Annotated in this window: 50 protein-coding genes and 1 pseudogene; 25 read left to right on the top strand and 26 right to left on the bottom strand. The window is 68.1% G+C overall.

Annotation, left to right across the window (positions count from 1 at the left end; genetic code table 11):
* Positions 1–242, bottom strand: a pseudogene (locus FFS10_RS16125) (outer membrane protein OmpA); the annotation flags it as partial.
* 228 nt (positions 243–470) lie between these two features.
* Here FFS10_RS16125 and gyrA point away from each other — a divergent pair.
* The 12 genes from gyrA (at position 471) to crcB (ending at position 14,217) form a co-directional block, all read left to right on the top strand.
* The gene (gene gyrA, locus FFS10_RS16120; RefSeq protein ID WP_137895498.1) at positions 471–3,101 is read left to right on the top strand and encodes a DNA gyrase subunit A; all 2,631 of its coding nucleotides are present in this window, start codon (positions 471–473) and stop codon (positions 3,099–3,101) included.
* Positions 3,102–3,172: 71 nt separating this feature from the next.
* Positions 3,173–4,264: a 3-phosphoserine/phosphohydroxythreonine transaminase gene (gene serC, locus FFS10_RS16115; RefSeq protein WP_137895497.1), complete on the top strand. Its 1,092-nt coding sequence runs from the start codon at positions 3,173–3,175 to the stop codon at positions 4,262–4,264.
* Between the two features lie 6 nt (positions 4,265–4,270).
* Positions 4,271–5,353 (top strand): prephenate dehydratase, encoded by a 1,083-nt coding sequence (pheA, locus tag FFS10_RS16110; RefSeq protein ID WP_137895496.1) that lies wholly within the window; start codon positions 4,271–4,273, stop codon positions 5,351–5,353.
* A gap of 87 nt (positions 5,354–5,440) precedes the next feature.
* The gene (locus FFS10_RS16105; protein ID WP_137895495.1) at positions 5,441–6,322 is read left to right on the top strand and encodes a prephenate dehydrogenase; all 882 of its coding nucleotides are present in this window, start codon (positions 5,441–5,443) and stop codon (positions 6,320–6,322) included.
* Positions 6,322–8,322, top strand: a complete 2,001-nt coding sequence (locus tag FFS10_RS16100; RefSeq protein ID WP_137895494.1) for a bifunctional 3-phosphoshikimate 1-carboxyvinyltransferase/cytidylate kinase — start codon at positions 6,322–6,324, stop codon at positions 8,320–8,322. The genes FFS10_RS16105 and FFS10_RS16100 overlap by 1 nt, the downstream gene beginning before the upstream one ends.
* Positions 8,323–8,529: 207 nt before the next feature.
* Positions 8,530–10,215, top strand: coding sequence for a 30S ribosomal protein S1 (rpsA, locus tag FFS10_RS16095; protein ID WP_137895493.1), 1,686 nt, complete (start codon positions 8,530–8,532; stop codon positions 10,213–10,215).
* Between the two features lie 46 nt (positions 10,216–10,261).
* A complete protein-coding gene (locus tag FFS10_RS16090; protein WP_171016173.1) occupies positions 10,262–10,627 on the top strand; it encodes an integration host factor subunit beta in 366 nt (121 codons plus the stop codon).
* A 35-nt stretch (positions 10,628–10,662) separates the two neighbouring features.
* A complete protein-coding gene (locus FFS10_RS16085; RefSeq protein WP_137895491.1) occupies positions 10,663–10,968 on the top strand; it encodes a LapA family protein in 306 nt (101 codons plus the stop codon).
* A complete protein-coding gene (gene lapB, locus FFS10_RS16080) occupies positions 10,964–12,121 on the top strand; it encodes a lipopolysaccharide assembly protein LapB (protein WP_137895501.1) in 1,158 nt (385 codons plus the stop codon). Before FFS10_RS16085 ends, lapB begins: the two co-directional genes overlap by 5 nt.
* Positions 12,122–12,227: 106 nt before the next feature.
* A complete protein-coding gene (locus tag FFS10_RS16075) occupies positions 12,228–12,680 on the top strand; it encodes a ComEA family DNA-binding protein (RefSeq protein WP_137895490.1) in 453 nt (150 codons plus the stop codon).
* 125 nt (positions 12,681–12,805) lie between these two features.
* Positions 12,806–13,810 (top strand): recombination-associated protein RdgC, encoded by a 1,005-nt coding sequence (locus FFS10_RS16070; protein WP_137895489.1) that lies wholly within the window; start codon positions 12,806–12,808, stop codon positions 13,808–13,810.
* 14 nt (positions 13,811–13,824) lie between these two features.
* Positions 13,825–14,217, top strand: a complete 393-nt coding sequence (gene crcB / locus FFS10_RS16065) for a fluoride efflux transporter CrcB (RefSeq protein WP_137895488.1) — start codon at positions 13,825–13,827, stop codon at positions 14,215–14,217.
* A gap of 17 nt (positions 14,218–14,234) precedes the next feature.
* Here crcB and FFS10_RS16060 read toward each other — a convergent pair whose 3' ends face one another.
* The 6 genes from FFS10_RS16060 to FFS10_RS16035 all read right to left on the bottom strand — a co-directional run bounded on the left by FFS10_RS16060 (position 14,235) and on the right by FFS10_RS16035 (position 18,842).
* Positions 14,235–14,519, bottom strand: a complete 285-nt coding sequence (locus tag FFS10_RS16060; protein WP_137895487.1) for a hypothetical protein — start codon at positions 14,517–14,519, stop codon at positions 14,235–14,237.
* A 116-nt stretch (positions 14,520–14,635) separates the two neighbouring features.
* Entirely contained in the window at positions 14,636–14,935 is a 300-nt protein-coding gene (locus FFS10_RS16055; RefSeq protein ID WP_137895486.1) for a hypothetical protein, read from the bottom strand.
* A gap of 13 nt (positions 14,936–14,948) precedes the next feature.
* Positions 14,949–15,203: a sulfur carrier protein ThiS gene (gene thiS / locus FFS10_RS16050; protein WP_137895485.1), complete on the bottom strand. Its 255-nt coding sequence runs from the start codon at positions 15,201–15,203 to the stop codon at positions 14,949–14,951.
* A complete protein-coding gene (locus tag FFS10_RS16045) occupies positions 15,200–16,483 on the bottom strand; it encodes an NAD(P)/FAD-dependent oxidoreductase (RefSeq protein ID WP_137895484.1) in 1,284 nt (427 codons plus the stop codon). The genes thiS and FFS10_RS16045 overlap by 4 nt, the downstream gene beginning before the upstream one ends.
* Before the next feature lie 21 nt (positions 16,484–16,504).
* Entirely contained in the window at positions 16,505–18,352 is a 1,848-nt protein-coding gene (locus FFS10_RS16040) for an aldehyde ferredoxin oxidoreductase family protein (RefSeq protein WP_137895483.1), read from the bottom strand.
* Between the two features lie 13 nt (positions 18,353–18,365).
* A complete protein-coding gene (locus tag FFS10_RS16035; RefSeq protein WP_137895482.1) occupies positions 18,366–18,842 on the bottom strand; it encodes a 4Fe-4S dicluster domain-containing protein in 477 nt (158 codons plus the stop codon).
* A gap of 164 nt (positions 18,843–19,006) precedes the next feature.
* On the opposite strand from FFS10_RS16035, the gene FFS10_RS16030 reads away from it, so the two are divergent.
* Positions 19,007–20,146, top strand: coding sequence for a helix-turn-helix domain-containing protein (locus tag FFS10_RS16030; RefSeq protein ID WP_137895481.1), 1,140 nt, complete (start codon positions 19,007–19,009; stop codon positions 20,144–20,146).
* A gap of 29 nt (positions 20,147–20,175) precedes the next feature.
* Here FFS10_RS16030 and FFS10_RS16025 read toward each other — a convergent pair whose 3' ends face one another.
* Positions 20,176–20,964, bottom strand: coding sequence for a TOBE domain-containing protein (locus FFS10_RS16025; protein ID WP_137895480.1), 789 nt, complete (start codon positions 20,962–20,964; stop codon positions 20,176–20,178).
* An 88-nt stretch (positions 20,965–21,052) separates the two neighbouring features.
* Here FFS10_RS16025 and modA point away from each other — a divergent pair, with 88 nt between their 5' ends.
* From modA to modC, 3 genes are read left to right on the top strand one after another with little or no spacing between them, the layout of a single operon-like run.
* Complete coding sequence (gene modA, locus FFS10_RS16020) at positions 21,053–21,808, top strand: molybdate ABC transporter substrate-binding protein (RefSeq protein ID WP_137895479.1); 756 nt, start codon at positions 21,053–21,055, stop codon at positions 21,806–21,808.
* 2 nt (positions 21,809–21,810) lie between these two features.
* Entirely contained in the window at positions 21,811–22,494 is a 684-nt protein-coding gene (gene modB / locus FFS10_RS16015; protein ID WP_137895478.1) for a molybdate ABC transporter permease subunit, read from the top strand.
* Positions 22,495–22,501: 7 nt separating this feature from the next.
* Positions 22,502–23,581 (top strand): molybdenum ABC transporter ATP-binding protein, encoded by a 1,080-nt coding sequence (modC, locus tag FFS10_RS16010; protein ID WP_137895477.1) that lies wholly within the window; start codon positions 22,502–22,504, stop codon positions 23,579–23,581.
* Here the strand turns inward: modC and FFS10_RS16005 are convergent.
* The 3 genes from FFS10_RS16005 to FFS10_RS15995 form a co-directional block, all read right to left on the bottom strand.
* Entirely contained in the window at positions 23,578–24,654 is a 1,077-nt protein-coding gene (locus tag FFS10_RS16005; protein WP_137895476.1) for an AI-2E family transporter, read from the bottom strand. The genes modC and FFS10_RS16005 overlap by 4 nt on opposite strands.
* A gap of 88 nt (positions 24,655–24,742) precedes the next feature.
* Positions 24,743–25,630 (bottom strand): hypothetical protein, encoded by an 888-nt coding sequence (locus FFS10_RS16000; protein WP_137895475.1) that lies wholly within the window; start codon positions 25,628–25,630, stop codon positions 24,743–24,745.
* A gap of 146 nt (positions 25,631–25,776) precedes the next feature.
* Positions 25,777–25,923: a lmo0937 family membrane protein gene (locus FFS10_RS15995; protein ID WP_137895474.1), complete on the bottom strand. Its 147-nt coding sequence runs from the start codon at positions 25,921–25,923 to the stop codon at positions 25,777–25,779.
* A gap of 513 nt (positions 25,924–26,436) precedes the next feature.
* Here FFS10_RS15995 and FFS10_RS15990 point away from each other — a divergent pair.
* The 4 genes from FFS10_RS15990 to FFS10_RS23030 all read left to right on the top strand — a co-directional run bounded on the left by FFS10_RS15990 (position 26,437) and on the right by FFS10_RS23030 (position 29,709).
* Complete coding sequence (locus tag FFS10_RS15990) at positions 26,437–26,751, top strand: BON domain-containing protein (protein WP_137895473.1); 315 nt, start codon at positions 26,437–26,439, stop codon at positions 26,749–26,751.
* 57 nt (positions 26,752–26,808) lie between these two features.
* Positions 26,809–27,030, top strand: a complete 222-nt coding sequence (locus FFS10_RS15985; protein ID WP_137895472.1) for a CsbD family protein — start codon at positions 26,809–26,811, stop codon at positions 27,028–27,030.
* A gap of 126 nt (positions 27,031–27,156) precedes the next feature.
* Positions 27,157–29,484, top strand: coding sequence for a DUF6600 domain-containing protein (locus FFS10_RS15980; RefSeq protein WP_137895471.1), 2,328 nt, complete (start codon positions 27,157–27,159; stop codon positions 29,482–29,484).
* 54 nt (positions 29,485–29,538) lie between these two features.
* On the top strand, positions 29,539–29,709 hold the full coding sequence (locus FFS10_RS23030; protein WP_171016172.1) for a hypothetical protein: 171 nt from the start codon (positions 29,539–29,541) through the stop codon (positions 29,707–29,709).
* Between the two features lie 47 nt (positions 29,710–29,756).
* Here FFS10_RS23030 and FFS10_RS15975 read toward each other — a convergent pair whose 3' ends face one another.
* The 6 genes from FFS10_RS15975 to FFS10_RS23025 form a co-directional block, all read right to left on the bottom strand.
* Positions 29,757–30,101, bottom strand: coding sequence for a hypothetical protein (locus tag FFS10_RS15975; RefSeq protein ID WP_137895470.1), 345 nt, complete (start codon positions 30,099–30,101; stop codon positions 29,757–29,759).
* A 57-nt stretch (positions 30,102–30,158) separates the two neighbouring features.
* Positions 30,159–30,389, bottom strand: coding sequence for a hypothetical protein (locus FFS10_RS15970; RefSeq protein WP_137895469.1), 231 nt, complete (start codon positions 30,387–30,389; stop codon positions 30,159–30,161).
* A gap of 52 nt (positions 30,390–30,441) precedes the next feature.
* The gene (locus tag FFS10_RS15965; protein ID WP_137895468.1) at positions 30,442–30,657 is read right to left on the bottom strand and encodes a YMGG-like glycine zipper-containing protein; all 216 of its coding nucleotides are present in this window, start codon (positions 30,655–30,657) and stop codon (positions 30,442–30,444) included.
* Positions 30,658–30,911: 254 nt separating this feature from the next.
* The gene (gene cls, locus FFS10_RS15960; protein ID WP_137895467.1) at positions 30,912–32,330 is read right to left on the bottom strand and encodes a cardiolipin synthase; all 1,419 of its coding nucleotides are present in this window, start codon (positions 32,328–32,330) and stop codon (positions 30,912–30,914) included.
* A gap of 115 nt (positions 32,331–32,445) precedes the next feature.
* Positions 32,446–32,604, bottom strand: a complete 159-nt coding sequence (locus tag FFS10_RS15955; protein WP_137895466.1) for a DUF3309 family protein — start codon at positions 32,602–32,604, stop codon at positions 32,446–32,448.
* On the bottom strand, positions 32,601–32,768 hold the full coding sequence (locus FFS10_RS23025) for a hypothetical protein (protein ID WP_171016171.1): 168 nt from the start codon (positions 32,766–32,768) through the stop codon (positions 32,601–32,603). The genes FFS10_RS15955 and FFS10_RS23025 overlap by 4 nt, the downstream gene beginning before the upstream one ends.
* A gap of 460 nt (positions 32,769–33,228) precedes the next feature.
* Between FFS10_RS23025 and FFS10_RS15950 the strand changes: the two genes are divergently transcribed.
* Complete coding sequence (locus FFS10_RS15950) at positions 33,229–34,299, top strand: flavodoxin family protein (protein WP_137895465.1); 1,071 nt, start codon at positions 33,229–33,231, stop codon at positions 34,297–34,299.
* 46 nt (positions 34,300–34,345) lie between these two features.
* Here the strand turns inward: FFS10_RS15950 and FFS10_RS15945 are convergent, their stop codons facing one another.
* The 4 genes from FFS10_RS15945 to FFS10_RS15930 form a co-directional block, all read right to left on the bottom strand.
* Positions 34,346–35,818 carry an RNB domain-containing ribonuclease gene (locus tag FFS10_RS15945; RefSeq protein ID WP_137895464.1) on the bottom strand — a complete coding sequence of 491 codons (1,473 nt, stop codon included), beginning with the start codon at positions 35,816–35,818 and terminating at the stop codon, positions 34,346–34,348.
* 119 nt (positions 35,819–35,937) lie between these two features.
* Positions 35,938–36,690, bottom strand: coding sequence for an ABC transporter substrate-binding protein (locus FFS10_RS15940; RefSeq protein ID WP_137895500.1), 753 nt, complete (start codon positions 36,688–36,690; stop codon positions 35,938–35,940).
* Positions 36,691–36,761: 71 nt separating this feature from the next.
* Entirely contained in the window at positions 36,762–37,481 is a 720-nt protein-coding gene (locus FFS10_RS15935) for an ATP-binding cassette domain-containing protein (RefSeq protein WP_137895463.1), read from the bottom strand.
* A 44-nt stretch (positions 37,482–37,525) separates the two neighbouring features.
* Entirely contained in the window at positions 37,526–38,263 is a 738-nt protein-coding gene (locus FFS10_RS15930; protein WP_137895462.1) for an ABC transporter permease, read from the bottom strand.
* Between the two features lie 122 nt (positions 38,264–38,385).
* Here FFS10_RS15930 and FFS10_RS15925 point away from each other — a divergent pair, with 122 nt between their 5' ends.
* The 4 genes from FFS10_RS15925 (at position 38,386) to FFS10_RS15910 (ending at position 42,254) form a co-directional block, all read left to right on the top strand.
* A complete protein-coding gene (locus tag FFS10_RS15925) occupies positions 38,386–39,507 on the top strand; it encodes a substrate-binding domain-containing protein (RefSeq protein WP_502702878.1) in 1,122 nt (373 codons plus the stop codon).
* Positions 39,508–39,639: 132 nt separating this feature from the next.
* Positions 39,640–40,179, top strand: a complete 540-nt coding sequence (locus tag FFS10_RS15920; protein WP_137895461.1) for a TRAP transporter small permease subunit — start codon at positions 39,640–39,642, stop codon at positions 40,177–40,179.
* Positions 40,180–40,227: 48 nt separating this feature from the next.
* Positions 40,228–41,751, top strand: coding sequence for a TRAP transporter large permease (locus tag FFS10_RS15915; protein ID WP_137895460.1), 1,524 nt, complete (start codon positions 40,228–40,230; stop codon positions 41,749–41,751).
* 11 nt (positions 41,752–41,762) lie between these two features.
* On the top strand, positions 41,763–42,254 hold the full coding sequence (locus FFS10_RS15910) for a hypothetical protein (RefSeq protein ID WP_137895459.1): 492 nt from the start codon (positions 41,763–41,765) through the stop codon (positions 42,252–42,254).
* Positions 42,255–42,362: 108 nt separating this feature from the next.
* On the opposite strand, the gene FFS10_RS15905 is transcribed toward FFS10_RS15910, so the two are convergent.
* From FFS10_RS15905 to xseB, 5 genes are all read right to left on the bottom strand, one after another.
* Entirely contained in the window at positions 42,363–43,442 is a 1,080-nt protein-coding gene (locus tag FFS10_RS15905; protein WP_137895458.1) for a TRAP transporter substrate-binding protein, read from the bottom strand.
* Positions 43,443–43,610: 168 nt separating this feature from the next.
* A complete protein-coding gene (locus tag FFS10_RS15900) occupies positions 43,611–44,690 on the bottom strand; it encodes a TRAP transporter substrate-binding protein (protein WP_137895457.1) in 1,080 nt (359 codons plus the stop codon).
* Between the two features lie 172 nt (positions 44,691–44,862).
* The gene (gene dxs, locus FFS10_RS15895) at positions 44,863–46,749 is read right to left on the bottom strand and encodes a 1-deoxy-D-xylulose-5-phosphate synthase (protein ID WP_137895456.1); all 1,887 of its coding nucleotides are present in this window, start codon (positions 46,747–46,749) and stop codon (positions 44,863–44,865) included.
* On the bottom strand, positions 46,750–47,661 hold the full coding sequence (locus FFS10_RS15890) for a polyprenyl synthetase family protein (protein ID WP_137895455.1): 912 nt from the start codon (positions 47,659–47,661) through the stop codon (positions 46,750–46,752).
* A partial coding sequence (gene xseB, locus FFS10_RS15885) for an exodeoxyribonuclease VII small subunit (RefSeq protein WP_137895454.1) occupies positions 47,658–47,853 on the bottom strand: 196 nt, incomplete at its 5' end. The genes xseB and FFS10_RS15890, both read right to left, overlap by 4 nt.

Below are 47,853 nucleotides of genomic sequence, written 5' to 3'. Positions count from 1 at the left end.
GGGGCCGGAGCAGCGACGGGAGCCGGCGCCGGAGCAGCTGCCTTGGGCGCGATCGCGCCGTCGCAGTTGGCGGCGGCGGTGGCGGGCGTCCAGTTGGCGTCACGCCAGCAGAGTTCGTTCGTGCCGTTCTTCCAAACGAGTTCGGAAGTGCCATTGCGCCAGTTGTCGACGGTCTGGGCGCCAGCGGCCGTAGCGAGGGCTGCGGAGGCAAACAACATCGCCACTTTGTTCAGTTTCTTCATGGTTCTCCTCATGGGAAAAAGCCGCAGACTCGCTGCGAGGAAATTGGACGTCTGGGTGACCATCACCCCGAACGTTGAATTTATTGTGCCATACGTAATTGGCCAATCTGGGCTCCGAAGGCCCGTCTGGCGGCCCGCGAGGCCGCATTTGTGCGGATATGTTGCGCGAGTGCTACAGCCCATTACGCCTAAAATTGACATATTCCAGCGTAACCGGCCGCCTCCTTCATGACTCAATTCGCAAAAGAAACCCTGCCCATCAGTCTTGAGGAGGAAATGCGGCGCAGCTACCTGGATTACGCGATGAGCGTGATCGTGGGCCGCGCCCTGCCCGATGCGCGGGATGGCCTCAAGCCGGTGCACCGGCGCGTGCTGTACGCGATGCACGAGCTCAACAACGACTGGAACCGGCCCTACAAGAAGTCCGCGCGTATCGTCGGTGACGTGATCGGTAAGTACCACCCGCACGGCGACAGCGCGGTGTACGACACCATCGTGCGCATGGCGCAGGACTTCTCGCTGCGCCACATGCTGGTGGACGGCCAGGGCAACTTCGGCTCGGTGGACGGCGACAATGCGGCCGCCATGCGCTATACGGAAATCCGCCTCGCAAAAATAGCGCACGAGATGCTGGCCGACATCGACAAGGAAACGGTCGACTTCGGCCCCAACTACGACGGCAGCGAGAAAGAGCCGCTGGTGCTGCCCAGCCGCCTGCCCAACCTGCTGGTCAACGGATCGGCCGGCATCGCCGTCGGCATGGCGACCAACATCCCGCCGCACAACCTCAACGAGGTGGTCGACGCCTGCCTGCACCTGCTGCGCCATCCCGAGGCCTCGATCGACGAGCTGATGGAGATCATCCCGGCGCCCGATTTCCCCACGGCCGGCATCATCTACGGCATCAACGGCGTCAAGGACGGCTACCGCACCGGCCGCGGCAAGGTGGTGATGCGCGCGCGCTGCCACTTCGAGGACATCGACAAGGGCCAGCGTCAGGCCATCATCGTCGACGAGCTGCCCTACCAGGTCAACAAGAAGACCCTGCAGGAGCGCATGGCCGAGCTGGTGCACGAGAAGAAGATCGAGGGCATCAGCCACATCCAGGACGAGAGCGACAAGTCCGGCATGCGCCTGGTGATCGAGCTCAAGCGCGGCGAAGTGCCCGAGGTGGTGCTGAACAACCTCTACAAGCAGACCCAGCTGCAGGACACCTTCGGCATCAACATGGTGGCCCTGGTCGACGGCCAGCCCAAGCTGTGCAACCTCAAGGACCTGGTCGAGGTCTTCCTGCAGCACCGGCGCGAGGTCGTGACGCGGCGCACCGTGTTCGAGCTGCGCAAGGCGCGCGAGCGCGGCCATGTGCTGGAAGGCCTGGCCGTGGCCCTGGCCAACATCGACGACTTCATCGCCATCATCCGCAACGCCCCCACCCCGCCGGTGGCCAAGGCCGAGCTCATGGCCCGCCGCTGGGACAGCAAGCTGGTGCGCGAGATGCTGACCCGCACGCGCGCCGACGGTGGCGTGGTCAATGCCGACGACTACCGCCCCGAGGGCCTGGAGAAGGAATTCGGCATGGGCGGCGACGGCCTGTACCGCCTCTCGGACACCCAGGCCCAGGAAATCCTGCAGATGCGCCTGCAGCGCCTCACGGGCCTGGAGCAGGACAAGATCGTCGCCGAATACAAGGAAGTCATGGCCGAGATCGAGGACCTGCTCGACATCCTGGCCCGGCCCGAGCGCGTCTCCATCATCATCGGCGAGGAGCTCAGCACGCTCAGGCAGGAGTTCGGCCAGGCCAAGCTCGGCGCGCGCCGCAGCCAGGTCGAGCACAGCTCGTTCGACCTGTCGACGGAAGACCTGATTACGCCCACCGACATGGTGGTCACGCTCTCGCACAGCGGCTACATCAAGAGCCAGCCGCTGTCCGAGTACCGCGCACAGAAGCGCGGCGGGCGCGGCAAGCAGGCCACGGCGACCAAGGAAGACGACTGGATAGACCAGCTCTTCATCGCCAACACGCACGACTACATCCTGTGCTTCTCCAACCGCGGCCGGCTCTACTGGCTCAAGGTCTGGGAAGTGCCGGCCGGCTCGCGCGGCTCGCGCGGCCGGCCCATCGTCAACATGTTCCCGCTGCAGGAAGGCGAGAAGATCAACGTGGTGCTGCCGCTCACCGGCGAGTTCCGCAGTTTCCCGGCCGACCATTTCGTCTTCATGGCGACCTCCATGGGCACGGTGAAGAAGACCGCGTTGGACGAATTCAGCAACCCGCGCAAGGGCGGCATCATCGCGGTGAACCTGGACGAGGGCGACTACCTGATCGGCGCCGCGCTGACCGATGGCCAGCACGATGTGATGCTGTTCTCCGACGGCGGCAAGGCCGTGCGCTTCGACGAGAACGACGTGCGGCCGCTGGGCCGCAACGCGCGCGGCGTGCGCGGCATGATGCTGGACGACGGCCAGGGCGTGATCGCCATGCTGGTGGCCGAGGACGAGCAGCAAAGCGTGCTGACCGCCACCGAGAACGGCTACGGCAAGCGCACCAGCATCACCGAGTACACCCGCCACGGCCGCGGCACCAAGGGCATGATCGCGATCCAGCAGAGCGAGCGCAACGGCAAGGTGGTCGCCGCCACCCTGGTCCATGCCGACGACGAGATCATGCTGATCACCGACAAGGGCGTGCTGGTGCGCACCCGTGTCAGCGAGATCCGCGAACTCGGACGCGCGACGCAGGGCGTGACGCTGATCGGGCTGGACGAGGGCTCCAAGCTCAGCGGCCTGCAGCGCATCGTCGAGAACGACGCCAATGCGGCCGAGGGCGCGGAGCCGGAAGACGGCGCCAGCGCCGCCTGAGAACCCTGCGCCTGTCGCAGTCCGCGCCGGCCCGGCCAGGGCGGGCGCCCTTTTGGATGGATGAAAACGCCATGAAGCGTCCCTACAATTTTTCGGCCGGGCCCGCCGTCATGCCCGCCGAGGTCCTGCAACAAGCCGCGGCCGAGATGCTGGACTGGCACGGCAGCGGCATGAGCGTGATGGAGATGAGCCATCGCGGCAAGGAGTTCATCTCGATCTACGAGCGCGCCGAGGCCGACCTGCGCGAGCTGCTGGCCGTGCCGGCCCACTTCAGGATCCTGTTCATGCAGGGCGGCGGCCTGGCCGAGAACGCCATCGTGCCGCTGAACCTCTCGGGCGGCGGCGTGGTGGACTTCGTCGTCACCGGCAGCTGGAGCCAGAAGTCGATCAAGGAGGCGCGCAGGTTCTGCGATGCCCGCCTCGCGGCCAGCAACGAGGCCGACCACCACACCAGCCTGCCCGATCCGGCCAGCTGGCGGCTCAGCGCCGATGCGCGCTACGTCCATCTCTGCACCAACGAGACCATCCACGGCATCGAGTTCCACGAGCTGCCCGACCTCAAGGCCCTGGGCTGCGAGGCGCCGCTGGTGATCGACTTCTCCTCGCACGTGGCCTCGCGCCCGGTGGACTGGTCCCGGGTCGGTCTGGCCTTCGGCGGCGCGCAGAAGAACCTGGGTCCGGCCGGCGTCACCCTGGTGGTGGTGCGCGAGGACCTGATCGGCCACGCGATGCCGCACTGCCCCAGCGCCTTCGACTATCGTGTCGTGGCCGACAACCACTCCATGTACAATACGCCGCCGACCTATGCGATCTACATGGCGGGGCTCACCTTCCAGTGGCTCAAGCAGCAAGGCGGCATCGCCGCAATGGAGCAGCGCAACATCGCCAAGGCCAGCCTGCTCTACGACTACATCGACGGCTCGCAGTTCTACCTCAACAAGGTGACGCCCGACTGCCGCTCGCGCATGAACGTCCCCTTCCTGCTGCGCGACGAGTCGCGCAACGAGGACTTCCTCGCCGGCGCCAAGTCGCAGGGCCTGCTGCAACTCAAGGGCCACAAGTCGGTCGGCGGCATGCGCGCCAGCATCTACAACGCCATGCCTCTCGAAGGCGTGCAGGCGCTGGTGGCCTACATGCGAGAATTCGAGCGGACCCAAAGCTAAACCCCCATGGCAAAGACACTCCCCGAACTGCGCGTGCAGATCGACGCGGTGGACCGCGAACTGATCACGCTGCTCAACCGCCGCGCGGCGCTGGCCAACGAAGTGGGCGAGATCAAGCGCGCCGAGGGCTCGCCGGTGTTTCGCCCCGAGCGCGAGGCCCAGGTCATCCACGGCCTGCAAAGCGTCAACCCGGGCCCGCTCAAGAAGGAGAGCGTGGCCATGATCTGGCGCGAGATCATGTCGGCCTGCCGCGCGCTCGAGGCGCCGCAGCGCGTGGCCTACCTGGGCCCGGCCGGCACCTTCAGCGAGCAGGCGGCGCTGCAGTTCTTCGGCTCCAGCATCGAGCATGTGCCCTGCGCGAGCTTCGACGAGGTGTTCCACGCGGCCACCTCGGGTGCGGCCGACTTCGGCGTGGTGCCGGTGGAGAACAACACCGAGGGCGTGGTCACGCGCTCGCTGGACCTGTTCCTCAACTCGCCCCTGCACATCGTTGGCGAGATCAGCCTGCTGGTGCGCCATCACCTGCTGCGCCAGACCGCTTCGCTCGAAGGCATCGAGGTCGTGCTGGCCCACCCGCAGGCCCTGGCCCAGTGCCAGGGCTGGCTGTCCCAGCACCTGCCCGGCGTGGAGCGGCGCGCCGTATCCAGCAACGCCGAGGGCGCCCGCCTGGCGGCAAGCAATCCGGCCTGGGCCGGCATCGCGGGCGAGCGCGCGGCCTCCGAGTTCGGCCTGCACATGGTCGCGCGCGCCATCCAGGACGACGCCTACAACCGCACGCGCTTTGCCGTGATCTGCCTGCCCCAGACCCTGCCGGCCCCCGAGGCCTCGGGCAAGGACTGCGTGAGCCTGATCGTCTCGGTGCCCAACCGGCCCGGCGCGGTGCACGACCTGCTGGTGCCGCTCAAGCAGCACGGCGTGTCGATGACGCGCTTCGAGTCGCGCCCCGCGCGCTCGGGCCAGTGGGAATACTATTTCTACATCGACGTGCAGGGCCACCCCTCGCAGCCCCATGTGGCGGCGGCGCTCGAGGACCTGCAGCAGCTGTGCGCCTTCTACAAGGTGCTGGGCACCTACCCGGTGAGCGACTAGAGATGGCCCCCACGTTCACGCACTTCGTGTCGTTCTCTGCCCCCCGAGGGGGCCGCGTTTCGCCTTGGGGCGGCCCGGCGGCGAAACATGTTTGAGCAGTTGGGACTGATCGGCTGCGGCCTGATGGGCGGCTCGTTCGCGCTGGCGCTCAAGCGCGCCGGCCTGGTCAAGCGCGTGGTCGGCTACAGCAAGTCGCCCTCGACCACCGAGCGCGCTCGCCAGCTGGGTGTGATCGACATGGAAGCCCCGTCGGCGCTGCTGGCGGTCTCGGGCGCCGACATCGTGCTGCTGGCCGTGCCGGTGGCGGCGACGGAAGACACGCTCAAGGCCATCAGGCACCTGGTCACGCCCGACATGCTGCTGATGGACGTGGGCTCGACCAAGCGCGACGTGGTCGACGCCGCGCGCCGCGTGCTGCGCGAGCAGCTCGGCTCCTTCGTTCCGGCCCACCCGATGACGGGCCGCGAGGTCGCCGGCGTCGAGCACGCCGACGCCGACCTCTACGCCGGCAAACAGGTCATCCTCACGCCGATCGAGCGCACCCGCACGGCCCAGCTGCAAAAGGCCGAGGCCGTCTGGACGGCCCTGGGCTGCCGGGTGGTCAAGATGTCGCCCGAATCGCACGACGCGGCCGTGGCCGCCGTGAGCCACCTGCCCCATCTGCTGGCCTTTGCGCTGATGAACAGCATCTGCGGCCAGCCGCAAGGCAGCGAGTACCTGTCGCTGGCCGGCCCCGGCTTTCGCGACTTCAGCCGCATTGCCGCCGGCGACCCGCATGTCTGGCGCGACATCCTGATCGCCAACCGCGAGGAGCTGCTGGCCCAGTCGCGGCATTTCCTGAGCAGCCTGCAGGACCTCGAGCAAACCATCGCCAGCGGCAACGCCGATGCGCTCGAGGGCCTGATAGCCCAGGCCAGCCAGGCGCGCGCCCAGTGGCGCATGACGTCGACCAAGCCTCACCACACCTGATGTTCACCACCGAATTCCTGGACCTCCCCCCCCTGGTGAGCGCGGAGGGCACCGTCACCCTGCCCGGCTCCAAAAGCATCTCCAACCGCGTGCTGCTGCTGTCGGCCCTGTGCAGCGGCATCACCACCGTGCACGACCTGCTCGACTCGGACGACACGCGCGTCATGCTCGAGGCCCTGCGCCAGCTCGGCTGCGGCGTCAGCCTGAGCGGCCGCACGGCCGTGATCGAGGGCCTGGGCGGCCAGCTCAAGACCCGCCAGGCCCAGCTGTTCATGGGCAACGCCGGCACGGCCATGCGGCCGCTCACGGCCGCGCTGGCCATGCTGGGCGGCGACTTCGAGCTCTCGGGCGTGGCGCGCATGCACGAGCGCCCGATCGGCGACCTGGTCGACGCGCTGCGCCAGCTCGGCTGCGACATTGCCTACCTGGGCAACGAGGGCTTTCCGCCGCTGCGCATTGCCCCGCCCAGGCTGAAGCTAGATCAGCCGGTGCGCGTGCGTGGCGACGTCTCCAGCCAGTTCCTCACCGCGCTGCTGATGGCGCTGCCGCTCGCAGCGGACACGAAAGACATCGTGATCGAGGTGGTCGGCGAGCTGATCTCCAAGCCCTACATCGAGATCACGCTGAACCTGCTGGCGCGCTACGGCATCGCGGTGCAGCGCGAGGGCTGGCAGCGTTTCACGATTCCCGCAGGCAGCCAGTACCGTTCGCCCGGCAGCATCCACGTGGAGGCCGACGCCTCCTCGGCCAGCTACTTCGTCGCGCTCGGCGCGATCGCCGCGCCCGCGGCGCCGATCCGCATCGAGGGCGTGGGCGCGGCCTCGATCCAGGGCGACATCCGCTTCGTCGAGGCGGCCCAGCTGATGGGCGCCCAGGTCACGAGCGGCCCGAACTGGCTGGAGGTGCGGCGCGGCGCCTGGCCGCTCAAGGGCGTAGACCTGGACTGCAACCACATCCCCGACGCCGCCATGACCCTGGCGGTGATGGCGCTGTACGCCGACGGCCAGACCACGCTGAGCAACATCGCGAGCTGGCGCGTCAAGGAGACCGATCGCATCGCCGCCATGGCCATCGAGCTGCGCAAGCTCGGCGTGCGCGTGGAGGAAGGTCCGGACTTCATACGGATCACGCCGCCCGCGGCCCACGAGGACTGGCGCGCCGCCAGCATCCACACCTACGACGACCACCGCGTGGCCATGTGCTTCTCGCTGGCGGCCTTCAACCCGGTCGGCCTGCCGGTGCGCATCGAAGACCCCAAGTGCGTGGCCAAGACCTTCCCCGACTACTTCGAGGCGCTGTTCGCCCTGGCCCGGCCCGCGCCGGGCGCCGTGCCGGTGATCTGCATCGACGGCCCCACGGCCTCGGGCAAGGGCACGCTGGCCAGCCAGGTGGCGGCGCGTCTGGGCTACCACTACCTCGACTCGGGCGCGCTCTACCGCATCGCGGCGCTGGCCGCGACGCGCGCCGGCCTGGCGCTGGACCATGTCCACGAGGCCGAGATCGCCCGCATGACCCACAGCCTGTCGCTGCGCTTTACCGACGACCGCGTGCTGCTGGACGGCGAGGACGTGAGCGATGTGATCCGCAGCGAAGAAGCCGGCATGAACGCCTCGCGCGTGTCGGCCCTGCCCGCCGTGCGCCGCGCCCTGGTCGACCTGCAGCACCGCTTCACCCGCCTGCCGGGCCTGGTGGCCGACGGCCGCGACATGGGCACCGTGATCTTCCCTGCCGCCCCGCTCAAGGTCTACCTCACGGCCAGCGCCGCCCAGCGCGCCGAACGCCGGCATAAGCAATTGATTTCAAAGGGATTTTCGATTACACTTGACAGTCTTCGCGCTGACTTGGAAGCGCGCGACGCGCGGGACATGTCCCGCAGCGTGGCGCCTCTGAAGCCGGCTGAGGACGCCCTGCGACTGGACAACTCGGACTTGTCGATCGAGCAATCGGTCGATCAGGTCCTGGCCTGGTGGCAGGAGCGGCAGCCGTTCGGGTCCGCCTGAGCCGCTGTCGGCGATCGAGAATGAGCAGACCGGCCCCTGGCCGGCCCGCCGCTATGGGCCCACCCGGTTCCCGCCGCGCCGCATGCGCACAGGCCAGGTGGTTGTTCAACCTAACCGCGGATCAAACCGCAACCAACCGCCACGACCAGCCTTAGAAACGAGCGCAATCCCGCGATCGTGCAACCTCGTCGTGGACTAGGAAACTCAATGTCTGAATCTTTTGCCGCCCTGTTTGAAGAATCGCTGCAACGCACGGAAATGCGTCCTGGCGAAGTGATCACCGCCGAAGTCGTGCGCATCGAGCACAACTTCGTGGTCGTGAACGCCGGACTCAAGTCCGAAGCCTATGTGCCGATCGACGAGTTCAAGAACGATCAGGGCGAAATCGAAGTCCAGGTTGGCGACTTCGTCTCGGTGGCCATCGGGTCCATCGAGAACGGCTACGGCGACACCATCCTGTCGCGTGACACCGCCAAGCGCCTGGCTTCCTGGCTGGCCCTGGAAAAGGCGCTGGAATCCGGCGACTTCGTGACCGGCACGACCAGCGGCAAGGTCAAGGGCGGCCTGACGGTGCTCGTCAACGGCATCCGCGCCTTCCTGCCCGGCTCGCTGGTGGACACCCGTCCGACCAAGGACCTCACGCCCTACGAGAACAAGACCCTGGAATTCAAGGTCATCAAGCTCGACCGCAAGCGCAACAACGTGGTGCTGAGCCGTCGCGCCGTGGTCGAAGCCTCGATGGGCGAAGAGCGCGCCAAGCTGATGGAAACCCTGAAGGAAGGCTCCATCGTGCGCGGCGTGGTCAAGAACATCACCGAGTACGGTGCGTTCGTGGACCTGGGCGGCATCGACGGCCTGCTGCACATCACCGACATGGCCTGGCGCCGTGTCCGCCACCCGAGCGAAGTGGTGCAGGCCGGCCAGGAAATCACCGCCAAGATCCTCAAGTTCGACACCGAGAAGAACCGCGTGTCGCTGGGTCTCAAGCAGATGGGCGACGACCCCTGGATGGGCGTGTCCCGCCGCTACCCGCAGAGCACCCGCATGTTCGGCAAGATCACCAACATCGCCGACTACGGCGCGTTCGTCGAGCTCGAGCCCGGCATCGAAGGCCTGGTGCACGTGTCCGAGATGGACTGGACCAACAAGAACGTGGCCCCGTCCAAGATCGTGTCGCTGGGTGAGGAAGTCGAAGTCATGGTCCTCGAGATCGACGAAGACAAGCGCCGCATCAGCCTGGGCATGAAGCAGTGCAAGGCCAACCCCTGGCAGGAATTCGCGCAGAACACCAAGCGCGGCGACCGCGTCAAGGGCCCGATCAAGTCGATCACCGACTTCGGCGTGTTCGTCGGCCTGGCCGCCGGCATCGACGGCCTGGTGCACCTGTCCGACCTGTCCTGGAACGAGCCCGGCGAAGCCGCGGTGCGCAACTACAAGAAGGGCCAGGAAGTCGAAGCCATCGTGCTGGCCGTGGACGTGGACCGCGAGCGCATCTCGCTGGGCATCAAGCAACTCGACCAGGATCCGTTCACGACCTTCGTGACCGTGAACGACAAGGGCTCCGCGGTGAGCGGCAAGGTCAAGACCGTCGATGCCCGCGGCGCCGAGATCGACCTGGGCAACGACATCGTCGGCTACCTGCGCGTCAGCGAAATCTCGCGTGACCGCGTGGAAGACGCCCGCAGCGTGCTCAAGGAAGGCGACGAAGTCGCCGCCGTGGTGGTCAACGTGGACCGCAAGACCCGCAACATCCAGCTGTCGATCAAGGCCAAGGACCTGGCCGACGAGCAGGGTGCCATGGCCAACCTGAGCCAGCAGTCCGCGCGCGAGAACGCCGGCACGACCAGCCTGGGCGCCCTGCTGCGCGCCAAGCTGGACGGCAGCAACCAATAAGCTGCCCACCGGGGGACAGAACTCACCGGCCCGCCATTGCCCAGCGATGGCAGGCCGGGGGCTCTGTCCCTTTTTCCTGTCTACACGCACCAGGCACAAGATGACCCGCTCCGACCTCGTAGAAGAACTGGCCTCGCGCTTCAGCCAGCTCACGCACCGTGATGCCGAGTTCGCCGTCAAGACCATCCTGGATGCCATGAGCAACGCGCTGGTGCGCGGCCACCGCATCGAGATCCGTGGCTTCGGCAGCTTCTCTATCAACCGGCGCCCGCCGCGCATGGGGCGCAACCCGCGCTCGGGCGAGAGCGTGCAGATCCCGGAAAAGCGCGTGCCTCACTTCAAGCCCGGCAAGGCCCTGCGCGAGGCCGTGGACCGGCGCACCGCCGAACTCGGCGTCCAGGAAAAGACCTGACGCTCGCTAGAATCGCTCCGTCACCGGGGAGATTCATGAAACAACTCCTGTGGCTGCTGAAGTGGGTACTGAAGGCAGCCATTTTTTTCACCCTGTTCGCCTTTGCGTTGAACAACCAGCAGGACGCCACCGTGCACTTCTTCTTCGGCACGCAGTGGCGCGCGCCGATGGTGCTGGTGGTGCTCACGGCCTTCACCCTGGGCGTGGCCATTGGCGTGCTGGGCATGGTGCCGCGCTGGTGGCTGCACCGGCGCGCCGCGCGCCAGGCCCGCTCGGCCGCACCCTCGCCCTCCCGGCCCAACGACGACTCGCGCCTGAACACCTCCGAACATGGACATTGACTTCAGCCTGAGCTGGATTCTGCTCGGCCTGCCCCTGGCCTTCGGCCTGGGCTGGGTGGCCTCGCGCCTGGACCTGCGCCAGCTGCGCATCGACAACCGGCAGGCACCCAAGGCCTACTTCAAGGGCCTGAACTTCCTGCTCAACGAGCAGCAGGACCAGGCCATAGACGCCTTCATCGAGGCCGTGCAAAACGACCCCGACACTTCGGAGCTGCACTTCGCCCTGGGCAACCTGTTCCGCCGCCGCGGCGAATACGAGCGCGCGGTGCGCGTGCACGAGCACCTGCTCTCGCGCGGCGACCTCAGCGAAGCCGACCGCCAGCGCGCCCAGCATGCGCTGGCGCTGGACTTCCTCAAGGCTGGCCTGCTCGACCGCGCGGAAGACGCGCTGCGCAAGCTCGAGGGCACGCCGTTCGCCAACCAGGCCCGGCTGGCCCGCCTGGCGATCTACGAACGCTCGCGCGAATGGCCCCAGGCCGCCGAGATGGCGCGCAAGCTGGAGGCGGCCGGCGAGGCCAGCTTCACCGGCCGCCTCGCGCACTACCTGTGCGAGCAGGCCGCCGGCCTGACCGCGAGCGGCGACACCGCGGCCGCGCGGCAATTGCTGGAGCAGGCGGTCGCCGATGCCCCGCAGTCGGCCCGCCCGCGCATCCAGCTCGCCGCGCTGCAGCGCACCCAGGGCCAGGACGCGCAGGCCCTGGAGACGCTGACCGCACTGGTGGAGGCCCTGCCCCCGGCCCTGCCGCTGGCCGCGGCGCAACTGGCCAAGGCCGCCGGCGCCTGTGGCCAGGCGGCCAAGGCCCTGGCCCTGCTCAAGGCGGGATACCATCAGACCCCCTCGCTCGACGTGCTGGAGGCCATGGTCGCGCTCGAAAGCAGCGACCCGGCCAGCGCCGCCACGGCGCGCGACTGGTACATCCGCCACCTCGAGCGCGAGCCCTCGCTGATCGCCGCTGCACGCTGGCTGGCCGGTGAACGGCTCGAGCGCGAGCCCTGCCACCCCCCGCTGCAGCGCGCGCTGGACCACGCGGCCAAGCCATTGAACCGCTACCGCTGCGCCGCCTGCGGCTTCGAGGCCAAGGAGCATTTCTGGCAATGCCCGGGCTGCCAAGCCTGGGACAGCTACCCGCCACGCCGGGTCGAGGAACTGTGAGTCCGACGCGCCGGCCCGGTCAACGCCGGCCGCTCGCAAGCCGTTAGACCCTAGCCACGCCGGCAGGCTTGTGCCGGACTGTTGTCACCACCAAGGAGTGAGATCCATGTTGAAGAAGATCCTGGCCCTGCTGGCCATGCTTTACGCGGCCGCGTCCTTCGCCGCCGTCGACGTGAACAAGGCCACCGCCGTCGAGCTCGACGGCATCAAGGGCATCGGCCCCGGCATCTCCGGCAAGATCCTCGATGAGCGCAAGAAAGGCAGCTTCAAGGACTGGAACGACTTCATCGAGCGGGTCAAGGGCATAGGCGAGGCCAATGCCATCAAGTTCTCGGCCGAGGGCATGACGGTCAACGGCGCCGGCTTCCAGCCCAGCGCCGCCGCGCCGGCCGCCAAGAAGGAAGAGAAGAAGGACGCCAAGGCCGAGGCCAAGATGAAGGCCGACGAAGCCAAGGCCAAGAAGGACGCGGACAAGAAACCGGCCGCCAAGGACGACAAGAAGGCAGCCAAGGCCGAGGCCGCCAAGCCCGCCGCCAGCGCGCCCGCGCCCAAGAAGTAAGGCCCCGGCCCCAAGCAAGCGCCCCGAGCCCTCTCGGGGCGTTTTCGTTTCAGCGCGAGGTCGGGGCCCGCCGTGCCCCCCGCCTGGACGGATAAGATTCGTCCTCAGACAACGCAAGGAAGCCCGTGTTCAAGAATGTGATCGCCTACCGCATAGCCCCCGACTGGTCCGCCTCGCTGGCGCAGGTGGAGGAAGCGCTGGACAAGGCGCGTTTCGTGGCCTGCGGGGCCACGCAGGAAAAGTCCGTGGGCTGGATCCCGCCGCGCGGCGAGGCCCATGGCCCGCTGGTCGAGTCGGTCGCCGGCCAGTGGATCCTCAAGCTCATGATAGAGAGCAAGGCCGTGCCCGGCTCGGTGGTGCGGCGCAAGGCGCAGGAGAAAATCGAGCAGATCGAGGCCACGACCGGCCGCAAGCCCGGCAAGAAGGAAACCAAGGAGATCCGCGAGGACGCGCTGCTCGAGCTGCTGCCCATGGCCTTTGCGCGGCAGTCCGTGGTGCAGGTCTGGATAGCCCCCGAGGCGCGCCTGCTGGTCACCGACGCGAGCAGCCAGTCCAAGTCCGACGAGGTCATCACCGGCTTGGTGCAGGCGCTCGATGGCTTGGCGCTGAGCCTGCTGCAAACCCAGGTCTCTCCCCAGGCCGCCATGGCCCAGTGGCTGACCGCGGCCAGCGCCGACGAGCTGCCGCCCAGCCTGGCCGTGGAGCGCGAGTGCGAGCTCAAGTCCAGCGACGAGGAGCAGTCGGTGGTCAAGTTCACGCGCCACAACCTGGCCACGGACGAGGTGCGCCAGCACATCGCCGAGGGCAAGCTGCCGACCCGCCTGGCGCTGAACTGGGACGGCCGCGTGAGCTTCGTGCTGACCGAGGCCCTGCAGCTCAAGAAGCTCCAGTTCCTGGACGGCGTATTCGAGACCAAGGACGGCCAGAAGGAAGACGCCTTCGACACCGACGTGGCCATCGCCACGGGCGAGCTGGGCCAGCTGATTCCCGACCTCATCGAGGCACTGGGCGGCGAGGGCTTGGCGCCTGCCGCCCTGCCGGCCGCGCACAACGCACCCGACACGGCACATCAGCAAGCCCAGCCCGAACTCAGTCCCGCGCTGACGGCGGACGAGGACCCACCTTTCTGAGCTGAGGACGCCCCGTGCCGACCACGGTCTTCGCGATCTGCCTCGGCGCCAGTCTGGGCGCGCTCGCGCGCTGGCGGCTGGGCGTCTGGCTCAACCACGCGGACACGGTCCTGCCCTGGGGCACACTGGCGGCCAACCTGATCGGCGGCTACCTCGTGGGCGTCTGCGTGGCCGTGTTCGAGCATCTGCCCGAGCTCGACCCGGTATGGCGCCTGGCCCTGGTCACTGGCTTCCTGGGCGCGCTGACCACCTTCTCCAGCTTCTCGGCCGAGGTCGTGGCCATGCTGCAGCAGCAGCGCTACGGCCTGGCCCTGGGCACGGCGGCCCTGCACCTGTTCGGCTCGCTGCTGCTGACGCTGGCCGGCATCCAGAGCGCGCTGATCGTCATGGGATCGCCGGGGCGCTGACGCCGGCCGGCACGCCGTCAGAAACGCGGCGCGGAAACACCCTTGCCATCAGCCCCGCCGCGCCGCGCCGTCTCGACCGGCGGCAGGGGTATGAAGCTCCCGGATGCCGGCGCGGCAGGTCCGGCGCCGGGCGCGGCCAGGACGATGCCCGGCGGCAGCACCTCCGGCCCCATGAGAACGAAGTCCGGCACGATCCATACCCCGAGCATGGACAGGCTGACACTGACCCCGACCGGCGCCAGCAACCAATGCGGGCCGCGCGGACGCCAGGAACGGCGGGGATGACCAAAAATGCGGTGCATGGCATTCCTCCTTGTTGCCACCGGTGGGGCAGCACGCCATGAAATCTTGTGGTGGCGACAAATATAGGCAAGGTTCCCGACGTTTCCAATCCCACAAATGCGTGAGCCGCGGGCTCTCAGCCGCCGCCGCGCTGCATGTAGAGGTCGAAGCGCCTCATGAAGGCCTGGCGCTCGGCCTCGTCCAGCCCGGTGAAGCGAAAGCGCACGTACAGGCGCGGCAGGCGCATGAGGGCGATCACGCGCGGCTCGCCGCGCCGCCAGGACAGCGCCAGTGCACCGCTACCGATCTGCACCGACACCGCCGCACCTTCGCGCTGCCAGGGATGCTCGCCGATGGCCGCGGGCAGCCAGCCCAGCCACTCGGCCTCGGTGCAGGCCATCTCGCGCTCGAAGGACTCGGGGTAGCGAGACTGCACGGCGAAGGCGGGCTCAGCCCCCGGCGATCGGCGGCCAGATCGCCAGCACGTCGCCTTCGTCCAGCACCTGCGCGAGGCGCTGCTCGGGGGCTATGTAGTGGCCGTTGACCAGCACCAGGTGCACCATCTTGGGTGGCAGGCCGAAGGGCGCGATCACCTGGGCGATGGTCGCGCCGGGCGCGACCTCGAGCGGCAACTCGTTGCCCGGCTTGGCCGAGGCCGGCAGATGGTCCGACAGCGAGGCGAACAGCTTGAGCGTGATCTTCATCGCCGGCGCGCATCGGCCGCGCCGCTCCAGGCATGCTGGGCCTGGGCGCTGGCCAGGTAGGCCTCCATGAGACGGGTCGGGTCCTGCTTGAGGAAGTCCTTCCAAGGCCCCAGCCGGACCTGGCCCTCGACCAGGCCGCGCATCACGCCCACATGCTCGGTCCAGCCCACCGCGTTACAGCCCACCAGCAGGTCGTCCTTGAACTGCAGGCTCAGGTGCCGGCCGGCGGCCTGGTCGGTGAGCTCGGCATGCTCGCCGCCGGGCACGCCCTGCCAGTCGCCGAAGCTGGCCGAGATCAGGCCCAGGGTGTCGAGCACGTTGATCTGTGTCACGCCGCGCAGTTCGGCCGGCAGCCCAGCCATGTTGAGGGCCGCCACGCGCGCCTGTTCGGCCGCGTTGGGCTGGATGGCGCTGACGATGGTCCTGCCACTGACCTTGTCGAAGGCCTCGGCGCAGTCGCCGGCGGCATAGATGCCCGGCACATTGGTCTGCAGGTGCTCGTCGGTCAGCACGCCCTGCAGGCAGGTGATGCCCGAGCCCTGAAGGAAGTCGATGGCCGGCTTGACGCCGGTGGCGCTGATCACGAGGTCGACTTCGAGCGTCCTGCCACCGGACAGGCGCACGCTGAGCGCCCCACCGGCCGCGGGCGCGATGCCCTCGACCCGCGTGCCGGTAAACACCTGCACGCCCTGGGCCTCGCACCAGTCGCGGATCATGCCGCCGGCCGTGGGGCCCATCATGCGCGGCACCATGCGGTCGCCCATCTCGACCACACTGAGCTGCACGCCGCGCTGCTTGAGCGCCTCCATGATGATGCAGCCTATGAAGCCCGCGCCCATCTGCAGCACGCGCGCCCCGGGCTGGGCCAGCGCCATGATGCGGCGCGCGTCCTCCAGCGTCCAGCAGGGGTGGACGCCGGGGCTGTCCATGCCCGGGATGGGCGGGCGCACCGGACGTGAGCCGGTGGCGATCAGCAAGGTATCGAAGTCCAGGCGCTGGCCGTTGTCCAGCGCCACGCTGCGGCCTGCCACGTCGACCGACAGGGCGCGCGCCTGGACCAGGTCCAGCCCCAAGTCGGCGTAATGCGTGGCGCCCTTGCGCAGCCAGGTGCCGCGCTCGTCGATGTCGCCGATCAGCAGGTAGGGAATCGCCATGCGCGAATAAGGCGCCTCCCTCTCCTCGCCGACCACGGTGATGGCGTCGCCCTGCGCGTGCTTGCGCAGGGTCTCGGCCGCGATGATGCCGGCCGGGCCGGCGCCGAGGATCAGGTGCTGCGCCATGCTAGGGCCGGTTCACAGGCCCTAGAGGCCGAGGCGGGCCTTGGTGTCGGGCGTGGGCCTGCCCTCGCTGTCCCAGCCGCGCACCGCGTAGTACTTGGGCAGCATCTCGGCCAGGTGGTTCACCTGGCCCTTGGACGGGCCGGTCTTGGCCGGCTCGCTCAACAGGCGCTTGGGCAGGCTGTCGTCCTTGGCCGTGAAGCCGGCGGCGTTGTTGAACTCGCGCTCCATGTTCCAGATGCGCTCGCCGACCTTCTCCAGCTCCTCGGTGGTGTAGGCCTGGTCGCAGGCGGCCTGCAGCTGCGGCGCCAGGTCGGCCAGGCCCCAGGCGAAGGTGGTGAAGATGCACAGGCCCGAGGAGTCGAAGGCCGCCGTCGCGTCCTGGAAGGCCTTGACCAGCTCGGGCTTGCCCTCGGTCGCGACCGGATCGGTCTTGACCGGAATGCCCAGCACTTCCGACGCGATGGTGTAGCCGCGCAGGTGGCAGCCGCCGCGGTTGCTGGTCGCGTAGGCCAGGCCTATGCCCTGGATGCTGCGCCCGTCGTAGGCCGGGAACTCCTGGCCCTTGGAGCTCATGGACAGGTCGGGGTGGCCGTACTTGGCGGTCAGGCGCTTGGAGCCCTGGCCGAGCTCCTTGCCGAAGCCGCGGCCGTTCACGGTCTCCTCGGCCAGGAAGGCCAGGGCCTGGGCCGAGCCGAACGGCGCCTCGATGCCGATCTGCTCCTTGGCCAAAACGCCCATCTCGTAGAGCTCCATCACCGCGCCCACGGTGGCGCCGAAGCTGATCGGGTCTATGCCCTCCTCGTTGCACAGCAGGTTGGCGTACTGCAGGGCCTCCAGGTCGTTCACGCCGTTGGCCGCGCCCAGGGCCCAGGCGGCCTCGTACTCCAGGCCGCCCGAGGCGCCCCAGTACTGCGGCTTGTTCTGCACCGTGAAATGGGTCTCGTCGATCTTGCTGATGCGGCCGCAGGCGATGGTGCAACCGAAGCAGGCCTGGTTGGTCACCAGCTGCTTCTTGCCGTCGCTCTGGCGCGGCGTGGCCATGGCCTCGGCCGAGATGTCCTTGGCGCCCTCGAACTGCACGTCGCGGTGGTTGCGCGTGGGCAGGGCGCCGACCTCGTTGATCACGTTCATCAGCACCTGGGTGCCATAGGTCGGCAGGCCCTGGCCGGTAACGGCGTTGTCGGCCAGGATCTTTTTCTTCTCGAAGGTGACCTTCATGAAGGCCTTGGGGTCGCGGATGTTGCCCACGCCCTTGGTGCCACGCACCGCGATGGCCTTGAGGTTCTTGCTGCCCATCACCGCGCCGACACCGGAGCGGCCGGCCGCGCGGTGCAGGTCGTTGACCACCGAGGCGAACAGCACCTGGTGCTCGCCGGCCTTGCCTATGCTGGAGACGCGCAGCAGCGGGTCCTGCAGGCCCTTCTTGAGCAGAGCCTCGGTCTGCCAGACGCTCTGCCCCCAGAGGTGGCTGGCGTCGCGCAGCTCGGCCAGGTCGTCGTTGACGTAGAGGTAGACCGGCTTGGGGCTCCGGCCCTCGAAGATCACCATGTCCCAACCCGCCATCTTGAGCTCGGCGCCCCAGTAGCCGCCCGAGTTGGAGCAGGCGATCGCGCCGGTCAGCGGGCTCTTGGTGATCACGGTGTAGCGCCCGCCCGTGGAGGCCATGGTGCCGGTCAGCGGCCCGGTGGACCAGATGATCTTGTTGTCCGGCGACAGCGGCTCGACCTTGGGGTCGATCTCCGAGATCAGGTACTTGGAGCCCAGGCCGCGCGAGCCCAGGTAGTCGCGCGCCCAGCCCATGTTGAGCGACTCCGGCGTGATGGTGCCGGTGCTGAGGTTGACGCGAAGGAGTTTTCCAGCCCAGGACATGTCGTTTCTCCTATCAGGTGGCGGAAGCCTGGTTGCCGAGCTTGTCGGCCCACTGCTTCATGCGTTCCAGGCCGGTCCAGTTGGCGTCGATGAAGGTGATGGCCCCGGTGGGGCAGGCCTCGGCGCAGGCCGGCTGGCCGCCGCACAGGTCGCATTTCTGCACCTTGCCGGTTTCCTGCACGTAGTTCACGGTACCGAAGGGGCAGGCGATGGTGCAGACCTTGCAGCCCACGCAGGTGGTCTCGTTCACCACCTTGGCGCCGGTCAGCTTGTCGACCGTGATCGCCTCGACCGGGCAGGCGTGCAGGCACCAGGCCTCGTCGCACTGGGTGCAGGTGTAGGGCACCTTCTTGCCGGTGTCGTGAAAGTCGAACACCTTGATGCGCGACCTGGCCGGCGCAAAGACGCCGTAGTTCTCGAAGGAACAGGCCATCTCGCATTGCAGACAGCCGGTGCACTTGTCCGGGTTGATGTGCAACACCTTTTGCATGCGTGCCTCCTTGGGTAGTGGCATCGGCGATGCCTTGCCTATGAACCGGTATGCATAGGCATTGTTGAACTGCGGGCGTACCCGCACCCCAGTGAAAACCCTAGGACAACGACCGTGGCGCTCAGAATTTCTCAGCTTGAGACAGTCGTTGCTACCATGCGCTCATGTCTCCCCTGCCCGTTTTGCGTCCCACCCCGGTAGACCGGCTGCCGCTGATCGAGCAGGCCCGCCGAGCCGTGCTGGGCCACGAGGGCGCCCTAGCGCCCCTGGCGATAGCGCCCTGGATCGAGCGCTCCTGGCGCCGCTGCCTGTCCAGCGGGCAGGCGCCGCAGCAGGCGGTGGGCTTCGAAGCCGTATCGGCCCAGGCCGCCAGGCGCGCCCAGGAGGCCAGCCGCCCGCTGGTGCTGGCGGCAAGGCCGGTGCTCGACCAGCTCATGCGCGCCATGGCCGGCACGCGCTACTTCGCCATCCTGACCGATGCCCAGGGCATCGTGGTCGACGTGAACGGCCCGATAGACCGCGGCGACCGCCGCGCCGACCTGATCGCCCGCGTCGGCGTCGACCTGTCGGAGCGCGCCGTCGGCACCACCGCGATCGGCGCCGCGCTGACCGAGCTGCAGCCGGTCTGGCTGCACCGTGGCGAGCATTTCTTCGCGGCCAACAGCGTCTACAGCTGCGCCGGCGCGCCCCTGTTCGGGCCTCATGGCGACTGCGTGGGCATGCTGGACCTGACCGGCGTGGAGGCCCCCGAACGGCCGGAGTTCAAGCACCTCGTCACGCGCTCGGCGCGCAGCATAGAAAACCAGCTGCTGCTGGGCCGGCCGCATGCGCTGCTGCTGCGCCTGAGCTGGCCGGGTGGCACGGCGGGCGGCGACAGCGACGGCCTGCTCACGCTGGACGCCGAGGGCCGCGTGCTCGGCAGCAACCTGGCAGCACGCCAGATGCTGTCGCTGTCGCCACGGACGGCAGAGGGCGCGCCGCCCCTGCATTGCGCGGACCTGTTCGCCCTGCCCTGGCAGATGCTGTTCGACGGCGCGCGGCAGGCGGCGGCCGCCCTCGAGGCGCCCCTGTGGTCCGGCCTGCGCCTGCAGGTGCTGCCGCTCACGCGGGAAGCGGCGCTGGCCCATGACAGGCACCGTGCCGTCGCGGCGCCCGTGGCGCCCATGCAGCTCAAGGACCTGGAGACCGCGCTGATCCGCAAGGCCGTGGACCAGACGCGCGGCAACGTGGCCGAAGCGGCCCGGGCCCTGGGCATCAGCCGCGCCACCGTGTACCGCAAGATCGGGCGTCCGGGCCGCCGCTAAGCGGGACGTCCACCCTGCCCCCTGAACTCTCAGCCCGGCAGGGCAATGACGACGGCCGATTCGTCCAAGGTCATGGCGATGCGGCTGCCCGAGCGCAGGCCGCTGGCGGGCGGCGCAAACCCCACCAGCTGCAGGCCGGCGTCCAGCGCCGCGGCCACCTCGTCGCCGCTTTGGCCGCGCGAGACGCGGCTGGCCCGCCCCGGCAGGAGGTTGGCCCCAAGCGAGGCCTGGGCGTCGGCCACGCGGCAGACCGTCACCGCCGTGGCCTTGCACAGGGCCAGCACGGGTTGCCCCTCGCGCAGGCCCAGCAGCTCGGCACTTTCACGCGTGATGCGCGACACCAGGACCGCGCCATCCGCCAGTTGCAGCCGCACCCGCATGATCTGCCCCTGGTCTTCGAGCGCCTGCACGGTGCAGGGCAGCTGGTTGCGCATGCTGGTGCGCACCGACAACTGGCTCAGCGCCGGCAGGCCCACGCGGGCCGCGCCCGGCTCCCGCCCCTGCAGACGCGCCAGCACCTCGCTGCGTGCCTGCTCCAGCTGGTCGGCCGCCGCCAGCAGCTGCAGACCGGCCGGCGTGATGCGCGCCCCGCCGCCGCCCGCCCCGCCCACCACCCTCTCGACCAGGGCCACACCCGCGAGGTTGGTCAGCGTGTCGATCGCCTGCCAGGCCGCCTTGTAGCTGACCCCCGCCTCGCGCCCGGCCTGGGAGATGGAGCCGCTGCGCCCCACCAGGCGCAGGATCTCGACGCGCTTGTCCGCGGAGGCGTGGCTGAGGGCCGCGGTGTAGCCGATGGCGGAGGGAGCTTTTGCGGACATGTCGCGATTCTGCACGCCCCCACCCCCGCCCTCGGCCTATGGCGTGCTAGACTTTCGCTATTCAACAAAGTAATAGCGAATCGCCGCCATGTCCGCGCGCCTGCCTCGCCTGCTCAGCGCCCTGCTGGGCCTGGCCCTGTCCGCCGCACTGCACGCCGAGGTCGTGCAGGTCGCCGTCGCCGCCAACTTCAGCGCGCCGATGAAGGCCCTCGCGGCCGACTTCGAGAGGGACACGGGCCACCAGGCCCAGCTGTCGTTCGGCGCCACCGGCAAGTTCTACGCGCAGATCAAGAGCGGCGCGCCGTTCGACCTGTTCCTGGCCGCGGACGACGAGACGCCGGCGCGGCTGGACAAGGAAGGCGACGCCCTGCCCGGCAGCCGCTTCACCTATGCCACCGGCAGGCTGGTGCTGTGGTCGGCCCGGCCCGGCTACGTGGATGCCAAGGGCGAGGTGCTGAGGAAGAACGAATTCAAGAGCCTTGCGCTGGCCGCGCCCAAGCTGGCGCCCTATGGCGCGGCGGCAGTCGAGACGCTGGCGCAGCTGGGCCTGCTGGCCAGCCTGCAGCCCAAATTCGTGCAGGGCGAGAGCATAGGGCAAGCCTTCCAGTTCGTGGCCAGCGGCAACGCCGAGCTGGGCTTCGTCGCGCTGTCGCAGGTCTACGAAGGCGGCAAGATCAAGAGTGGCTCGGCCTGGATCGTGCCGGCGCAGCTGCATGCCCCGCTGCGCCAGGATGCGGTGCTGCTGGCCCGCGCCAGGGGCAACAAGGCCGCGGCGGCCCTGCTCGCCTACCTCCGAACCGACAAGGCCAGGGCGCTGATCCGCGCCTACGGCTACGAGGTGTAGCCTTGCCGGATCAAGCCGCCTGGGGCGCCGTCGCCCTGACCCTGAAGCTCGCGGGGCTGACCACGCTGATCCTGCTGCTGCTGGGCACGCCGCTGGCCTGGTGGCTGGCGCGCACGCGCTCCTGGATCAAGGGCCCGGTCGGCGCGCTGGTGGCGCTGCCGCTGGTGCTGCCGCCCACGGTGCTCGGTTTTTACCTGCTGGTCACGCTGGGACCGCAGGGGCCGCTGGGCCAGCTGACGCAGGCCCTGGGCCTGGGACTGCTGCCGTTCAGCTTCGCCGGCCTGGTGCTGGGCTCGGTGCTGTACTCGCTGCCCTTCGTGGTGCAGCCGCTGCAAAATGCCTTCGAGGCCCTGGGCGAGGGACCGCTGGAGGCCGCGGCCACGCTGCGCGCCTCGCCGCTAGACAGCTTCTTCAGCGTGGCGCTGCCGCTGGCCCGCCCCGGCTACCTGACGGCCACCGTGATGGGCTTTGCCCACACCGTGGGCGAGTTCGGCGTGGTGCTGATGATGGGCGGCAACATCCCGGACAAGACGCGCGTGGTCTCGGTGCAGATCTACGACCACGTCGAGGCGCTGGAATACGCCCAGGCCCATTGGCTGGCGGGCGGCATGGTGGCGTTCTCCTTCCTGGTGCTGCTGGCGCTGTACGCGTTGAACCCGACCGGGCGCCGCCGCCCTGGCCGCTGACGAGCCCATGAACGGCATCCAGGCCCGCTTCGAGATCGCCCGCCCCGGCTTCACGCTGGACCTGGCGCTGGACCTGCCAGGCCGCGGCGTCAGCGCGCTGTTCGGCCCCTCGGGCTGCGGCAAGACCACCTGCCTGCGCGCCATGGCCGGGCTCGAACGCGCGCGCGGCGGCTGGCTGCGCGTCGACGGCGAGGTCTGGCAGGACGAGGCGCGGGGGCATTTCCTGCCCACCCACAGGCGGCCGCTGGGCTATGTGTTCCAGGAGGCCAGCCTGTTTCCGCACCTCAGCGTGCGCGGCAACCTCGCCTACGGCATGAAGCGCGTGCCCCAGGCGCAGCGCCGGGTGTCGCTGGCGCAGGCCGTCGATCTGCTGGGGCTGGCCCCGCTGATGGACCGCCAGTCCGGCACGCTGTCGGGCGGCGAGCGCCAGCGCGTCGCCATCGCGCGGGCCCTGGCCACCAGCCCGCGGCTGCTGCTGCTCGACGAGCCGCTGGCCGCGCTCGACGCGCCGCGCAAGGCGGAAATCCTGCCCTACCTGGAGCGGCTGCATGGCGAGCTCGACATGCCCGTGCTGTACGTGAGCCACGCCCTCGACGAGGTGGCCAGGCTGGCCGACCACTTGGTGCTGATGGCGTCCGGGCGCGTGGTCGCCAGCGGCCCCACCGGCGAGCTGCTGACGCGCCTGGACCTGCCGCTGGCCCATGGCGACACGGCTGCCGCCGTGATCACGGGCCGGGTGCGCGACCACGATGCCCGCTACCACCTGACCTGCGTGGACTTCGCCGGCGGCAGCCTGCGGCTGCCGAGCACGCAGCCGCGGCCGACCGGCCAGACCCTGCGCCTGCGGGTGCAGGCGCGCGACGTGAGCCTGGCCCTGCAGGCGCAAAGCGGCACCAGCATCCTGAACGTGCTGCCGGCCAGGGTGCTGTCGCTGAGCGAGGACAGTCCCGGCCAGACCATGGTGGCGCTGGACCTGGGCGGCGCGCGCCTGCTGGCGCGGCTCACGCGGCGCTCGGTCGATGCGCTGGCACTGGCGCCCGGCATGCCGGTCCACGCCCAGATCAAGGGCGTGGCGATTCTGGATTAGGTCCTTACGTCGGACCGCGTCGCCACGTAGATGTGCCAGACCGCGATGAACATCGCCCCGATCGCCGGGCCCAGGATGAAGCCGTTGATGCCGAACGACGCAAGGCCGCCGAAGGTGGTGATCATCACGACGTAGTCCGGCATGCGCGTGTCCTTGCCGACCAGCAGGGGGCGCAGCACGTTGTCGACCAAGCCGATCACGAGCACGCCGTAGGCCACCAGGGCGACGCCCTGCCAGAGCGCGTCCGTCATGAAGAAATAGATCGCGACCGGCACCCACACCAGCGCGGCGCCGAAGGCCGGCAGCAATGACAGCAGGGCCATCACCACGCCCCACAACAAGGCCGCGCTGACGTCCAGGAACCAGAAGGCGAGGCCGCCCAGCACGCCCTGGATGGCGGCCACCAGCAGACTGCCCTTGATCGTCGCCCGGATCACCGTGCTGAACTTGTCGAGCAACTCCTGCTTGTGCTGTGGCGCCAGCGGGATCGCCCGCCGCACGGCACGCACCACGCCGTCGCCATCGCGAATCAGAAAGAACGCGAGGTACAGGGTGATGAAAAGGCTGACCATGAACGCGAAGCCGTCCTGACCGATGCTGAGCGCGTGGGTCGCGATGAACTGGCTGCCTTGTGCCAGCGCCGCGGCCAAGCGGCGCTGCAAGGTGCCGAAATTGGCCAGCCCCAAGCGCTCGAGCAGCGCCAACATCCAGTCCGGCAGTGCGAGGAACACCCCGTTGAAATAGCGCGTCGGATTCCACTCGCCCGACTGTATTCGTTCGTAGACCAGGGACGCTTCGCGCGCCACCGAGGCGGTGACGAGCGCAAAGGGAAGGACCACGATCAGCAGCGCGATCAGCAGCGTCAGCAGCGCTGCCGGTGTGCGCCACTGGTTCAGCCGAGGCAGCAGCCGTCGGTACACGGGCACGAACAACAGGGCGATGATCGAACCCCACAGGATGGTCCCGTAGAACGGCAGCAGGACCCAGCCGAAGGCGAGAGAGACGGCCACCAGCAGCAGCCAAAGCGCCCGATTCTGCTGGGACTCGGCGGCGCTGTCATCCGATGGGTTCATGGGCGTTCAACCCGTGAGCGGACGGGTGCTGCGTCACTGGACGATGTGCGCACGGCTTCCCAGGCCCTCGGCAGCAAGGCGCCTTGCGTCACCTGTCCTTGCCTCGCTCGTCACCCTTGTCCTTGTCGCGCTCCTTCTCCCGCCCCTTGTCCCGCCTGGGTTCCTGCGCCGCGCCCCTGCCCTGCTGATGATCGTCCTGGCGGGACGCCGGTGCCCGATGCTCACGCCGGCCGGCCTCCTGCGGTGGCCCCGAGCGCGCGTCGGCGGGTGCGCCCTGCTGGCGCGGCGAGGGCGAGGAGCGCTGCTCATCCTGCCTCGCACGTCTCTCCTCCGGTGTCCCTCGCTTTCCCCCCTGATCAGGCGCGGGCCCTGGTTGCAAGGCCCGCTCCTGGTAATGCTGCCGCACGACGGCCTCACGCGGCTGGTAACGGTAACGCTGGCTGTGCAGCGCCCTCTGGTCCTGCTCCGCCTGGGGATAGCGATCCCCCGAGTACTGCCGCTGGTAGGCCGGCAGCGGCGCGGGCGCCGGCACGGAACGGCGGCTCCACTGCTCCCATCCGCTTCGACGCTGCTCCCATTCAGGGCCCCAGTGCTGGCCCCAGCGGGGCGGCGCATCGGGACGCCATCCACGGAAGTACCCGGGTGGGCTGCGGTAGTAGCGCACGGGGACTCGCAGCACATACACCGGCACATACTCTGGTGCCACCAGCCCCCAGGGGCCGTTGTACCAGGAGCTCGCGTACCAGCGGTCCGACTGGTACACCCAGTAAAGGCCATCGTAGAAGAAGAAATTCGCCTGCAGCCGCGGCGCGTAGTAGACCGGATAGCCCGGCACCCTGACGAGCTGCGGGTAGACCGGCAGGTTGATCCCGATGCTGACGCCGGGCATCCCGATGCCAATGCCGACGCTGACCTGAGCCAGGGCCGACGTCACCGAGCAAAACAGCATCCACAGCACAATGAGTACGTAGCGCATTTTCTTTCCTCCAGTTGGGTCGCTCGCGTCGACAGGTGGTCAACAGACAAGCGACATGCTCGCCGGATACGCCTCGGGCAACCTGGCCACAGACCGCGCGCGTGCGCCGCGCTGACCGCCCTGCGGCATGGCGCCCTTGGGGCCCTTCAGCCGCGCCCGCCGCCAATGACACGAACCAGTATCACCACGACCGCGATGACCAACAAGACATGAATGAATCCGCCCATGGTGTATGAGCTCACAAGGCCCAGAAGCCAAAGGACAATCAGGATGACGGCGATGGTTCCGAGCATTTCGCTTCTCCTTCTGCCATGACTTTTCGAAACGCAAAACAAGCGGCTCACGGCGACCTGGCTAGTCTTGGCGCGACTGCGCTACGTCTCAGCTGCACCCGGCGTCGGTCGTCGGTCCGGCCACGGGCCGGCGCGAAATGCGCATGCCGTCGGCGGCGGGTCTCTGCCTCTTCGTGCACGAACGCCGGCCACCGCTCCAACAGGGTCCCTGTCGCAGATGCGGTCTGTGCGCCATGACACAGGGCACCGGCGTCAGCTCGACCGGCGTCACGCGAAAGCTCCTCATACCCATACTCGTTCAAAGACAGCCAAGATGCAACCTGCACCGCTCGAAAAAAATCATCGGCGTCGACCCAGATCACGCCAAAGGGCAGAAACAAGGGTCTCCAAGGATTTCGGTCCCAACTTCCGCTTGCCGGTCGAGCTTGCGCCGACTATGGTTGTAACAGGAGGAAGGGTCCCTCACAACGCGGTCGGACCTGGGTGCCTGACAAGCAACAAAGGAGATTCACCATGCAAATTCGCACAGTTCTCGCGGCCGTCGTTGCCGCTGTGGCCCTTCTCACCGCCACGGGTTGCGCGGTGACGCGTGGTCAGGAAACCGTTGGCGCCTACATCGACGACACGGCCATCACCACGGCGGTGAAGGCACGCTTTGTCGAAAACAAGGATGTCGCGGCCTCATCGATCAGCGTGGAGACGCTGAACGGTACCGTGATGCTGTCCGGCTTTGCCAAGAACGCCACGGAGAAGAGCACCGCTGAGAGCATCGCCAGATCGGTCAAGGGTGTGAAGGCGGTCAGGAACGAGATCGCCATCCGTCCGTGATGTCTGTGCCGGACTTGGCGCCGTGATGCTTCAAGGCACCCTTGAAAGGGGCTTCGTATGAACTGGGATCGCATTCAAGGGAACTGGAAGCAAGTGGCTGGCAAGGCCAAGGAGCAGTGGGGCAAGCTGACCGATGACGACCTCGACGTCGTCGCGGGTCGGCGCGACCAGCTCACCGGCAAGATCCAGGAGCGCTACGGCGTCGCCAAGGAGGAAGCCGAGAAGCAACTGGCGGAGTGGGAACGCAAGGCGAGCGACGCCTGGTTCACCGACGACTGAGGCCCCGCGTTCGACGCGGATCGGTCGCTGTCGTCGCACGGCGACGGTGTGGGACCTGCTTTGCGGCGTGCGCTGATCCGGCGGCGTCATTGGTTGCTGGCTGCAAGCGTGTCCCAAGGAGGCATCATGCAGACGCAAGCTTTCCGCTCTCGGGTTTTCACCCTGGTGGTTTTCCTCGCCCTGTCGGCATTCGGCGGCTGGGCCCATGCCGATCCGCCTTCGCGCGTGGCGCGCCTGGGCTACCTGAGCGGCACGATCAGCTTCTCGCCCGCAGGAGAAGACGACTGGGTGCAGGCCTCCCTCAATCGGCCGCTGACCACCGGCGACCGCCTGTGGGCGGATGCGGGCGCCCGGGCGGAAATCCAGGTCGGCGGCGCCATGATTCGCATGAACGCCGGTGCCGGCGTCTCCGTTCTCAATCTCGATGACCGCATCGCCCAGCTGCAACTGACGCAGGGCACGTTGAATGTCCGCGTGCGCCGTCTGGAGCCCGGCCAGGTGTTCGAGCTTGACACGCCGAATCTCGCCCTGACGCTGCGTCAGCCCGGTGAGTTCCGGATCGAGGTGGATCCCGACGCCGACACGACGACGATCGTCTTGCGCAGCGGTCATGCCGAGGTGTACGGTGAGGACGCGTCGTATGTCCTCGATCCGCAGCAGGGGTATCGCTTCACGGGAACCCGCTTGCGCGACTTCCGGTATGTCGATGCGCTGCGTTTCGACGAATTCGATCGCTGGTCGGGCGATCGCGACCGCCGCTACGACAACTCGGCCTCCGCCCGCTATGTCTCGCCCGACCTGGTCGGCTACCAGGACCTTGACGAGAACGGCAGCTGGCGGGTCGACGCGATCTACGGCAACGTCTGGATTCCCCATCGCGTGGCCGTCGGGTGGTCGCCTTACCGCGACGGACACTGGGCGTGGATTGACCCCTGGGGCTGGACCTGGGTGGATGACGCGCCCTGGGGTTTCGCCGTGTCCCACTACGGGCGCTGGGCGCATGTTCGCGGCACCTGGGCCTGGGTACCCGGCCCCGTGCGCACCCGTGCCTACTACGCGCCGGCACTGGTGGTGTTCGTGGGCGGGGCCAACTTCCGGATCAGCATCTCCATCGGCAATGTCGGTGGCGTCGCCTGGTTTCCGCTGGGGCCGCGCGAGGTCTACCGACCCGCCTATCCGGTAAGCCGGGGCTATTTCGAGAACATCAATCGCAGCAACACGATCGTCAACACCACCATCATCAACAACACCTACAACAACCTGAACGTGACCCAGGTCGTCTATGTCAACCAGCAGGTGCCCGGCGCCGTCATCGCCGTGCCGACGACCGCGTTCGTGCAGGCGCAACCGGTGTCCAGGACGGCTGTAGTGGTGTCGCGGGACATGATGGCCGGTGGCTCGGTGGCGGTCGTTCCGCCGGTGGCGCCGACGGAGAAAAGCGTGCGCGGCGCCGCCACGCAGGGCGACAAGCCGCCGGCCCGGGTGTTCGAGCGGCCTGTCGTCGCCCGCACCGCCCCCCCGCCAGCGCCGGTCGGGTTCGCGGCACAACAGCCGCGACTGGCAGCCCGGCCGGGCCAACCACTCGACGAGGCCGAGCGCAAGGCGTTGAAACCGGCGGCGCCAGCGCCCGTCGTCAAAGTGGTCACGCCGACCCAGGAAGCCGTACCTGCCTTGCGTCCACCGGCGGCGGAGCCGGGTGGCCGGCCGGGTGACTCACGCGAAAGATCCGATGAGCGAAGGCCGCCCACGAGACCCTCGGTGTCCGGCGCACCGACCCCAGGCGTCGCCCCGCCACCAGCAGCACCGCCTGCACCGGCCGTGCAACCACCGGAACCACGGGCAAGGCCCGAGGGGCCGCATGGACAGAGAGAGCAGCGCGAGCCGCCGGCCACGGAGCCGCGCGTGGTAGTGCCACCGCAAGTGACGCCACCCGAATCAGCCGATCCGCGAAGGTCTCAACGGGCAAGACCCGAGCCTGCCCCGGCCGACAGGCAAGCTGAACCCCGTCCACCTCTTGCCGTGCCGACACCTGCGCCCCAACCGGCGCCCAAGGAGCAGCCGCGTGCCCAGGACACACCGCCTGCACCGGCCGCGCAAGCACCGGAGCCACGCGCAAGACCCGAAGGACCCCGGGGACAAAGAGAGCAGCGCGAGCCAGCGGCCACGGAACCACGCACGGCAGCGCCGCCGCCGCAAGTCGCGCCAACAACCGAATCGATCGATCCGCGACGGCCGAAACGAACGAGACCCGAGGCCGCCCCCGCGGCCGACAGCCAAGCCGAACCGCGTCCGCCGCTTGCCACGCCGACACCCCCTTCATCGAAACCTGAACCGGCACCAAGGGCGCAGCCGCGTGTTCAGGAACCCAGGTCGGCGGCCAGCCGGGCGGCTGACAGGAAGAGGGAAATCGAAGAGCGGGAGCGCGAAGAGAGGATCCGCCTGCAAAGACCGTGACACGCCAGGGCGACGGACTGCGGCAGGCGATCCACTCTCAACCAGGAGCCTCACATGGGCAACAAGATCGTCACCGAAGCAGACCGTCAACGCACCCCCGCGCCCAAGCCGCTGCAGGGCCTGAGCCTGCCTACCCCCGGCCGTGGCCAGCGCATCAGCCGCGAGCGCGGCTCCGCCACCCGCAGCAAGAAAAACCCGGGCAAGCGCTCTCACAAAGGCGGTTGATTCGAGAACGCGGAGACGGCCAGCGTTGCCCTGGGGCGGCCGGGCCGCTATTCGTCATCGTCCCAGTGCAGCTTGTGCAGCAGTCGGTGCAGCACGGGGATGAACACGAGACCTGCCGCGACGATGAAGATCAGGCCGGCGTACAAGGCATACAGCGCGGCAAACACCTTCCCGCCGTCCGTGGCCGGCACATCGACCGGCCCCATGCCACCGAGCAGCATGGCGCTGTTCAGGAACGCATCGCGCCAGGGCAGATCTTCAAAGTGGCCGTAGCCCGCCATGCCCAGCACAAGAGAACCCAGCAGCAGGCCGACGGCGCCGGCAATGTGCAGCGCGAGACGCCGCAGGAAATGCGTGCGCGGCAACGGCGGGGACTTGAGCGATTCGTACATGCGATGTCTGGTCGAGGCACCCGCCCGAAAAGCGCCACCATAGCCGCTCTGCCTTGCTTACTTCTTGTCGCGCCTGGCTTCGTCCTGAATGCTTTCACCCGTCTTTTCTATCTGCTCTCCGACCTTCTGGGCGGCCTTGTCGACCTTCTCGCCGGCTTGTTCAACCGCCTTGTCGATTTCCTTGCCGGCCTTCTCTGCCGAGCCTTCCTGCTTCTGGCAGCCGGAGACCGCGAGCAGCAACGCGGTCAGCGCCACGGCCGTACGGACGGTTTCACCAAGTTTCATCATCTTGACCTCCTGGTAAGCCACGAACCTGCGCACCCGGCGCATCGCGCCTCGATCACTTCCTAGTCTTGTCGATCTCGTGGCCGATGATGCCGCCGACCGCGGCACCACCGAGGGTTCCCGCCGTGCTGCCGCCCGTCAGGACGGAGCCACCCACCGCACCAACGCCCGCGCCGATGGCGGTGTTCTTCTCCTGTTGCGTCATGCCGGCACAACCGGCCACCATGGCGGCGGTCAACGCGCCGAGCGCGAATCTGTGCATCGTTTTCATGGAATCACCTCTATCTCGAACATCATGTTGCCGTGGCTCCGTCTTTCGGCGATTGCCACGGGTCTATAGGTCAAAGTGATCGCGGACACGGTTCACGTTTTCCTGTTTTCAAGTCTAGGCAATCCTGCCTGACTTGCGCGCGGCCGAGATAGTCTCCCTGTCGGCCTGAACGTCATTCCTCGCCACGCCATTCATCCGCAACCCCAAACAGCCGCCCTTCGAGCGGTACGCCGGACCCTGATCCGCCGACTCGCTCACAGCCAGTACGCCCAGGCCCGGGCGAACAGCTCCTTGAGGCGCAGGTGGAGCGGGCGGCGCTCCCACTGCGCCAGCGTGATGGCGTCGGACGCCGCCAGGTCCTTGTCGAACATCGCCTGGACCTGGCTGCCAAACTCGGTTCCCAGCACCACCGCGTTCAGCTCATGGTTGTGCAGAAAGCTTCGCCAGTCGAGGTTGGTCGACCCCACCGTCGCCCACACGCCATCGACCAGGGCCGTCTTGGCATGCAGGATCACCCCGTGCCTCTCGTAAATCTTGACACCTGCTCGCAGCAGTTGCTCGTAGTAGCCGCGCCCGGCGTGGAACACCAGCCAGGAGTCGGTTCGGCTGGGCAGGATCAGCTTCACGTCGACGCCGCGCCCCGCGGCCGCCTCGAGCGCGGCGAGCAGCTGCGGGTCGGGGACGAAGTAGGCGTTGGTCAGGTACACGCTGGTCTCGGCGCTGCCGATGGCCGAGAGCAGCGTGGCATAAATCAGGCTGTAGGGCTCTTCGGGCGAGCTGCCGATGGCGCGCACCACCTGCCGCCCGACGCCCTCGAGCTGAGGAAAGTAATTCTTCGCTGCCAGCGGATCGCCCTTCTGACTTGCCCAGGTCGCAAGGAACAGCTTTTGCAGCTCGGCCACCACCGGCCCCTGAAGCTTCAGGTCGGTGTCACGCCAGGCCGGCGTACCGACGCGCCGGGCGCGGTCGCGCGCGCCCTGGCTGAACGAGCCGCCGGAGTAAACGCTGCTGATGTTGATGCCGCCCAGGAACGCCGTGCGTCCGTCGACGATCAGCAACTTGCGGTGGTCGCGCTGATTCAGCGCCCAGTCCTTGCGCGCCGCCAAGGGATTGACGGGATTGAATTCGAGCACCTTGATGCCGTTGTCCATCAGCCGCTGGAAGAAGGCCGCCGGGGTGCTGAAGGTACCTGCGCTGTCACGGATGAGATTGACCTGCACGCCTTGCCGCTGCTTGTCGATCAGGGCCTGGGCAAGGCTCTGTCCGACCTCGTCGTCGTCCAGGATGTAGGTCTCCATGTTGATGTGGTCCTGGGCCGCCGAGATGGCTTCGAACATCGCCCGGTAGGTGGCCGGGCCGTCCTGCAGCAGCTGCACCTGGTTGCCGGTGGTCAGCGGGCTGCCAACGATGGACTCCTCGAGCGCCAGGTGCCGGGCGAAGATGTCGGTGTCCTGGCCGCCGCTGCGCAGGCGCTCGAGAATGGCCTTGCTCTGCGCCGCCGACAGCGGGCCGCGCGCCCCTTCCAGCTGCACGGGCGGGCCCGGACGCCGGGCCAGGTCGGGGACAATGACCGGCAGACTGGCGCAGCCGGCCAGGACGGCCAGGCAAAGCAGCCCGAACAGGCGCAAGGCCAGCCCATGGCAGGCACGCCACGGTCGACTCGACAACCTCATGTTCAGCGCCCCTTGGCTCAATGTTGGGAAGTCACGCGCCAGACCACATCGCATGCCGTCCATCGGGCTCGCGAACGCGGTCGAACTCCTCCGGCTGCGCGGCTGACACCGACCGTCACAGCCGCCCCGTCAATACCAGCACAAGGAGCACGATCAAGATCAGGCCCAACACACCACTGGGCGCATAGCCCCAGCTTCGGCTATGCGGCCAGGTCGGGATGACGCCGACCAACATCAGGATCAGAACGATCAACAGTATGGTTCCCAGACTCATGACTTTCTCCTTGAAATAAGGGGTGAGTGGGAGGCGCTCGCGGAGGCTGGAGCCAGCGAATGGAGCGACAGGAATAAGGGAAACTGGGCGACAATGGGTTTGCCATCCGACAAGCGCTCGCGCTTCTTGCGGCGAGTCGCCAGCATCAGCACCGGACGGTTCATGGCGAATCCTTTCAAACCGAAAAATCTTCGCCTGGACAGCCTCGAGCGCTCTGCGCACCTGCCGGAACGACTTGGCACGCCACGCTCGCCATCTGCACAGCATGAGCGCCCGCCACGCACAGTTCTGTGCGCTGTCGAACACAGAAGACCACTTTCCGCAGCGGATGACCGAGAACTTCGCCCTTGCGTTCGCAGTGCCTGCGCCGCAACTCATGGGCTGGCACCACCATCGCCCCCGGCGGGACCACGGCCCGCACCTGCGTGTCACTCTGACCCATCGAAGCGATCCGCGCGACCACGGCGCCCCAGCCGCCATCGCTGCGTTCGCCACCGAACAGACGACCACCCGGCCGCTCCATACCTTGGTTTCGCCAGTCCTCAAACCCGTCCGCCGCCGCATTCCGCGGTCCCGGGAGTGGCCCTGGCCCGTAACCTTTCTCCAGCTTCCACCGGAGTCGACATGATTCAGATTCGCAAGGGTCAGGCACCGGCACCGCTCACGCGTGCGGAGTTCAGTGTTCGGTTCCGTGCGACCTTCAACGACCCGGCGTTCCGCGCCGAAGACCCCTCCATTGCGCGGCTCGAAGAGATCGCCTGGGCAGCCTACACCGGGGGCCGCAAGGCCCCCTTCACGCAGAAGGCCGGCCCCGGCTACCACGATCCGGACTACGAGCTGTCCACCGAGTGGCTGGCCACCAAGCAGCGCATCGACGAGGCGCAGCGGCGCCAGGCCGACCCCGCGAGTCCGTCCCGGGTGTTGCTGGTCTGCGGATCGGCGCGCAACGACGGAACTTGTCCGGGCGAGATCTCCAAGACCTTCCGGCTGTTGGAGATCGCCCGCGAAACGCTGGAGCAGGCGGGCATCCAGTCCGACGTGCTGGACCTGAGCTGGACCACCTCCGAATACGGCCGGCATATCCACCCTTGCAAGGGCTGCGTGTCGACGGCGATGCCTCTGTGCCACTGGCCCTGCAGTTGCTATCCCCATTATTCGCTCAACCAGATCAACGACTGGATGGCCGAAATCTACGAGCGCTGGGCTGCGGCCCATGCGGTGATCATCGTCTCGCCGGTGTACTGGTACCAGAGCCCCAGCCCCTTGAAGCTGATGATCGACCGCCTGGTGTGCGCCGATGGAGGCAACCCCGACCCCACTTCGACTGGGGGCAAGCAGGCCGGCAAGGCGAAAGAGCTCGAGATGGCCGGATGGGACTATCCACAGCACCTGGCAGGGCGGGCCTACGGGCTGATCGTGCACGGGGATGTGGCCGGTATCGAAGGCTCGCGCCGCGCCCTGTCGGACTGGCTCGACTGGATGGGCTTCATCGACGCGGGGACTCAGGCACGACTGGATCGCTACATCGGCTACTACGAGCCCTACGCGACCAGCCATGACACGCTGGACCGGGATCAGGCCGTACAGGAAGAAGCGCGCAATGTGGCGCGCGCGGTAGCGAAGGCCGTGGCCGAGTTGCGTGCCGGCCGGCTGCAGGCAGTGCAGCCGAAGCTGTCTCGTCCGCGCCCCAAATGAGGCCATGGCGCCCGCAATCGGCATGGGCCGCTGAAACGGCGCCCGGTCAGCGCGCGAGGACGAAGTCGATGAACCCGCGCTCCACGGAGGTGGACACGAGCTTCACGCGCAGTGGCTGGCCCACCTTGAGCGCGGGCAGGTCGCCGGTCAGCCTGCCTTCGGCCGGCGGCTCGAAGATCCGCACCCAGGTGCCCTTGTCGCTGCTGCCGGTGACGACGCCGTCGAAGCGCTGGCCGATGCGCGAATGCAGCAGCAGCGCCGCCTCCGACTTGCGCAGCTGGCGCTCCACCTTCTGCGCGGCGTCCTCCTGCGCGGTGCAGTGCGCGGCCAGTTCATCCAGTTCGTCGTTGGAGTAGGGTGGCTTCACCCCCGCCAGCACCGCCTTCAGCAAGCGCAGCGTGATCAGGTCGGGGAAGCGGCGGTTCGGCGCGGTGGAGTGCATATAGTCCTGGACCGCCAGGCCAAAGTGGCCGATGGGCGGGCCGCCGGGGCGCTCCACCACGTACTCGCCCGAGCCCATCAGCTTCACGATCACCAGCGACAGGTCGGGAAAGCGCAGCGGGTCGGTCCTGTGCTGCCGGGCAAGAAAGGCCTCCAGGGCCCTTGCGTCGGGCTGGCCGGGCAGCGTCACGCCGTAGGCTTGCGCCACCTCCGCGATGCGCAGCCAGCGTTCCGGTGAGCGCACCACCCGGCGCAGCGAGACGCCACCCTGCGCCGCCAGGAAGCGGGCGGTGCAGCCGTTGGTGGCAATCATCAGCTCCTCGATCAACTGACGCGCCCGGTTCTGCGGCTGCTGCCGGATGTCGGCGATGCGCTCACCTTCGAACAAGGCGCGCGGCTGGAAGGTCTCGAATTCCAACGAGCCCTGTGCGCGCCGCAGCACCCGCAGTTTCTGGGCCAGCTCGTCCTGCATCCGTAACTGTGCATTCATGCCCGCGATGCGGCGCGCCGCCGCGGGCAGCTCGCCCTCGCCTTCGATCCAGGCCGACACAGCGTCGTAGGCCAGTTGTGCCTTGTTGCGCACCCGGGCGCGGTAGATGGCTGAACGGGTCAGCATGCCGTCGTCCGTGAAATCCATCTCACTGACCAGGGCCAGCCGGTCCTCGTCGGGATTCAACGACGTCAGGTCGGTGGACAGGCGCTCGGGCAGCATCGGGAACACGCGGGCCGAGGTGTAGACCGAGGTCGTGTTGATGCGCGCATGCTCGTCGATCGGCGTGCCCTTTTTCACCAGGGCGTCGACATCGGCCACCGCCACGAAGATACGCACCCCACCCCGGGCGAGCGCCTCGCTGACCGTGAGCTGGTCCAGGTCGCGCGAATCGTCGTTGTCGATGGAACACCAGGGCTGCGCGGTGAGATCGCGGATGCTGGCGTCCACCTCCTGCGCCGGGCCGGTGAACTGGGTCAGCTGCTGCTGCACCGCGGAGGGGAACTCGGGCTCCAGCCCCCGGCTGAACATCGCCCAGGCGGCAATCGTCGCCAGATCGGCACGGTGATTGGTCGACGGATGGTCCATTTGCGCCCCGCTTGGTTGCCGCTCCGCCCTATTGTGCGCGCACGGCGGCTTCTGCGACCATGCCGGGAGAGCCCCTCGCGGGAACCCAGGTGGGCGAGGTGTGGCCGTCCTGGACCTGTTTAATTGCCGGCGTTCGGGAAGAACAGCTGCTCGCCGGCGATCTTGTAGGCCGCAATCGCGGCCTGGCCGGCCGGCGAGACCACCCAGTCGGCGAACTTCTGCGCCTCGGCCAGCTTGACCTGCGGATGCCGGGCCGGGTTGACCACGATCACGCCATAGGGGTTGGACAACCGGTTGTCGCCCTCCACCAGCACCGCGAGGTCGGCGCGGTTCTTGAAATTGAGCCAGGTGCCGCGGTCGGCCAGCACATAGGCGCCGCTCGAGGCCGCGATATTGAGCGCCGGCCCCATGCCGCAGCCGCAGGCCTTGTAGCCCGCACCCGGCTTGTCGGCCAGGCCGGCCAAGGCCCAGAAGCGCAGTTCGGCCGCGTGCGTGCCGCTCTTGTCGCCGCGCGAGACGAAGGCGGCCTGGGCCGCGCTGAGCTTCTTCAGCGCCGCGACGATGTCCCGGCCCCTCGTGCCCGCCGGATCGCCCTTGGGCCCGATCAGCACGAAGTCGTTGTACATCACTGCCCGGCGCTGCAGGCCGAAGCCCTCGGCGACGAACTTCTCCTCGGCCGCGGGGTCGTGCACGAACACCACGTCGGCGTCGCCGCGGCGCGCCATGTCCAGGGCCTGGCCCGTGCCCAGCGCCACCACCTTGACCTCGATGCCGCTGGCCTTCTTGAACTCGGGCAGCAGGTGGCCGAACAGCCCCGACTGCTCGGTCGAGGTGGTCGAGGCCACGACGATGCTCTGCGCCGACGCGGCCATGGAAACGGCCCACAGCAGTGCGACGCTCCCCCACTTCGCCAGGGACGAAGGCCTGAAACCCCTGAAAACGCTCACAAGGACTCTCCTTTGACAAACAAATGGGCTTGCGGATGGCTAGCTTGCAGCAGCGTCCGGTCGAAGAACCGCTCCACGGGCAGGTCGGCCAGCACCCGCCCCTGCTCCAGGTAGATCACGCGGCTGGCCAGGCGCTTGACCTGGCCCAGGTTGTGGCTGGCGAACACCAGGCTCATGGCCGGACCATCCGCCTCGCCGCGCGCAAAGCTCTCCACCAGGGCCTCGACCTCGCGCTTGGCATGCGGGTCCAGGCTGGCCGTGGGCTCGTCGAGCAGCAGCAGCTCGGGGCGCAGCGCCCAGGCGCGCGCCAGCGCCAGGCGCTGCTGCTGGCCGCCCGACAGGGCCCGGGCATTGCGCGAGGCCAGCTCGGCCAGGCCCACGCGCGCCAGCGCCGCGACGGCGCGCGTGCAGGCCTCGCGCCAGGGCAGGCCCTGAAGCCACAGGCCCAGCGCCAGGTTGTTGCGGGCGCTGCTGCGCAGCATGTGCGGCCGCTGGAACAGCATGGCCTGGCGTACGGCCCGGTCGCGCCACACCTGCCCGGCGCTGGCCGGCAGCAGGCCGTGCAGCAGGCGCAGCAGAGTGCTCTTGCCGCTGCCGTTGGCGCCCACCAGGGCCACGCGCTGGCCGCGCTCCACGGTCAACGACAGATCCGCGAGCGCCGTCACGGCGCCCAGGCGCACCGACACCTGCTCGAGCCGCACCAGTGGCTCGGGCAAGGCACATGCCGGCGTCGTCGGGCCCGAAGCATGCGGCAGGGCCCTCACGCGGTCAGCCCCCGCGTCAGGTCGATCACGCTGCCGTCCCGTCGCTCGCGCCAGCGCCGCAGCAAGCCGATCAGGCCGTTGAGCACCAGCACCACGGCCATCAACACCCCCCCCAGGCCCAGCGCCAGCGGCAGGTCGCCCTTGCTGGTCTCCAGCGCAATGGCCGTGGTCATCACGCGGGTGAAGCCCTCGATGTTGCCGCCCACGATCATCACCGCGCCCACCTCCGAGATGGCCCGGCCAAACGCAGCCACCCCCACCGTCAGCAGCGCGTAGCGCTCGTCCCAGGCCAGCAGCAGGCTGCGCAGCAGCGGCCTCGCCCCCAGGGATCGCAGTTGTTCGCCGTGGGCCCGCTCGGCATCCTCCACCAGCTGCCGGGTCAAGGCCGTGACCACGGGCAGCACCAGCACCACCTGGGCCATGACCATGGCCGGGAAGCTGAACATCCACCCTAGAAAGCCGAGCGGGCCCGAGCGTGACAGCAACAGGTAAATCAAAAGGCCGACCACCACCGAAGGCAGGGCCAGCAAGGCATTCAGCGCCGTCAGCACGGCTTCGCGCCCGGCAAAGCGGGCCACGCCCAGCCAGGCGCCGGCCGCCAGGCCGAAGCCAAAGGCGAACGCACAGGCCGTGGCGCTGACGGCCAGTGAGCGCCCGACGATGGTCCACAGGACCGGGTCGAGCGAGGTGATCAAGGCCAGCGCTGTCAGGGCGCTGTCGGAAAAAGTGTTCATACAGCAGGGGAACAGCCTGCCGATGCTAACCGTTGAAGTCCCGGTATCGCATAGGGGAAGTCGAGCTATGAAGCGCCGTGCATAGCCCGGTCCCGGCCGCCGCTTCAGGCACACTCGGTGCCGTGCACAAAGTCGACCTCTCCTACGCGCTGGCCGCGAGCCGTGACAGCGGCTCCGCCAGCACGCTGATCCGCAACCCGCTGATGGACCTGCTGCAGGCGGTGCATGCCAGCGGCTCGATCTCGGGCGCGGCCAAGGCCCTGGACCTGTCCTACCGCCATGTCTGGGGCGAGCTCAAGCGCTGGGAGCAAACCCTGGAGCGCCCACTCGTCGTCTGGGACAAGGGCCAGCCCGCCCGCCTGTCCGAATTCGGCAGCAAGCTGCTGTGGGCCGAGCGCCAGGCCCAGGCCCGGCTGGCGCCGCAGATCGAGGCGCTGCGCGCCGACCTCGAGCGCGCCTTCGCCGTCGCCTTCGACGACCGCGCCCATGTGCTGACCCTCTACGCCAGCCACGACGAGGCCCTGGTGGCGCTGCGCGAGCAGGCGGCGGGCGCGGGACTGCACCTGGACATACGCTTTTGCGGCAGCGTCGACGCGATCCAGGCGCTGAACCAGGGCCGCTGCATCCTGGCAGGCTTCCACACCCCGCCGCAGCCGCAGCCCGGCTCGCTGGCCGAGCGCAGCTACAAGCCGCTGCTGCAGCCGGGGCGGCACAAGATCATCGGCTTCGCGCGGCGGACCCAGGGCCTGATCGTCGCGCGCGGCAACCCGCTGGGCCTGGCCTCGCTGGCCGACCTGGCTCGCCGCGGCGCACGCTTCGTCAATCGCCCGCTGGGCACGGGAACAAGGCTGCTGCTTGACGAGCTGCTGGCACAGGCCGGCCTGTCGCCGGACAAGCTGCGCGGCTACGCGCACTGCGAGCCCTCGCACGCGGCCGTGGCCCAGGCAGTGGCCGCGGGCCAGGCCGACGCGGGCCTAGGCATAGAAACCGCCGCGCGCTCGCGCGGCCTGGACTTCGTGCCGCTGCTGCAGGAGGACTACCACCTCGTGTGCCTGCGCTCGGCGCTGGACCAGCCGCCCGTCGCGGCGCTGCGCCGGCTGCTGGCCGGCACCGACTGGCAGCGGCAGCTCGCCGCCCTGCCCGGCTACGCGCCCGCGCGCTGCGGCGAGGTGCTGTCGCTGAGCCGGCTGCTGCCCTGGTGGGCCTTCAAGCGGGTGAAGGGCCCGCATGCACAAACGGGCTAGGGTAAACACCAGCCGGCGGGCACACAGCCCGTCAGGCTTTCCTCAGGGGTGACTTGTTACGATATGTCGATCGGGTGCCCGCCTTCGGTGTGCGCCCATTTCTTCATCCACTCAACCTGGCGGAGACACCAAGTGTCAGCACTTCTCAAACTCGCATTGGGCGTCGACTGGATCAGCGACAAGATGGGACGCATCGCGTCGATGGCGGTGTTGGCGGCGGCACTGATCTCGGCCGGCAACGCCTTCGTGCGCTACGGCCTGGACATCAGCTCCAACGCCTGGCTCGAGATCCAGTGGTACCTGTTTGCGCTCACGGTCATGTTCGGTGCGCCCATCGTGCTCAAGCTCAACGAGCATGTACGCGTGGACATCTTCTACGGCAAGCTCAGGGGCCACGGCCCGGTCTTCGTCGACCTGTTCGGCCTGATCTTCTTCCTGCTGCCGGTCATGGGCCTGATGGCGTATCTCAGCTGGCCGCTGTTCGTGAAGATGTACCAGACCGGCGAGATGTCCAGCAACGCTGGCGGCCTGATCCGCTGGCCCGCCATGCTGCTGCTGCCGCTGGGCTTCGGCTGGCTGTTCATCCAAGGCCTGGCCGAGATCGTCAAGCGCATCTGCTACCTGCAGGGCCGCTACGAAATGGACACCCATTACGAGAAGCCGGTGCAGTGATCCGTTCCATCGCACTTTCCCATCCAGATACCAACAGGACATAGCACCATGCAGATGGAAAACTTCGCCCCGGTCATGTTCGCGGGGCTCGTGTTCGTGATGCTGATCGGCTTTCCGGTGGCCTTCTCGCTGGCCGCGCTGGGCCTGGCCAGCGGCTTCTTCGCGATCCAGATGGGCTGGTTCCCGGCCGGCTTCATGGCCAACCTGCCGCTCAACATCTTCGGCATCCTGTCCAACGACCTGCTGCTGGCCATCCCCTTCTTCACCTTCATGGGCGCCATCCTGGAGAAATGCGGCCTGGCCGAGGACATGCTGGACTCCATGGGCCAGCTGTTCGGCCCGGTGCGCGGCGGCCTGGGCTACTCGGTCATCATCGTGGGCTTCATCCTGGGCGCCATCACCGGCACAGTGGCCGGCCAGGTGATCGCCATGGCGCTGATCTCGCTGCCGGTGATGATCCGCTACGGCTACAACATGCGCTACGCCACCGGCGTGCTGGCCGCCTCGGGCACCATCACGCAGCTGGTGCCGCCTTCGCTGGTGCTGGTGGTGCTGGCAGACCAGCTGGGCCGTTCGGTGGGTGACATGTACAAGGGCGCCTGGGGGCCCTCGATCCTGCAGGTGCTGATCTTTGCCCTCTATACCTTTGCGCTCGGCCTGGTCAAGCCCGAGCATGTGCCCGGCATTCCCAAGGAGGCGCGCACCCTCAACGGCTGGGCCCTGTGGGCCAAGTGCCTGCGCGGCATCATCCCCTCGGCCGTGCTGATCTTCGCGGTGCTCGGCTCCATGGGCGGCCTTCCGGGGCTGAACGTCGCGGTCGCGACCCCCACCGAGGCCGGCGCCATGGGCTGTGTGGGCGCCCTGATCCTGGCAGCCATGCACAAGCGCCTGAGCAAAAACCTGATCTGGGAAGCCATGCAGGGCACCATGCGCCTGACGGCCATGGTGGTGTTCATCCTGATCGGCTCGCGCGTGTTCTCCATGGTGTTCCAGGGCGTGGACGGCGCCAAGTGGGTCGAACACCTGCTCAGCAACCTGCCCGGCGGTCAGGTGGGCTTTCTGATCGTAGTCAACCTGTTCGTGTTCTTCCTGGCCTTCTTCCTCGACTTCTTCGAGATCGCCTTCATCATCGTGCCCATGCTCGGCCCGGTGGCCGACAAGATGGGCATAGACCTGATCTGGTTCGGCGTGCTGCTGTGCGTCAACATGCAGACCAGCTTCATGCACCCGCCGTTCGGATTCGCGCTGTTCTACCTGCGCGGCATCGCCGACACCTTGTACAAGGAGAAGCGCATCGAGAAGGCCGTGCGCTCCGCCGACATCTACATGGGCGCCATCCCCTGGGTGGTGATGCAGATCCTGCTGGTGGCCATCGTGATCTTCGTGCCCCAGTCGGTCACCATGTTCCTCGACAAGCCCGAGGCCATCGACATCGACAAGGTGCAGATCGAGATACCGGCCGAAGCCGAGCAACCGCCGGCCGGCTCGGTGGAACTGACGCCCGGCGCTGCCGACAAGGCGGCAGCGGAGGACCAGCAGAAGCTCGACGATCTGTTCAAGGACAAGAAGTGACCGCCTGAGCCATGACCGAATCGCTGACGCAGACCCTGGGCCCCCCTCCGTTCCGGTTCACGCCGAACCGGGACCCGCTGGAGGGACCGGCTTTTTCGCGGCCGTTCAAGGTGCTGGTGACGCTGCTCGTATGGGGCTGCGCGGCCTGGCTGCTTGACCTGTGGCGTCACGGCAGGCTGGGCCCCGGCATCGGCGGCATGACCGCCTGGTTCCTGGCGGGCCAGGCCCTGCTGCTGCTGACCTGGTGGCATATCCTGCGCAGCCGCACGCGCCTGGACAGCGAGGGGCTGCACCAGAGCTGGGTCTGGGACAAGCACCTGCCGTCGCGCGAACTGGCCTACGGCAAGCTGATCCGCGTGCGGGGACTGGACTGGCTGATCGCCCCCCGGCTGTACCTGCGCACGCTGCTGGGCAAGTTCGCCGTGTTCTACGTGGCCGACCCGGCGCTGCTCGCCGAAAGCGAGCGGCTGCTGCGTGAACTCAAGGCGTTCCGCGGATTCTGAACCGGCCGCCAGGCGTCGCACGCACGCCGTCGACCTCTACAACCCCTGCGCCTCAAAAAGAACCGCGCCCCGAAGGGCGCGGTTCTCTCTTGAGGAGCAGGGCTCCGCTCAGAATTTCTGCGCCTGCATGAAACTGTCGAAGCGGGCCTCGGTGAAGCGGAACCAGAGGTTCTGGTCGGCGCGGAACTTGGCGTAGTCGTCGTAGACCTTCTTCCAGTTGGGATTCTTCTCCGACAGCTCGGCATACATCGCCATCGCCGCCTTGAACGCGGCCGCCATGACGTCGTTCGGGAAGGGACGCAGCTTGGTGCCGGCAGCGACGAGTTGCCTCAGCGCCGTTGGGTTGCGGGCGTCGTACTTGGCCTGCATCTCGGTGTGGGCCAGCGCGGCAGCCGCTTCGACCATGGCCTTGTTCTCGGCCGACAGCCCCTCGTAGGCCTTCTGGTTGATATAGAAGTCAAGCTCCGGACCGCCCTCCCACCAGCCGGGGTAGTAGTAGAAAGGCGCAACCTTGTTGAAGCCCAGCTTCTGGTCGTCGTAGGGCCCCACCCATTCGGCCGCGTCTATCGTGCCCTTTTCCAGCGCAGGATAGATCTCGCCGCCCGGAATGTTCTGCGGCACGCCGCCAATGCGCTCGAGCACCTTGCCGCCGAAGCCGCCGATGCGCATCTTCATGCCCTTGATGTCGTTGACGGACTTGATTTCCTTGCGGTACCAGCCCCCCATCTGGGCGCCCGTGTTGCCACCCGGGAAGTTGACGATGCTGAACTTGGCGTAGAACTCGCGCATGAGCTTGAGGCCGTTGCCCTCGTACATCCAGGCCGTCATCTGGCGGCTGTTGAGGCCGAAGGGAATGGCGCAGCCCAGGGCGAAGGTCTCGTCTTTGCCGAAGAAATAATAGGGTGCGGTATGGGCGCACTCGACCGAGCCCTGCTGCACGCCGTCGACCACGCCGAAGGCCGGCATCAGCTCGCCGGCCGCATGGACCGAGATATCGAACTTGCCCCCAGACATGGTCTTGACCGCCTTGGCAAAGGTTTCCGCCGCACCGTAGATGGTGTCCAGCGACTTGGGGAAACTCGAGGCCAGGCGCCAGCGGATGGCGGCCTGCGCATGCACGGCAGGCGCCACGCCGGCAGCGAGTATGCCGGCCAGGCCGGTCTGCGCGATCAGGGAACGACGATCCATCTTCACTCCTTATTGATGAAAACCCTCAAGGGTCGCGCGAGTCTAGGAGGCCGCCTACCGCCCACGTATCCGGAGTTACCCCGCTCGGGTTATCCGTGATTGACGCAAACGACAAGGCGCGGCACCCTTGCAAGGGATGCCACGCCACGCATGGTGCTTACGGAAAGCTTACAGCTTCTGTGCCTGCATGAAGCTGTCGAAGCGCGCCTCGGTGAAGCGGAACCAGAGGTTCTGGTCGCGGCGGAAGGCCGCGAAGTCCTCGTAGATCTTCTTCCAGGCCGGGTTCTTGGCGCTCAGCTCCGCGTACAAGCCCATCGCCTCCTTGTAGGCGCGCTCCATGATCTCTTTCGAGAACGGCAGCACCTTGGTCTTGGTCGCCACGAGCTGCTTGAGCGCCGTCGGGTTCTTCACGTCGTACTTGGCCTGCACCTCCTGGTGCGCATAGGCCGCGGCCACGTCGACGATGGTCTTGTACTCGGCCGGCAGCGCCTCGTAGGCCTTGGTGTTGATGAAGAACTCGAGCTGCGGGCCGCCCTCCCACCATGCCGGGTAGTAGTAGTAGGGCGCGACCTTGTTCAGGCCCAACTTCTGGTCGTCGTAGGGTCCGATCCACTCGGCCGCGTCCAACGTGCCCTTCTCGAGCGCCTGGTAGATCTCGCCGGCCGGGATGTTCTGCGGCACCACGCCCATGCGCTCGAGCACCTTGCCCGCGAAGCCGCCGACGCGGAACTTCAGGCCCTTCATGTCGGCCACGGTCTTGATCTCCTTGCGGTACCAGCCGCCCATCTGGGCGCCGGTGTTGCCGCCGGGGAAGTTCATGATGTTGTAGTTGCGGTAGAACTCGCGCGTGAGCTTGAGGCCGTTGCCTTGGTACATCCAGGCCGTCATCTGGCGGCTGTTGAGGCCGAACGGGATCGAGCAGCTCAGCGTGAACGCGTCGTCCTTGCCGAAGAAGTAGTAGGCCGCGGTGTGCGCCATCTCGACAGTGCCACCCTGCAGCGCGTCGACCACGCCGAAGGCCGGCATCAGCTCGCCGGCTGCGTGGGTGCTGATGGTGAACTTGCCGCCGCTCATCTCGCTGACCTTCTTGGCAAAGGTTTCTTCGGCGCCGAACAGGGTGTCGAGCGACTTCGGGAAGCTCGAGGCCAGGCGCCAGCGTATGGCGGACTGGGCATGCACGGCCGGCGCTGAGCCGGCGGCCAGAACGCCCGCGATGCCGGCGTGCTTGATGATGGAACGACGATCCATTGAGAGTCTCCGTGAAGGTTGGGGTTGATCTTCGCCTCTTGGGCCGCAAAAGCGCGCGAATCCCGCGAAGGGTCGCCGGAGGATTTTAGAAGGCCGCAGCGGCCCGGAAACCGCATTTGCGGAAAAACCACCCGGCGTCAGCTTTCCTACAGCCAGCCGGACCGCGCCCTGGTCAGGCCACGGCCTTGAGCGTAGGCTGGGGCCGGCCCAGCAAGGCGCCGAAACGGCGCAGGATGGAGGCCTCCACGCCCGCGGCGTCCAGGCCCTGCAGCGCCAGCAGCTTGGCCGGATCGCCATGCTCGATGAACTGGTCCGGCAGGCCCAGCTGCAGCAGCGGCTTGAGCACGCCGGCCGCCTGCAGCGCCTCGCTGACAGCGCTGCCCGCGCCGCCCATGAGGCAGCCTTCTTCCAGCGTGACCAAGGCCTCGTGCTCGGCCGCCGCCTTGAGCAGCAACTCGGTGTCCAGCGGCTTGACCCAGCGCATATTGAGCACCGTGAGGTCCAGCTTCTCGGCCACCTGCAGCGCCGGGTACAGCAGCGTGCCGAAAGCCAGGATGGCGAGGCCCTTGCCTTGGCGGCGGACCTCGCCGCGCCCGAACGGCAGGCCCTCGAGCCCCGGCTCGGTGGCCACGCCCACGCCCGCGCCGCGCGGGTAGCGCACCGTGACGGGGTGGTCCTGCGCATAGGCCGTGCTCAGCAGCTGGCGGCACTCGCGCTCGTCGGCCGGGCAGGCCACGCTCATGTTCGGGATGCAGCGCGTGTACGCGATGTCGTAAGCCCCCGCGTGCGTGGCCCCGTCGGCTCCGACCAGGCCGGCGCGATCGAGCGCGAACACCACCGGCAGCTTCTGGATCGCGACGTCGTGGATCAGCTGGTCGTAGGCGCGCTGCAGGAAAGTCGAGTAGATCGCCACCACCGGCTTCAGGCCCTCGCAGGCCAGGCCCGCGGCGAAGGTGACGGCGTGCTGCTCGGCGATGCCCACGTCGAAGTAGCGCCCGGGAAAGCGCTGGTGGAACTCGACCAGGCCCGAGCCCTCGCGCATGGCCGGCGTGATGCCGACCAGGCGCTGGTCCTGCGCCGCCATGTCGCACAGCCACTGGCCGAACACCTGGGTGAAGGTCGGCCTGGGCGGCGTGGCGGGCTTGACCAGGCCCACGGCCGGGTCGAACTTGCCCGGGCCGTGGTAGGCCACCGGGTCGGCCTCGGCCAGCTTGTAGCCCTGGCCCTTCCTGGTGACCACGTGCAGGAACTGCGGACCCTTGAGCTGCTTGATGTTCTCCAGCGTGGGGACCAGCGAATCGAGGTCGTGGCCGTCGATCGGGCCGATGTAGTTGAAGCCGAACTTCTCGAACAGCGTGGCCGGCACGACCAGGCCCTTGGCCTGCTGCTCCAGGCGCTTGGCCAGCTCCAGCAGCGGCGGCGCGACCCTGAGCACGTTCTTGCCGACATTCTTGGCCGCGGCGTAGAACTGGCCGCTCATCAGCTGGGCCAGGTAGCGGTTGAGCGCGCCCACCGGCGGGCTGATCGACATGTCGTTGTCGTTCAGGATGACCAGCAGCTTGCAGTCCTCCACGCCGGCGTTGTTCAGCGCCTCGAAGGCCATGCCGGCGGTCATCGCGCCGTCGCCGATGATGGCCACGGCGTGCCGGTCCTCACCCTTTTGCCGCGCGGCGATCGCCATGCCGAGTGCGGCCGAGATGCTGGTCGACGAGTGCGCGGTGCCGAAGGTGTCGTACTCGCTCTCGGCGCGTTGCGGAAAGCCCGACAGCCCGCCGAGCTGGCGCAGCGTGGGCATGCGCTCGCGGCGGCCGGTCAGGATCTTGTGCGGGTAGGTCTGGTGGCCCACGTCCCAGACCAGGCGGTCGCGCGGCGTGTCGAACACATAGTGCAGGGCCACGGTGAGCTCCACCGTGCCGAGGTTGGAGCTGAGGTGGCCGCCGGTCTTGGACACGTTGTCCAGCACGCAGGCGCGCAGTTCGTCGGCCACGCTCTTGAGCTGATTGCGCGACAGCCGGCGCAGGTCGGCCGGGCCTTGGATGGATTCGAGCAGCGAAGTCATTCAGTATTCCCTGTGGACCACCTTGTCGGCCAGCGCGCGCAGCGCCGCGGTGCGCACCGCAGGCAGGCCGCTGGCCTCGAGCGCGGCCAGCGCCTCGGCGTGCAGGGACCGGGCGTAGGCCTGCGAGCCCGCCAGGCCCATCAGCGAGACATAGGTCGGTTTGTCGGCGGCGGCATCCTTGCCGGCCGTCTTGCCCAGCGTGGCGGAGTCGGCCGTCACGTCCAGTATGTCGTCCACCACCTGGAAGGCCAGGCCCAATGCGGCGCCGTAGCCGGACAGCGCGGCGACCACGCCGGAGGCCGGGGCCTCGGCGCAGGCCGCGCCCATGGCCACGCTGGCCTGCAGCAGGGCGCCGGTCTTGAGGCGGTGCATCTGGCGCAGCTGGTCCTCGCTCAGCGCCAGTCCGACGCTGGCCAGGTCGATCGCCTGGCCGCCGGCCATGCCAGCGTGACCGGCGGCGCGCGCCAGCAGGCGGCACAGCGCGGCCTGCACGGCGGTGGCCACCGAGCCGTCGTCCGGCGTCAGCAGCTCGAAGGCCAGGGCCTGCAGCGCGTCGCCGACCAGCAGGGCCTGGGCCTCGCCGAAAGCCACATGCACCGTGGGCTTGCCGCGGCGCAGCACGTCGTTGTCCATGCAGGGCAGGTCGTCGTGCACCAGCGAATAGGCGTGGATCAGCTCAACGGCGCAGGCTGCTCGCAGGGCGGCCTGCGCGTCACCACCCACCGCCTCGCTGGCCGCCAGCACCAGCAGCGGGCGCAGGCGCTTGCCACCGTCGAGCACGGCGTAGCGCATGGCCGCGCCCAGGCCCGAGGGCCCGTCGGCCAGCACCCATTGCGAGAGGGCCTGCTCGACCCGCTCGGCCTGCTGCGCACTCCAGGCGCCCAGCTCGAAGCCGTTCTTGCCCCCGGTCATGACTGCCCCCAGGACTTGAGCGTACCTTCGTCGAGCACGCGAATCTGGTTCTCCACCGCCTCCAGGCGATCACGGCAGAACTTCAAGAGTTCCGCACCGCGCTGGTAGCCCGACAGCAGCTGGTCCAGCGGCATCTGGCCGGACTCGAGCCGGCCGACCAGTTGCTCGAGCTCCTCCAGCGCGGCTTCATAG

The sequence above is a fragment of the Ramlibacter sp. 2FC genome, from assembly GCF_005503345.1.
Classification (GTDB): Bacteria; Pseudomonadota; Gammaproteobacteria; order Burkholderiales; family Burkholderiaceae_C; genus SCMQ01.
The sequence above is the reverse complement of the archived record's forward strand: the minus strand, read 5'-3'. Positions and strand labels throughout refer to the sequence as shown.

What these genes read in the sequence shown, in the direction of transcription:
- gyrA (WP_137895498.1), top strand. Translation starts at nt 471, where the DNA reads ATGACTCAATTCGCAAAAGAAACCCTGCCCATCAGTCTTGAGGAGGAA.
- serC (WP_137895497.1), top strand. Translation starts at nt 3,173, where the DNA reads ATGAAGCGTCCCTACAATTTTTCGGCCGGGCCCGCCGTCATGCCCGCC.
- pheA (WP_137895496.1), top strand. Translation starts at nt 4,271, where the DNA reads ATGGCAAAGACACTCCCCGAACTGCGCGTGCAGATCGACGCGGTGGAC.
- FFS10_RS16105 (WP_137895495.1), top strand. Translation starts at nt 5,441, where the DNA reads ATGTTTGAGCAGTTGGGACTGATCGGCTGCGGCCTGATGGGCGGCTCG.
- FFS10_RS16100 (WP_137895494.1), top strand. Translation starts at nt 6,322, where the DNA reads ATGTTCACCACCGAATTCCTGGACCTCCCCCCCCTGGTGAGCGCGGAG.
- rpsA (WP_137895493.1), top strand. Translation starts at nt 8,530, where the DNA reads ATGTCTGAATCTTTTGCCGCCCTGTTTGAAGAATCGCTGCAACGCACG.
- FFS10_RS16090 (WP_171016173.1), top strand. Translation starts at nt 10,262, where the DNA reads ATGGCAGGCCGGGGGCTCTGTCCCTTTTTCCTGTCTACACGCACCAGG.
- FFS10_RS16085 (WP_137895491.1), top strand. Translation starts at nt 10,663, where the DNA reads ATGAAACAACTCCTGTGGCTGCTGAAGTGGGTACTGAAGGCAGCCATT.
- FFS10_RS16075 (WP_137895490.1), top strand. Translation starts at nt 12,228, where the DNA reads ATGTTGAAGAAGATCCTGGCCCTGCTGGCCATGCTTTACGCGGCCGCG.
- FFS10_RS16060 (WP_137895487.1), bottom strand. Translation starts at nt 14,519, where the DNA reads ATGCACCGCATTTTTGGTCATCCCCGCCGTTCCTGGCGTCCGCGCGGC.
- thiS (WP_137895485.1), bottom strand. Translation starts at nt 15,203, where the DNA reads ATGAAGATCACGCTCAAGCTGTTCGCCTCGCTGTCGGACCATCTGCCG.
- FFS10_RS16045 (WP_137895484.1), bottom strand. Translation starts at nt 16,483, where the DNA reads ATGGCGCAGCACCTGATCCTCGGCGCCGGCCCGGCCGGCATCATCGCG.
- FFS10_RS16040 (WP_137895483.1), bottom strand. Translation starts at nt 18,352, where the DNA reads ATGTCCTGGGCTGGAAAACTCCTTCGCGTCAACCTCAGCACCGGCACC.
- FFS10_RS16035 (WP_137895482.1), bottom strand. Translation starts at nt 18,842, where the DNA reads ATGCAAAAGGTGTTGCACATCAACCCGGACAAGTGCACCGGCTGTCTG.
- FFS10_RS16030 (WP_137895481.1), top strand. Translation starts at nt 19,007, where the DNA reads ATGTCTCCCCTGCCCGTTTTGCGTCCCACCCCGGTAGACCGGCTGCCG.
- FFS10_RS16025 (WP_137895480.1), bottom strand. Translation starts at nt 20,964, where the DNA reads ATGTCCGCAAAAGCTCCCTCCGCCATCGGCTACACCGCGGCCCTCAGC.
- modA (WP_137895479.1), top strand. Translation starts at nt 21,053, where the DNA reads ATGTCCGCGCGCCTGCCTCGCCTGCTCAGCGCCCTGCTGGGCCTGGCC.
- modC (WP_137895477.1), top strand. Translation starts at nt 22,502, where the DNA reads ATGAACGGCATCCAGGCCCGCTTCGAGATCGCCCGCCCCGGCTTCACG.
- FFS10_RS16005 (WP_137895476.1), bottom strand. Translation starts at nt 24,654, where the DNA reads ATGAACCCATCGGATGACAGCGCCGCCGAGTCCCAGCAGAATCGGGCG.
- FFS10_RS16000 (WP_137895475.1), bottom strand. Translation starts at nt 25,630, where the DNA reads ATGCGCTACGTACTCATTGTGCTGTGGATGCTGTTTTGCTCGGTGACG.
- FFS10_RS15995 (WP_137895474.1), bottom strand. Translation starts at nt 25,923, where the DNA reads ATGCTCGGAACCATCGCCGTCATCCTGATTGTCCTTTGGCTTCTGGGC.
- FFS10_RS15990 (WP_137895473.1), top strand. Translation starts at nt 26,437, where the DNA reads ATGCAAATTCGCACAGTTCTCGCGGCCGTCGTTGCCGCTGTGGCCCTT.
- FFS10_RS15985 (WP_137895472.1), top strand. Translation starts at nt 26,809, where the DNA reads ATGAACTGGGATCGCATTCAAGGGAACTGGAAGCAAGTGGCTGGCAAG.
- FFS10_RS15980 (WP_137895471.1), top strand. Translation starts at nt 27,157, where the DNA reads ATGCAGACGCAAGCTTTCCGCTCTCGGGTTTTCACCCTGGTGGTTTTC.
- FFS10_RS23030 (WP_171016172.1), top strand. Translation starts at nt 29,539, where the DNA reads ATGGGCAACAAGATCGTCACCGAAGCAGACCGTCAACGCACCCCCGCG.
- FFS10_RS15975 (WP_137895470.1), bottom strand. Translation starts at nt 30,101, where the DNA reads ATGTACGAATCGCTCAAGTCCCCGCCGTTGCCGCGCACGCATTTCCTG.
- FFS10_RS15970 (WP_137895469.1), bottom strand. Translation starts at nt 30,389, where the DNA reads ATGATGAAACTTGGTGAAACCGTCCGTACGGCCGTGGCGCTGACCGCG.
- FFS10_RS15965 (WP_137895468.1), bottom strand. Translation starts at nt 30,657, where the DNA reads ATGAAAACGATGCACAGATTCGCGCTCGGCGCGTTGACCGCCGCCATG.
- cls (WP_137895467.1), bottom strand. Translation starts at nt 32,330, where the DNA reads ATGAGGTTGTCGAGTCGACCGTGGCGTGCCTGCCATGGGCTGGCCTTG.
- FFS10_RS15955 (WP_137895466.1), bottom strand. Translation starts at nt 32,604, where the DNA reads ATGAGTCTGGGAACCATACTGTTGATCGTTCTGATCCTGATGTTGGTC.
- FFS10_RS23025 (WP_171016171.1), bottom strand. Translation starts at nt 32,768, where the DNA reads ATGAACCGTCCGGTGCTGATGCTGGCGACTCGCCGCAAGAAGCGCGAG.
- FFS10_RS15950 (WP_137895465.1), top strand. Translation starts at nt 33,229, where the DNA reads ATGATTCAGATTCGCAAGGGTCAGGCACCGGCACCGCTCACGCGTGCG.
- FFS10_RS15945 (WP_137895464.1), bottom strand. Translation starts at nt 35,818, where the DNA reads ATGGACCATCCGTCGACCAATCACCGTGCCGATCTGGCGACGATTGCC.
- FFS10_RS15940 (WP_137895500.1), bottom strand. Translation starts at nt 36,690, where the DNA reads ATGGCCGCGTCGGCGCAGAGCATCGTCGTGGCCTCGACCACCTCGACC.
- FFS10_RS15930 (WP_137895462.1), bottom strand. Translation starts at nt 38,263, where the DNA reads ATGAACACTTTTTCCGACAGCGCCCTGACAGCGCTGGCCTTGATCACC.
- FFS10_RS15915 (WP_137895460.1), top strand. Translation starts at nt 40,228, where the DNA reads ATGCAGATGGAAAACTTCGCCCCGGTCATGTTCGCGGGGCTCGTGTTC.
- FFS10_RS15910 (WP_137895459.1), top strand. Translation starts at nt 41,763, where the DNA reads ATGACCGAATCGCTGACGCAGACCCTGGGCCCCCCTCCGTTCCGGTTC.
- FFS10_RS15905 (WP_137895458.1), bottom strand. Translation starts at nt 43,442, where the DNA reads ATGGATCGTCGTTCCCTGATCGCGCAGACCGGCCTGGCCGGCATACTC.
- FFS10_RS15900 (WP_137895457.1), bottom strand. Translation starts at nt 44,690, where the DNA reads ATGGATCGTCGTTCCATCATCAAGCACGCCGGCATCGCGGGCGTTCTG.
- dxs (WP_137895456.1), bottom strand. Translation starts at nt 46,749, where the DNA reads ATGACTTCGCTGCTCGAATCCATCCAAGGCCCGGCCGACCTGCGCCGG.
- FFS10_RS15890 (WP_137895455.1), bottom strand. Translation starts at nt 47,661, where the DNA reads ATGACCGGGGGCAAGAACGGCTTCGAGCTGGGCGCCTGGAGTGCGCAG.